A 57,671-nucleotide genomic window follows, 5' to 3' on the forward strand; every position below is an offset into this window, starting at 1 on the left:
AAAGACTGATGCTGTACTAGAGCCAGAACAGTCGACATTTCAATCACTGTAGTGTAACCCCCTCCAGACTCACTTTGTCCGTCTGGCAGTTGAAAGGTGTACAGGACATCCTCCGGCCATTTAGCAGAAAAATGATAACCTGAGTTTTCAATATGCCCTTCCACATCGACACGCCCCCTTGCAGTCAATACGCATCCAGAAGCCCGACTAAGTCTACAGATTCTGGGATGGATAAGGAGCTCACTTCCCTCAGGAGCTGCCACCAAAACACCAAGAGTCTCAGCAGTATACTCATAGATCGGAACCGCTCCCCATGCTTGAGCATCACTTCACTGACCATGTCTTTAATGCATGTAATACGGTTTTGTCCTACCATGGTTCTAGCAAATCAAAACTTTCTGATATAGATCCGCCTTGGCAAGGGTAATGTGAAAGTTTGCAACAAATTCATTGTAGCATTCATCATTTTTGTTCAATTTGTTTCAAACGTAGTGTTTAATGTATACTTCACAGGATGTTCTTTACATTGATCATTTGCATCATACTTGTTGCCTCCCCTTATTACCAGGATTTCGCTTGCCGCTTCAACAAGCGAATGCCGTTTGCACCAAGCTCAAGGGCATTGTCCACCGCTTCGCCGGTTTCCATATCCGTGTAGGACCGGCCATCCAATTCGACGCGCTGCGGCGTGCCTCCGAAATTCTGAATAAACACGAAGTCGTCCGTTCCGTTCGTCCGCGCCTGCGCCGTAACACCATGAGGAAGCTTTGTATCGATTACCCGCTCCAGGCCAGCCTCTTTAGCCAATAGGTCATAGAATGCGTCCAGGAAATCGTCCTTGAGGCGGGTCGCCATGTAATAGGCCCGGCCTTTGCCCAGTCGGTTCACCGTCAGCGCGGGACGGCCTGCATAGAAACTGTCTGTGTAGACGCCAAGCACTTCCGCACCCTCCGTATGGATCAGCTCGCAAAGTTCATGCGATTCAAATGTTCCAGCCAGCCCGAGCGGATTGTCTGCCGCCAATACAACGCCGTTGCGATCATCGTTGTACAAGCCTTCGATCTCCTCCGCCCAAATACCAAGCGTGTTGCGTAGCGGTCCCGGGAAACCCCCGAGGTGGCAAAGATCATGCTCATCGACGATGCCGGACCAGTACGTTACGACCAGCGTTCCCCCATTCTCGACGAAAAGTTCTAGCTTCTTCCCGGTTTCCTCCCGGCACAAATATAGCATGGGCGCGACGATCAGCTTGTACGGCGCAAAGTCGTCCTCGGAGCCGATGACGTCGGTTGGCACGCCGTGAGACCATAACGCGCGGTGCTGAGCGTACACAGTCTCTTCGTAATGGAGACCCGAGTTGCGCGGCCCTTGTGCATCCTTGATTGCCCAACGGTTATCCCAATCGAACAAGATTGCCGCTTGCGCGGGCGTCGAAGTCCCAACGACCTCAACCAATCCCGCCAGCGTCTGGCTAAGCTCCGTGACATCGCGGAAGACTCGCGTATGCTCGTGACCGACATGATCCACGACCGCGCCGTGGAATTTCTCGCTGGAGCCGCGGCTTTTGCGCCATTGGAAGTATTGGACGGAATCCGAGCCGTGCGCCACAGCTTGCAACGAGGACAGTTTGTGCATGCCCGGCTGCTTTAGCTTGCTGACTGGCTGCCAGTTGGTCAGGCTCGGCGTACTTTCCATCAGCAGGAACGGCCGCCCCTTGATAGAACGATACAGGTCGTGATAGAACGCGACGAATGCTCCCAGTTCGGCGTCATCTTGATGCTCATGCCAAGTCGGGTAAGCGTCCCAGGAAATGACGTCGAGTAAATCTCCGAATTTACGGTAGTCCAAACCCTCGAACATATGCATGTTGGTTGTGACTGGCAACGCTGACCCTGCTTTCCGTATCGCTTCGATTTCGTACCGGCAGAAATCAATCGTTTGGTCCGTCACAAAGCGGCGCCAGTCGAGATTCTGGCCATGTACTGCGCATTCGCCGTGCGGAGCAGGTGATTCGATCTGTCCCCAATCGTTGTACGTATGCGCCCAGAACGTCGACCACCACGCATGGTTTAACGCCTCAAGCGTGCCGTATTTATTTTTCAACCATGCCCGGAAGGCGTCTTGGCAATAGTCGCAATGACAATCGCCGCCGAATTCGTTGGAAATATGCCAGCCTACGACCGCTGGATGGTCGCCGTAACGCTCCGCCAGCTTCCGGTTGATGATGAAGGTCTTCTCGCGGTAAACCGGTGATGTATAGCAGTGATTGTGACGCATGCCGTGCAGGTTGCGGACGCGATTCGCTTCGACCCGCCGAACCTCCGGATACTTTTCTGACATCCAAGCCGGACGTGCGCCGCTAGGCGTCGCCAGCCAAGCATAAATACCGTTCGCTTCGAAGCGCTCGAGCAGTTGGTCCAGCCAATCGAAGGTAAACGTACCTTCCGTCGGTTCGAGCGCGGCCCATGCGAATATGCCGATCGACATGACGTTGCAGCCGGAAAGCTTCATCAGACGGATATCTTCCTCGAGCACCTCCGGATAACGAAGCCATTGATCTGGATTGTAATCGGCGCCGTGCATCATGACGGGAAGCTTGTCGCTGACGGGTGGGAATACTTGTGTGTTCTTCATAGCGTCTATCTCTCCTTGTTTTATGGTATATTATGGACAAAATCGGGCATCTACCTGCAAAAATGCAGCTAAATCTTGGAATTGAATGAATCCGTTTGAACTTATCGTATTTGTGCTGCTGGGCAGGCATAGCTATTCATCTGCTTTAAACACCGGGATGATGCGCAAACCGAATTCAATTTCCTTTTCATCCAGACGGTATGGCTGGAGCAGCTCCGGACCACAAGAGTTCGATCCAATCCCACTCATCTTGTAATCGAGATGGATAAACGTTTCCTTGCGCTTGGCAAGCTCATGGAGGTGCCCCGCAGCCGCAAGATCGTCTATGCCATAATGTCCCGCATTGAACGAGAAGGTCTCATCCCCTTCGAAACGAAGGCCCATGCCTAGTGCATTGGATACCGTGACCCACTCCGTTCCGAACCGTGAGCCGTTTTCTTGCGGTTTAATGTAAGGAACGAACATCTCATCGACTGTCGTCAGGTAATGCCCCTTCTTCACGCTTCGGCGTTTGTCCATATAGCTCTCGTGCGGGCCGAGTCCGAAGTATTCAACTTCCTCCATGCCGGCAGGCATCGTGAGCTGAAGGCCGAAGCGAGGCAAATACAACAGGTCCTCCTTCACGTTCGCTTTTACGCACAGCACGATTTCTCCCGTCGCCAACACTGTCCATTCGGCGTTTCCTGAGAGAATGGTCGGTACGCTATAGCCGCCCAATGAGAAGGAGACTTGAATGGTAACCGAACCGACTTCCTCCTGCTTCCAATCCACGCGATACACCTTCGTGACCGCCCGATCAAATCCGGCCTCAAGCCACTTCTCTTTCACAAAGCGGTCGTTATCCGTCGGCGCACGCCATACGGAGAAGGCAACCGGTTCTTGGATAAGCGGCACGCCGTGCCGAGAAATCTCCGTGAATGCTCCCTTGCATAAATCGAAGTGATGGACGAAATCGAAGCCTTGGATCGTCAGCCTTCCATCCTCTTCCCGCGCCGAGATTTCAGGCCGGTCAACGGCAACGACGTCTACTTTTTTCTGGATGACAGGTAGCTCGAATTGCTCGAACGCAATTTCGTGTCCCAGGCCGGCCCATGACGTCTCGCGGTTCAATCGGTATGAGATCGTCAGGAAATAACGGCTTTCCGCTTCCTTAGGCCAGCATACCGGGAGCGATATCGTTTCCGTTGTGTGCGGCTTCGTCGACAGCCCTTCGAGCAGGCCTTGCCCCGCGACTTGGCCGTCCTTCTCGACCTTCCAATGGAAGCTGACGTGGGACAAGTCGATGAAGTCGTAGAGGTTCGTAACATCGAGCTTTCCTTCCGCAAGCGCCTTGGCCTCCACTCGAATTGGAGCGATCACTTGCTTCAGCTCGAGCAGACCGGTATGCGGCACGCGGTCCGGCGACACGAGTCCGTCAATGCAGAAATTTCCGTCATTAGGCTGATCCCCGAAGTCGCCTCCGTAGCCGAAGAAAGGTGTGCCGTCCTCCGTTCGCGTCACAATCCCGTGATCGCACCATTCCCAGACGCAGCCACCCATCAGCTTCGGGTATTTATATATGACGTCCCAGTAATCCTTCAAATCCCCGGGGCCATTGCCCATCGCATGGCTATATTCGCATAAGAAGAGCGGCATCGTAGCCGTTTCGTCCTTTGCATAATTCTCAATATACTTGATCGATTCGTACATATGGCTATCCATGTCCAAACAACCCGTTTCGGTGCTGCCTTGATGGCGCGGTGCGGCGCCTTCGTAGTGAATCGGACGAGATGGATCGCGCACCTTCGCCCACTCCGCCATCGCGATATGATTGGCGTCGAAACCAGATTCGTTCCCCATCGACCAAATGATGACGGACGGGTGGTTTTTATCCCGTTCGATCATCCGTTCCGCGCGTTCGAGAAAGCTGTCCCGCCAGGCTGGATTCTTCGTCAAGGCATGGTAGGTTCCCGTCGCGGGCAGCACCCCATGGCATTCCAAGTCCGCCTCGTCGATGACGTAAAATCCGTATTCGTCACAAAGCTCCAAAAATTTCGAGTCGTTGGGATAATGTGAAGCACGAATCGTGTTGATGTTATGCCGCTTCATTAAGACAAGGTCTTGAACCATGTGGGGAACGGGAATGGTCTGTCCCAGCTCGGGATGGGAGTCATGCCGATTGACCCCCTTTAGCTTGATGGCCTGTCCGTTAATTCGAAATACTCCGTCCTTGATTTCGATTTTTCGGAAGCCGACGCGGAATCGGAGGACTTCTTGTCCGGAGTATACGAGTAACTGGTACAAATAAGGACATTCCGCATTCCACAGTACCGGCGCTTCGACATGGAACGCTAGTATACCCTTCCCGTCGATCGCCGCCGATTGGAAGCCGACCTGCTTACCGTCCTTGTCAAGTAGTTCCGCTTTTACGCCAACAGGGCCAATCGTCTCGATTTCGCAGCGCAGCACGGCCCAGCTGAAATCAGTTGCTAACTCTTGCTTGTTGTAGACATCCCGAATGTAATGCGAATCGCGTGCGAGCAAATAGACGTCCCGGAAAATACCCGAAAATCGCCAAACGTCCTGATCCTCTATATACGAACCATCACACCACTTTAAGACCATGACAGTAACCCGGTTCGATCCCGTTCGCAAGACGCCTGTCAGATCGAATTCCGCCGGCATCCGGCTTCCCTGACTGTAGCCGACAAACTGGCCGTTGACCCATAGGTAAAAACAAGCGTTCACTCCCTCGAACACGATGAACGGCTTCTTCTCCTCCCAGCTAACCGGCACATTGAAATCCCTGACATAGACGCCCGCCGGATTGTCGTCCGGCACATACGGCGGATTATACGGAAAAGGATAGTGGATGTTCGTATAATGCAGCTGGTCGTATCCGTTCACTTGCCAGCAGGAAGGTACGAGAAGATCGTCCCATCCGTCGACATCCACCCTTTCCTCATAAAACCCGTTTTCAACCCCCTGTACACTGGCATGATAGCGGAATTTCCAGCTGCCGTTCAGCGTTTGATAAAAGGGAGATTGCCCTCGCTTCCCCTCCATCGCCCGCCGCGTATCCCCATATGGAATAAAATACGCCCTGGATTCCTCGCGATTGATTTGCCTTACACCCAAGTCCTCCCAATACGTCTTGATCTTAACCATGATCCTCCACTCCCTTTCATCCTTTAACGCTCACCACTCGTCCACGCTTCTATCCTTATAATCCATACTTGCGACGGAAAACCCAGCGGAAACATCTGATACACGATCGCGATAGGCGTCAGCGTGAGCATTAGAAGCAGGGTTTCATTCATGCTCTCCCTCTACTCTCTCCGCTATATATCCATTATAGGCTAGCGTAATGGGTCTCGAGAATTTAGCCTAGCAACAATAACCCATACTTTTTCACCGATCTGTCGAACCATGTATTTTCCCTCAGAACAAAAAAACAGCGAACCCCGTTCATGATTCAACCGGGGTTCGCTCACACATACAGCTATTCAAATCTTGTGCCTCTTCCTCGTGAGAAATCCCTTTCGAATTAGTATTTGTGTGAGTCAAAAGGAAAGAAGAGGCTCCTATTACTTTACAGCTTCGGCTTTCTTAATCAGTTTGAAGTCGTCAATGTTTCCCCACTGCCCACCGGAAAATTTTAGATGGGCGCCAATAGTCAAAGTTCCATCTGTAACTACAATATTATCTATTGTTGGATTAGACCATTTACCAGCATTTGTAAATATTCGCCTCTTATCTCCAGCAAAAATCTCGGATATCTCTTCTTCTCCTCCGCCGTAGACCCAAGCAGATAATTGATAGGTGCCATTTTTAATCCCTGTGACAGTTTGGGAAACTCTGAATTCTGTGGCTGTTGGTCTCCAATAGTGTAATGCTAATGTGCCGGAGTGTACGTCAATATCTGTACTAACTGCGTCTGTATCCCCAGTAACCTTCCACGGTTTTAAACCCATCTCAAAGCCGGGATTTTGAATCAAATTTGTGCTTGGCACAACAGTAACTTCGGAAGAGTCAGCAAAACTCCCATCATATGAAACCACCGATATAGTCGCTTTCCCAACAGAAAGTCCGGAAATTGTCCCATTATAAGAATGTGCCTTTACAATATCAGGATTTGAGCTCGTAAAAGTAATTCCTTTATAGGTTGCATTAGCAGGATTGATAATAGCATTTAGCTTACTAGCAGCACCTACTTCAATCGTTTCGGTATGCTTATCCAGAGCCAAAGATTGCACAGGAAACCGGTTATTTTCAACAGCACCGTCAATAAATGCATCTAATGCCAATGAGGGCGTGCCGTCCGGGTCCCATGCAGATTTAGGATACCCAAAATAATTCCCCTCAGGTGCCCAATAAAATATACCTGTTCCCAAATCGTTCGGAATTGCATGTAATTTATTTTGAACATTTACAAGCATGTTATAAACGCTATCAGCATCCTTGGCAACTTCCCCTCCGACTTCAACAATCATGACTTCCTTCCCATATTTTTCTGCGAGTTTATTCATATTTTCAGTTAATTCATGAATTGAGGAAGTAAAGACCGAATCTGGATAATAAGATAAGCCGATGATATCATAATCGTTATCTTTAAGACCGGCTGCAACCAGACCGTCATAAAACTTTTCAACGCCATTTTCTGCTCCGTCTGCTCTATGGATGATAACCTTAATCCCAGGAAAAACCGCTCTGGCTGCGCTCGATCCGGCTTGAATCAGTTGAACGAGGTTGGACGTATTGCTATACCCCCCCAACGGATGCATCATTCCATTATTTATTTCATTCCCGATTTGTACCCACTCTGGTGTTACGCCTGCTACTTTTAGAGCCTTCATCACCTCAGAAGTGTATTCCGATACATGTACTTTTAATTGATCTAAATTATCGTTGGCCCATGCTTTAGGTATTATCTGTTTTCCCGGGTCAGCCCAAGTATCACTGTAGTGTAAATCAATCATAACTCTAAATCCCAAGGCGCTTACACGAGATGCTAATGCAACTACTTCTTCTGTACTGCAATGACCATTGGAAGGATCATCAGAAGGATCAACAAAAGCCCGTATTCTTATGGAATCAATTCCGTGATCCTTTAAAATCTGAAGAAGATCTTGCTCCTCCCCATTATCATTATAGAATTTATAACCCAGGGCCTCTAATTGTGGCAGCCAGCTGATATCTGCGCCTTTGGCAAACGAGTTAGAGATAGATGAAGCGTTTACTTTTGTCGGTAAGATAAAAGCTGTCATGGATATAATCATAGCAAACGTAAGAATCATAGCAATTATTCTATTGATCAATGTACTACCTCCTAGTTTTAATTGCATCAATATATCTGAATTGAAGCGCTTTCACAAACCTTTATAGATCACATCTCGTCCACGCCAACTGGATCATCCGCATAAAATTTCAGAATCCGCCGATTTGGGTAGTTCCAAACCCGCAACCTGATCCACTCAAGCTGCTCCGCTTTCGTCCACAAACAAGATATCTATCCCTTTCGACTTTCGTTAAAAAAAGAAAGAGGGAGTGACTCCCTCTTTACGTTATTTCCCTGCCAAGAAGGCATCAATCTGGCTTTGTAGTTCCGCCTGTACTTTGTCGATACCCGCAACTTTAAGTTGCTTGACTAGCTCGGCTTGACCCTTCTCCAAATCCGGAATCAGGCCGTACTCTAGCGGGACGCCGTATCGTAACATCACGTTGCCGATGCTAGCTATTTCATTCTTTACCTTCTGGTCGTCGAACACAAACGTCTCAAGCGGATAGTGATAAACTTTCTTCTTCCAGTCAGCTTCCATATTCGTCGCTTCCTGAGGATAGGAAGCATCCGTCCGATTGAGTGCAGAATTCCACCCCCAGTAGGAGAAACCAGTGTAATTCGCTTGGCTCGCGCCTGCTTTAAACTTGTCGTCGCCGACCGGCTCGTAGTGCTTGCCTGCGATGCCGTACATCGTCAAATCATGAATTTGCTTGTCGTTCTGCAATAGGTCGATCACCATTAGGGAACGCTCTACATGCTTGGATGTCGCATGGATCGCCATGCCATTCTGCGTCGAGATGGAAGCCGTTTTCTTCTGATTCGGGGTGAGATCGGCAATAGCCATGTCGACATCAGGAAGCTCACGACGAGCCTCTGCTAAATCGAAGCCCAAAGTTCCGAGATTGCGCTTGTACGATGCGGCCTTGCCGGCCTTCATTTCTTGCCAAACGTCGTTCTTGCTGTTGACAACATTCTTGGACCAACCACCGTTATCAGCCAAGTCTTTATAATAAATGAGCAACTTTTTGAATTCGGGCGTATCATAAACGTTAAAAGCTTTTCCTGTTGCATCATCAAGCTTATAAGCGAACGGGATGTTCGGATCTACGAGTTTCCATTCGTTATACTGCTCAAGCAGCACATTATCCAATTCGTTCCATTTATATCCACCGCCCGCCGCTGCAGTGAAGCCGCTCATCCCTTTTTCGTTCTTCGCAATCATCTTCGCGTAGTCGGCAAACGTCTCGGGACTGGTGACTGGCTCAAGATTGTACTTCTTGCGTAAGTCCTCACGAACCAGCAAAACTTTGTCCATAATTTCTTGGTTGTTGTTCGGCACCATGTACAGCTTGCCCTTAATCTTCGCCTGCTCCCAAGAGAGCTTCGGCATCGCTTTCCATGTCATAGGTGCATTGGATTTCAGCAGGTCGTCGGTCAGTTCGTAGAAGCCACCATTCAGCGACTGATTGGAATAAAATGCCCAGTTCGCCGTGAACACCAAGTCGAAATCATCTTTCGCTGCGAACCTGAGTGGATATTTCTGCGACCAATCGGACCAGTCGAGGAATTCGGCTTCAACTGTCGTGTTGATCTTCTTCTTCAGCAGTTTGTTCACCTCACCGAACACTTCGTCGTAATCCGCTGGCTTGGCGCCCAGCAGCAGCATTTTCAGTTTAACCGTGCCGTCGTTCGCGTCGTCTGTACCGTTCCCGTCCCCCGAATTTCCGTTGTTACCACCACATGCGCTAAGTAGCGTACTAAGCAATAGCACGATGGCAAGAAGCAACATGGCATTACCCTTCTTGTGTTTCATGATCCATACTCCCCTTATTTCAGTTATTGGCATTGATATGAACAGACATGCTATGGATTACCAAGTTGCCCTGAGATCATCCTTTCACTGAACCGACAGTCAAGCCTTTAACGAAAAAACGCTGAATGAACGGATACGCGATTAGGATGGGTCCTGTCGCTACAATAGTCATCGCCATTTTCAAGCTTTCGGTCGGGATACTTAATTTGACGACCGCCCCTGAGGCCATCATCGCCTTGCGCATACCGTCCATATTCCCAAGCATGCGATAAAGATAGTATTGCAACGGCATCAAATTCTCTTTCGAAATAAAGAGCAGCGGGTTATACCAATCGTTCCAGTAACCAAGCGCGATGAACAATCCTATGGTTGCCAGCGCCGGCTTCGACAAAGGGATGATCAGCTCCATAAAGATCCTGAAATCGCCCGCTCCGTCGATTTTAGCGGATTCTGTAATCGCTTCCGGGATATTGCTCATGAACGTCTTCATGACAATGATGTAAAACACATTCATCAATAAGGGCAGAATCAATACCAGAAAAGTATCCTTTAGGTGCAAGTATTCAACGACGAGCAAATACCAGGGGACAAGCCCACCGTTGAACAATGTCGTAAAAAAGAAGTAGAACGAGAAGGTTCCTCGCCATTTGAAATCCTTCCTAGCCAGAACATAGGCCGTCATTGCGGTCAAAAACAGCCCGACCAGCGTCCCGACGGCGGTCACCCCGATCGTGACGACGTAAGCCTGGATCATCTGTGAGGGATATTTGAACAGAATGCTATACGCCTCGGTCGAGAAGGCCGTCGGGAACAACTGAAAGCCATTCTCAATAATGCTCTTCTCCTCTGTCAACGAGGAGGACACGATCAAAATAAAGGGCAAGATGCAGAACAAACCCAGAATAGTAAGCGAGATGTAACCGATGATATTGAGCAATACACGATCGGCAGACACGCGTCTTCTGCCTACCGCTTGGCTCGTATTTATCGCAGACATGGGCATTCCCTCCTTCTCTTAGAATAATGCACGGTCTTTATCGTATTTACGAACCGCGTAGTTGGCGATCATGATGGTCACGAAGCCAAGCAACGATTGGTAGAAACCAGCTGCGGCCGACATGCCAATCTCATTTGAGGTCATCAGCAGGCGGAAGACAAACGTATCAATGACATCCGTATTTGAGAATAAGAGACCGTTGTTGCCGACCATGTTGTAGAACATCCCGAAATCACCACGAAAAATATTGCCGATCGCCAGCAACACCAGGATAATCATTGTTGGATACAGGTTCGGCACGGTAATCTTCAGGATTCGTTGGAAGACGTTGGCTCCATCCATTTCCGCCGCCTCATACATCTCGGTATCGATGCTCGTGATGGTAGCCAGATACATAATCGTCCCGTAACCGAACGCCTTCCATGTGGATGCGATGATCAGAATGAACGGCCAATACGCGGGGGTATTGTAAATATCGATCGACTCCATACCCAGCATCCTCAACGTCCCGTTAATAAACCCGAAGTCGTAGCTAAATAAGTTGAATGCAATGGCGCCGACAACAACCCACGAGATGAAGTAAGGCAGGAAAAACACCGTTTGAGTCAACTTTCGAAACCACTTCCCCCCCACCTCAAACAGCAGGATCGCGGCAAAGATTTGCACTACGTTGTTCACGACGATGAACGCGATATTGTAAAGCGCGGTGTTGCGTGTTACGCGCCAGGCGTCACCTGACTCAAAAAGAAACCGGAAATTATCGAAACCGTTCCAGGGGCTCCCGAATACACCGCCGTCAAAGTTGAATTGCTTGAACGCCAATACGATTCCCGCCATAGGCACGTAGGCGAATAGAAAAATAAAAAGTACACCTGGCGTGAGCATCAGTAGCAGGGTTTTATACTTTCTGACATCGCTCCAAAATCCATGCAGGTTCACATGCTCCCTCTCCTCTCTCCTCTTGTCCCCATTATAGGCGAGCGTTATAGGCCTTGAAAATTTAGCCAAGCAACAAAAAACCATACTTTTTCACCGATCTGACGAACCGTACCTTTTTCCTCCATAACAAACCACACTGACCCATTGATTAACAAGGCCGGCTGGAATTAAACAACAGAGATTTTAAAAGAAGCATAATTAACTAAATAAACATTTAAAATAAGGTCAGTGAGTTCATCGGTCAGGCATAGAAAAAAAGGCCCTCGGTATGAATCGACCGGGACCTCAATCACACATATAGCTATTAAATTTTGTGCTTCTTGCGGTATTCACCCGGCGTCATGCCCATTGCTTGCTTGAAATTCCGGTTGAAATAAATTATATTCTTATAGCCCATCTGATCAGCGATTTCATAAATTTTCTTCGTCGGGTCTTTGAGCAGCTCACACACACGATCCGTCTTTAGGCCGATCAAGTAATCGCTGAAATGCGTGCCCGTCTCCTCTTTGAATAACTGACCCAAATAGTTCGCAGTAAAATCTAAATGCGCTGCGACTTCCTTAAGCGTAATTTTCTTCTCCAGGTTATTCTCCACGTATTGCATAATTTCTTCAATTAGTTTGCGCATCTGCCTTTGTCCCTTGATGTACAGCATCTCAGACAACTCGAAGAATCCTCTGCGAAGCCAAGACAGAATGTCATGCACCGTCTCGAATTGAAACAGTACGTCAGGTTGGCGTAATTCCCATTCCAGCAGTTCGTATAAATTTTCTTTTCGCTGCTGAAGATCGGCATGCAGCTTGGACGTCATACGTATGATAAGCGCGTACACGCCTTCCTTGCCAGTCAGTGTCATGTCCTGTTGAAGCAACTCTATTAAACAGTCGTCGATTGTGACCAGATCGTATTCCAAGATGGCTTCTAGCATTCGATTGACCTTCTCTTCCATGAACTTGCTCGACGTATTTTGAGGATGTGCCTCAATCACTCCTTGAATGATTCGATTTTTGCCGAGCAGCCATTTGGCACCAAGCGCCGCCAGCGCCTGTCGAAAAGACTCGTGGAGTTCCGTCTCGTTGGAAGCATAACGACCGACGCCGATCGTAACCGTGCGAGAAGTGCTTCGATTCACATGCTCGACAAGCTCCTTAAGCAGGCTATTGAACCGAGACTCCGGCATGGCCGCAAGAATCGCGAGTCGGTTTCCCTGCCCCTCGATGACGGTACCAAGCTTGACGTCCGCTGCAAATGTATTAATCGTACGGGTGATCTTTCGAGTCTCTGCGCGTTGCTCTTCCGGCGGAAGGCTTCGCATCTTCCATTCTAAGTCATCTATTTCCACGAGCGCCACAGACGCCCCCTTCTCCAAATAATGCGCAAGCACACTGCTAACGTGCGATGTGGCTGGCGCGGGCGTTCGTTCCTCGAACCACCGCAGGAGTAGCTCTTCGTTCACGAGCGACAGGGTTTCCGTAAAGGAACGATCCTGCTCCAGTTCTTGCTCGATTTGCGTGACCTGCTCCGTCAGCATGCGGAATAGTTCTTGGTCTTCGACCGGCTTCAGCAAATACCCTGAAGCATTGATCTCAATCGCTTCCTTGGCGTAGCCGAAATCCTCGTGGCCACTAATAAATACGATTTTAACCTTCGGATGGATTGTTTTCGCCTTCCGGGCAAATTCGGTTCCCGTCATGATCGGCATTCGAATATCCGATAAGATCAAGTCGATCGGTTCAGATTCCATGAGCTTCAATGCCTGAAAACCGCTATGGGCAGTGCCCGCCACGTGGACATTCAGCCCACTCTCGAGAACACGTCGACGCAGCCATTCGAGATCGACCACTTCATCATCAACTAGCAACAGGTTAACACTCATATCCATGCCTCCGGTCGTTTTACTCATTTACGCATTATACCTAAATGTATCATATCTTTTACCCCCGAAGAACAACATGGCGGTCTTCAATGAAAACGGATACAAATTCACGGTTACTGCCGTGGTTCGCCGCCCGGCCCATCCTGATACCAAGCCGGGAGCAGAATTCGCACCGTCGTTCCTCCTCCATAAATGCTTGCGATCTGGACGCCGGAAGGATCTCCGTATAACAGCTTGATGCGCTCGTCGACGTTTTTGACACCGTAACCGCCCTCTTGCCTCGAGTTGTTTAGCAATCGCTCCAACGTATGGGGTTTCATACCAATGCCGTTGTCAATGACCTTCAGCTCGATAAGATCACCAATACGACATGCCTTAATCACAATCGCGATAGAATCTCCGAACCAAGCGTGCTTAAAGATGTTCTCCACAAAGGGTTGCAGGATCAGCTTAATGACCGGCACCTGCAAAATATCGGGCTCGACATCGACATGCACCGTAAAAGCGTCCGCATATTTTACCCGTTGGATCGCAAGATAGGTCGTCACTTGTTCCAGCTCTTTCTCCAGTTCAATGCAGACACGGCCTTGGTTAAGGGTGAGACGGTAAAAACGAGAGAGCCCTTGCACCATCTCCGTCACCTTGTCCGTCTCTCCGAGATTCGCCAAGCTTCCGATCGTCGACAGCGTGTTATAGAGGAAGTGAGGGTTGATCTGCGCTTGCAAGGCCTCCAGCTCAGCTTGTTTCTTTTGGATGCCTTCGACATAGACGCTATCAATCAATTTTTGGATACTACTGGCCATCACGTTGAACGCATCGGCGATTTGTACAAACTCGTCATTGCCTGAGAATTGTATCCGCTTCAGAAAATCCCCTTCCTGGAACGAACGAACAAGGCTGACGATCCTCGACATCCTACGCCCGGAAAGGCGGGCGACGATATAGCCAATGAAGGCCATGACACCAAAGCTAATGGCGCATACAGTGATAATGATTCGCTGAAGCCTACCCGCATCCTTCGACAAGTACGAATTGGGCACCAGCGTCTCGATCACGAAATCAGTACCCGGGATCTCTTCCAGCAGGCTTAGATATGCTTCGCGCGAGGCGCCTTGTTCGGCCATTCCTCGCTGGTAAAGCGATATGCCGGTGGAACGGTCAACCAGACGCAGCGTAATCCCTTCTTCGAGCGGAAAGGCCACGAAATCGCCCAACAGGTCTTCGAGTGACACGGTAATACGCACATAGCCGATTTCAGTCTTATAATCGGCATACGATAACAAACGGCAAAAATGTGATATATTACCAAGTTTACTGTCGGTATCGATTTGCAGCCAGATGTTGTCCCGTTCCGTGGCTTGAAGCGAACGAAACCACTCGGTCTGAGAAATCTCACCGAACGGCAGGATATAATAATCGTTTTGCTTGATCGGCTCCGCGAGGTTATCGCCACTCACAATGTTCAAATCGCTATTCAGTGTGTAAAGCATAATACGAATATCGTTCCCAGATAACTGCAGCGGCGCTGTCATCTGCGGGATGATCTCGTCCAGCATCGTCCAGTAAATGTCCAGCGGATCTCCCCTTTTCTGAATGGCGTGCTGGAACGCCAAGCTGCCGAACAGCGTATCGGACATGCGCTGGATTTCGTCCATCTGGTAAAGGATATTGTTCCTTGTCTGCTCCATACCGGTCCGAATATTCGTCTCAGCCATCTCCGTCCGCGATTGAACAAGCATCGAATACGAAATATAGCCGATCAACACGTCCGTAAGCAACACTAGCAGCAAGTAGGGGATCATCATTTTATAGGTAAAAGGTACATATGATTTCACCGGTAAGTTCCTTTCCCATCCTCGTTCTAATAATAAATACCGCCATGCTCGAATAAGATTTCTCCATTTTTTTGCGTGTACCTGCTTTTACAGAACTCGAGTTGTTTATAATGCGGGACACCGTTCCCACAGCTACGCCAGCTACAACTTTAATACTTGGCATTTAACCCCCCATCTCTCTTATGAGAATTATAATAACACGAAGTTGGAAACGTTTCATTTTTGAAAGCGCTTTTTTACCACAGTTTCATTACCTAGCCCGCTTATGAATTTCGTGCCTCCTGATTCAATTCCACCTATTCTCATTTTATTACACCTTCTAGAAAAACGTTTTACCTTTATGATTTATATTTTAAAATATTTTTTATAAACTCTTTATTTATATACAATGTAAGCGTTGACATTATAAAAAGTTATGTTATTATTTCTTTGTAAAACGTTTTACTAAATGGAGATGATGGGATGGCAAAAGTATTTTACAAACCGAAAGACGGATGGGTTGGAGATGTGATCCCGTTCTATGACAATGGAGAGTACAAGCTCTACTATCTCCATGATCAAAGAATTGGCGGAGATTACGGAAATCATACGACGTGGAACCTACTCACAACCAAAAATGGCTTGGATTTTGAAGACTATGGAGTAGTTCTGCCCAACGGAAGCGAAGCCGATCCCGACCGGAATGCATATACCGGTTCAGTGATTAAAGACCCGAACGGCATGTATCACCTTTTTTACACCGGGCACAATCCTAACGTCGAATTTTGCATTGATGGTAAGCCTTTACAAGTCATTTTGAAGGCAACCGGCACCGATGGAATCCATTGGACGAAGGATGAAAATTTCAAGCTTTATGGAGACGCAGTTATTTATGAGCAATTCGATTGGCGCGATCCGTTTGTGTTTTTCAATGAAGAACAGCAAGAGTACTGGATGCTCGTCACTGCGAGACAAATGAACTCTTCCGAAAAGAGAGGGGGTTGCATTGCTCTTCTCACTTCACATGATCTGGTACAATGGCGTTTTCGAGAGCCGTTTTACAACCCGGACAAGTACATCACTATGGAATGTCCGGATTATTTCAAAATGGGAGACTGGCACTATCTGGTCTACTCGACGTTCAGTGAAAAGTTTGTGACGCATTACAAAAAAAGCAAAAGCATTAAAGGAGTGTATACCTCCCCTATTCTGGATACTTTTGACGGCAGGGGGTTTTATGCGGCGAAAACGGCTTCGGATGGCCAACAAAGATACGCTTTTGGCTGGGTTCCTTCCAAACAAGGTGCAAGCGATTACAGTGACTGGGAATGGGCCGGAACCTTGGTCGTTCATGAGGTTTATCCAAACGATAACGGCGATTTGCTCGTGAGGATGCCTCAGTCGATTTATGAGCATTTTAATACCGAAGTAGTCATTATTCCTGAAGCAGAGAAAAACTGTCGCCACACTGGAAGCCAATTCGAACTAGAGTCTCCCGATGGACTGGCTTACAGCGTATTTAATGAATTACCTTCCCAAGTCCTGATTGAAGCTTCGTTTACGGACTGGAAAAAGACCAAAGACTTTGGCATCGCGCTGCGAACCGACAAAACTCTCGACATAGGATATTTCATCAAATTTGATCCATTCCACAATCGAGTTGCATTCGATATGTGGCCAAGAACCGAACCCGGTTTTTTCCAATGGCAAATTGCTGGTGATAAACCGCAAATGATCGAACTGGAAAGACCATTTCCGTTTAGCCAGCACGACCGGATTACGATAAAACTGATTTTGGAAGATGACATCCTGTGCCTGTATGTCAACGCTGTCATTGCAATGACAACACGGGTCTATAACTTCAAAACGGGTCACATCGGTTTTTTTGCGAACGAAGGCTCCGTTAAAGTCAATGATGTCAAGCTCAAGACGGCAGAAAAAGGTTAGAATTACAAATATTCAATTTGTAATGATATATATATATATTGGAGGTTTTAAAAATGGGGAAAATAAGAAAAGTGTCGAAGATCGTCTCACTTCTCACTATTTTTGCATTGATTGCAACTGCTCTCGCAGGTTGCGGGGGGGCTTCCGGAACTAACGCGGGCAAACAGCAAAATTCGTCAGACGCCTCCAACGGCAAAACGATTACATGGTTGTCGGCCCGTCCAGCAGACGGAGCGATCGTCCAAACGATCCGAGAGCTGGCAGACCAGTATGCGAAAGATCATTCCGGATTCAAGCTGGATATTCAAGTGACGTCCGATAGACCTTCCTATTTAACTAAGCTGAGAACGCTCGTCGCTTCTGGCGAAGCTCCAGAATTTATTGATATGGACGCCGATCCGTACGCCCAACAATTGGCAGATGCTGGAATGCTGGTTGATATGAAGAAATTCCTGAATGAACAAGGATTGTACGATCAGTTCTACGAACCTGCGCTGAAATACCAGCAATTACCTGATGGAAGCCTGTACCTTCTCCCTTTGGAGTATCATTTGGAAATGACTTGGTATAACAAGAAAATATTTGCGGAAAATAACCTCACCGTTCCCAAAACCATCGATGATATGCTAACGGTTAGTAAGGCGCTTAAGGACAAGGGGATTACCCCAATTGCCGTTGATGGCGTTGATGTTTGGCCCTTGCTGCGCTATGCGGCCATGATTCCTTTCCGAGCTACCGGAAATGAATTTGCCCGTAACCTGAGCCAAGGTAAGGCCAAAATGACCGACGAGGTCGGAATGAAAGCGGCGAACTTTACCTACGAGATTGGCCAATACTTTCAGGAAGGGTTTGCCACGACGGATTATACGACAGCCAAGAACATGTTCCTCAACGGTGAAGCTGCTATGTATAACATGGGTACCTGGGAAATCCCGTCTTTCATAGACAATAATCTGCCGGAAAAACTTAAAGGCAACGTCGACTATTTCTACCTGCCAACCATTGATAACGCCAAAACGCCGGATAACGAGTTTTTTGGAAACAGCGGGATCGGCCTTGCTGCCACAACCAGCAAATTCGACAACACCACCAAGGACTTCCTAAGTTATGTCTTGAAAAATTATAGTGACGTCTACGTAGCTAAACAGCAGATGTCACCGCTCAAATTTACGATTAAAGACGAGTCCCAATTCTCCAAACTGTTCCTCCGGATTAAAAAGGATATGGATAACTACGGTTCAGAATTTGCTAAGCCTTGGGATACCTTGCTGGATGCCAATACGAACTCCGTCATGAGCGATTTAATCATCAAATTGACGATGAGGGCCACGACGCCGAAAGAATTCGCCAAGCAAGTCGACGACACCATTGCCCAAAACGTCACCCAGTAGTCTTTAGATTCAGACAAACTGCCACCCACCCGGTCATTCAGGGCCGGGTGGCTACCTTTCACTCAATCTGTCAATACAAACAAATGGGGAGATTCTATATGAATGTACTCAAGGACAAAAAGGCATGGTTAATTTTTATCACACCAGCCTTGCTATTTTATTTAGGAACCGTCTTTGTCCCAATCATTCAGTCGCTGAATTACGGCTTTCAAGATTGGAATGGAATAAAGGATGCCAGGTACATTGGTCTGGGCAACTATATCAAAATGTTTAAAGACCCCTACTTCTGGAATTCCGTGCAAAATAACTTGGTGTATGTCGTGATCGTGGTACTCATGCAAGTGTTTATCGGTTTGTTTTTCGCATTACTGCTCTCTTACATCAAAAAAGGAGCCAGTATTTTCAGAACGTTGTATTATTTGCCAGCCGTAGTGGTCACCGTCGCTATCGCGCAGATGTTCCGTAACTTCTATTCCCTGCAGCCGCTGGGCTTGCTAAACATGTTCCTGGATTGGATCGGATTGGGCCACTTGCAAAGTGCCTGGTTATCCAATCCACACACCGCATTGATCGCAGTATCCATTCCCGAAGGCTGGCGCTTTACAGGCATGTACATGGTTATTTTTTATGCGGCCCTGATCGCGATTCCGAAAGAGATCGAGGAGGCTGCAACCATAGACGGTGTTAATGGATGGCAACTGATTCGATATATCAAATTGCCGAGTATCAAGCATGTGCTGAGTTTGGCCCTTATCATGTGTACTACCGGTGCGCTAAGAGGCTTCGATATCCCTTATATCATCGGTGTACCGGGTTCGACGACTGAGTTGGTCACGACTTATATGTACAAAAGAGCGTTCTCAACCAATCAATACGGATATGGAAGCTCAATCGCCGTATTTATCGTGATCGAAAGCCTGCTTGCCGTTCTTCTTATCCGGGCCATATTCAATTCCAGGAAAGGAGAAGCATAATATGCGATCCAAAAAAACAGCTTGGTCCTTCCTGCTCTATTTTATCGTCATCATGATCCTGATCGTGCAGATCTACCCGGTCGTCTGGCTGATGCTGTCCAGCTTCAAATCAAGCATCGAACTGACGACAAAACCCTTTTCGCTGCCGACGTTATGGTCGTTCGACAACTATGGAAGTGTGTTTAGGGAAAGTAATCTGCTGCTGTATATCAAAAATACAGCCATCGTTACGTTCAGCTGCCTACTACTAATCATCTTTTTAAGCTCAACGGCGGGCTTTGCCCTCGTCAAAATGAATTTCAAATTAAATTCGAAACTGCTGCTGTTCTTTACGGTCGGTATCATGATTCCGATTCAAGTCACCTTAATCCCGTTATTTATTATGTACAAAGACTTCGGACTACTGAACTCGTATCTTGCGCTAATCCTTCCACAAGTTGGATTTGCCTTGCCTTTGTCGATTTTGATCTTCACCAGCTTTTACAGCTACGTGCCCAATGAATTGATTGAAGCCGCTGTCATGGACGGGTGCAATATTTATCAGGTGTTCTATAAAATCATTTCTCCGCTTACCATCAACACGACGATCACGGTCGCATCGATCAATTTCGTTCTCATTTGGAATGATTTTATTTTTTCCAACACCTTTACGAACGACAAGCAATATAAAACGATCGCGGTGGGGCTTCAGGAGTTCATCGGGGCTTTCGGAGCGACGGATTGGGGGCAGACATTTGCGGCTATCAGCATCAGCATCATCCCAATCATTATCATATATTTATTTCTAAACAAATACTTGATGTCCGGCGTTTCTGACGGAGCAGTTAAAGGATAAGGAGAGATCAACTATGCAATCCATGAATCACCTTTTTGGCAAAATGAGAGGAAAAAGCAGAGCGATCACAGCGGAAAACCCACGAGGCCTGAAAGGAGAAGGCGGAAAAGCCACAGGTTCCTTGGGAATTGCCCGAAAAGGCAAAGCCTTTATCTCGCTGGCCCAAGGTGAAACTGCCACGCTCGTCGATATCGAAGGTCCGGGCATCATCCAGCACATCTGGATGACCGTGACCGACCAGACCGAGACCGGCTGGTTCGTGTTGCGTGATCTGGTGTTGCGGATGTATTGGGACGATGAAGAGGCCCCCTCCGTGGAAGTACCGCTGGGCGATTTCTTCTGCAATGGGTTTGGTGCCAGAGCGATCGTCAATTCCTTGCCGATCGTGGTGAACCCAGTCGGCGGCATGAACAGTTACTTTGCGATGCCGTTCAAAAAAGCCGCCAAAATAACCATTACCAATGAGCATCCCCAGGAGATCGAAGCGTTCTTCTACCAGTTTGATTACGTGCTGGTTGATGAACTCCCTGAGGATACGGAGTATTTCCACGCCCAATTCCGCCGAGAAAATCCTACCAAGCTCAAGCAGGATTATACGATTATAGATGGAATTAAAGGAAGAGGCAAATATGTCGGCACCTATATGGCATGGACTTCTTTATCACGTTACTGGTACGGCGAAGGGGAAGTGAAATTTTATCTCGATGGCGACCTGGATTGGCCGACCATCTGCGGAACAGGTGCGGAGGATTACTTCGGCGGCGCTTGGGGCTTTGTGAAATACGACAATGGAAAACCAGTGCATGAACAGACCTACTCCACTCCCTTTATGGGTTTCCCTCATTTCCAAGTGGAAGATAACACCAGGTCGCATATTTACGATGGAGCTGCTTGCCCGATGCGCGGCTTCTATCGTTGGCATATACTTGACCCTATTTTATTTGAGGAGGATTTACGGGTCACCGTTCAACAGATCGGGCATGATGGAAAAGCGTTATTCGAAAGAAGCGACGACGTGAGCTCCGTATGCTATTGGTACCAGACCGAACCGCATCAAGCATTTCCTGAACTCCCCGGTGTACTGGAAAGACGTCCACGCTAATCAGATGGAAAATCGGCAATAAAAACTAGTAGAGGTATAAAAATGGCTAATAAAAGGGTTACTTTAGTTCAAGTCGCAAAAGATTCAAGCGTATCTCCTGCAACGGTTTCTCATTTCCTGAATGGAAACTTTCGGAAAATGAGCTCGGAGACGAGAGAAAAAATTGGTCTCTCGATAACAAAGCTAGGTTACCAAGTGAACCCTGTTGCCAAAAGTCTCATTACCGGGAGAATGCACACGATTGGACTTGTCTTATCCGACAGTACCTATGACGGTTATTTTGAGGACTTGTATTTCCTGCATTTTGCCAAAGTCATCAAGCAGCAGTTAAAAACGTTGGGATATAAGATAATCCTGCTGGACTTTGAAGAAATCTTCATGAATATCCAGATGGTTGACGGGATCATCGTCAAAGCGACTATCGATACGGAAAAATTCATGCCCAAACTAATGGATCTCGATGTGCCAGTCATTACCGTAGGACGCCACAATTTATCCTATGGAGCGCACGTACTGCGTGTTAACGACTACCAAAGCGGTCAGACCGGGGTGAATCACTTATTGTCCCGCGGTTATCACAATCTGATTATTTTGACTTATCCGCATGGTCACGTCCCCGGATTCGACGACCGACTAAACGGTGCCAGCGAAGCCTTGCAGCAAAACGGAAAACTAACGACCGTTATCACCGGAGATATGACGGAAAATTTCGGTTACGAAACCGTGATAAACCTGGCACAAACCAGCCAGCTGCCGCAAGCATTATTTTGTTTAAGCGACACTTCCGCCATCGGGGCCTTAAAGGCCTGCAAAGATTTAGACCTGTCCCTTCCGCAAGACCTTGCCATTTTGGGCGTCGACGATATGCCGACCGTCTCTGAGCTTCTGAGCTTATCGACTATCCGGCATCCTATCAACGAATTGGCCGTGGCCGCTTCCAAGTTGATGATAGAATCCATTGAGTCCGACGAGCAGCGCATCGCGCCTGTCGAAGAAGTATTCCCCACGGAATTAATGATTCGGCGCACCTGCTAATATCATAATGTGCTTCTATAATAGCAAGGCCATAAAATAGTCGAGCACAGGGATAAATTTTTCCTTGCTCGACTATTTTTTTATTTAATTTCACTTCCATCTCAAGGGCGCGATTTTTCAGTAGCTTGATAAGTATTCCCGCATCATCTGCTCTATGGAAGAGTTGCACTGAACGTATTGAGGCAAATTAGCCCCAACGTATACGCACCAATCCATAATGACACCTTTAACAACAACACACATGTCTTTAGTTATCTCTTCACATGTTCTTCCGTCCAAATAAAGAAACGTTCGAACAGTTGGGGCGAATTATTCTCCATCTACCTTTTTAAAAATGGTGAGTGGATCTGTGTACAAGAAAAATGTCGCAGATTGATTGATAAAATCGCCCATTCTTTGAGCAATCAATGCCAGTTCAGATTGATACATTCTAAACGCCGCTGTAGTATCGAACCACATGGTAGCCACTCCATCATAAGAAATGGTTTCTGTTGAACCAAAGTAATTCGATTCTCCGGCAGATACTTGCACATTGTTAATAAATCTTCTCAATTGACTTCTCACGCCTTCGTGACTCGTCATAATCTCATTATGGGCTTCAAACCACAAACGATTAAACTCCTCACTACTCAAAGTATCGTTCTTCTTGATAAAATAAAAGATCTTAATGCCACCAGGTGAAGGATTGGTCACCTCCACCTCCTCTTCGGTGACTAAAAAGGGTAACGATTTCCCGAGATCACTAAAATTAGGCCCATCAGGACCCACTACTTTGTGTACATACGGATCGGAAAATGTTTTGGCCATAGCCTCGGCATCTTCAAAATACAATTCAGTGACAGAGTCTCTTCCATATACAATTTTATATCCACCATCTAGCACATCACTTTTAGCACCATATGCAGCATCATATACATAATTTTGTATATACTCATATATGCCCAAGGGATTGGCGGATGTGATTTTATATCCATGAATATGCTTTACATAATCAATAAACTCTTCATGCGTCATATCAGGTCTTCTTGTGACTATTGCCATTTGTTTAATCATTGTCGGTTCCTCCATTATTGTCAAAATAGTAAAATTTCAAACTTTGTAATATGAGCTTTCAGTTTTATAGCTGCCTCTGCTTTAGAAAGGCTATTTTCTATATCAATCATTTCATCCGAAAGCTTCTCTGCATATCATCTGCTGAAATCATGATGTCCTTCAGGTTTTATATATACATATGCTTGAAAAGAAGTATACTTTTACGGCATTATAAATGAAAGAATCAATCTTCTACTACTGTATATTTAAACTACAATAAAGGGTGAAGTGTAGATGAAATATGATGAAGAAATTAAAGATCTCCGTGTCAGAAGGACACATACGTTTCTTTTGAATGCACTAGAGGAGCTTCTTAGTTATCCGAGGAAAGATTTCAACTCAATTACCGTTAAGGATATATGCGAAAAGGCAATGGTACATCGAACTACATTTTACAAGCATTTCGAGGACAAATATGACCTATTAAATTTAGGTTTTTTACAATTTCAAGATGAATTTAGGAAAAACATCTTAGAAGAACGTATACAAAAACCGTTTCAAACTATTGAGAAGAACTCTAAACGAAAAATGTTAGATATGATTGTCTTGAAACAAAAAAAAGATGATACTTTAATGAATATTTTAAAAAATCATATTAAGGAAATTCTGATGCTTGATTTCATAGAATTAAATCAAAGAGGTAAAAATTTCACAGTCCCTCTTGAAATCATTGCAGAGTTTTATGCCAGCGCTATTTCTTCCCTTAATATGTGGTGGATTCAAAATAGCAGGGATATATCGGCTGTTCAAATGGATGAATATTTTAATCAAATGATTAGGGATCGTAACGATGACTGAGATTTCAGACCTGCTCGAAAAAATGTACGGTCATCACTACACGCCACAGACGGTGTCGAACATGACAAAGGGGATGGTAGAGCATGTGGATGCTTTGCGAAGCGAACGCTAGCTCCGCGTTACGTGTGCGTCTATGTCGATGCCACCTATATTGCCGTGGGCATTCGCCAGGATGGCTCCAAGGAAGTCTTGACCTATACCGTAGCACCTACAGAGTCGGCCTACATTTGGAATGAGCTGTTACAGGACGTGAAAGCACGAGGAGTGGAAGTCCTCCTACCCCAAGGTAATCCAAGTCGTAACGCGAGAACCACAACCTCTTCACGTTCTATAGCTTTCCCAAACCCATCTGGAGAAGTTTCTGGTCTCCCCATTTGAGAGCTGCAACCAACGCTTCGCTACTCGTTGCCATATCGGCTTCGATCAAGCCCGTGCTGAACTCCAAGCCATGTTCACCACCACAGACTAATACCCCCTTCTACGGGAAAGGTTATTTTCATTTACACTAACTTCCTGATGCTCCCCTTCCGCACGCGTTGTACCACACACACCTTCAAACTCAAGCAATATACGCTTATCTATTAATTCCTTAGTAACGTTAATGGTCTTCTTATAGTAGACAACACTGCCAGAAACAAAACCATCTGCACTACCTGATGGATTTTTTGCATCCCTAGGTTTTGCTATACACGCATCATGTAGTAAATGTATAGGTTGCCATGTTTGTTCATAACCGTCTCCTTTATCTTGGCTGCTTCTATTCAATTGATTCCCTTACAGTCTAATTAAACAAGGATGTAAACAGGTCGTTAACTGGCTTATAAATTATCATGACCAGAAGCAATGGGCTCGGCACATTGATCTTGTACAAGGAGCAGACCACCGCACCAATGCCCGTGATCCACAACAAGCCCCAGACCAGAAGGTCACGAAGCCTGCATTCTCGTGTCAGCAAAGGCACATCGATGACCACACAAGCCGCCGCAACAGCCAGAAAAAGCAGTAACACCATTTCGCTCACTCCTTGATATCTTCAATAAAAGATTTATCTGTAAGGCCAATCCGGTTAATCGACACGCTGGCTTTGTAATGGATGGATAGCGATTTTAGGTAATTGTCTCCTTTTTCCTGTTGTAGCCTTGCCCAAGCTTGGGGATTGGCACGGTAGATCAACTGTCCAAAGCCCATAATATCCACATTGTAGGACTCATTAATTTGTTCGACTGCAGTTTTCATCCGCAAGATAATTAGTTCTTCCGATTTCCTTTCCAGCTCTGTAATTACACGATCTGCCTCCAGATTATCTTTGCTCATTACCTCTTCCACATTACACAAGGCCTTTACATGGATGTAAATATGGGGTTTGCCGTCAATAATCTTGACTTTACGTTTGGTATCTGTCTGTAGAGCTTCAATGACGATGGGCCGTCCGTCGTCTCCTTTTACAGGACCTGAGGTTTTGACAACGTTATTGGTGATATAATTGTAGCCAATCGTCTCGTTATCGTTTAACCACCCGATCATCTTGTCCTTTCGAAATATGGCTATATTACTGTAGCGTAATCTAGCTGTGGGCGAGCTATCTTCCACATTGCTCTTCCTAGAGCCCTCACTGATACTGCCAGACATTTTCACTCCGGTCAACACCGGATTCTTCCCCTCGTACAGTAAATCTTCAATAAAATGGTTCAAAGTAACAGCGACTGTTTTGGCCGATGTCTTATAGGATTTGTCCAGGGAATTATACAATTTACTTGCTGGCAATTTCTCTAGCGGGGTAAGGACCTTCAGGACATCTTCGGCAGTGGTGTCTTTGGCGACCATGGCGTAGAAATCATTACGCGGCTCGCGGCTCCGTTTCAGCATATCAAGTACCTCTTTAATTCCAGCCCGAGCAAGCTCCTCTCCGATTACCAGTATACGGATATGCCCATAATAGCTGGCTCTTGCACTCACGAGATTATATTTGCGCTGGGCTTCATAAATCGTGGGTACCGTGAAGGTAGATACAATCACCGGCACCCCGGCCCCTCCCGTCCCTCCTGCCGCCTGCGAGGTAATTGCTGAAGGAATAACCACCTGCAGTGTAACCTTATAGCCAGATTCAGCCTTATCCAGCCCCATTCCCAGCACAAAGGCCATGTCATTTAACTCCTGTCTTTCCCAGCACCCGCTGAGCAGCATGGGGACCAAAAGGACAAGCAGTAGTCGGGCAACAGTTTTACGGTTGTTGGGTCTCATCTGCCGACTCCTTTTGCTTGTCTGTGCTTTGGCGATCAAGGTTTTGAATCATACTATCTTCTGGCCTTGTCTTTAAAAGCGGCCAGGGGAAGCGAAAGATTGAATCCTTCAGATCATTTGAACGGTATGGCCCGATCGGACTCATATAAGGCATACCGAAAGAACGCAGACTCGCCAAATGCAGCACGATCAAAAAGACACCGAATAGTATTCCGTATAATCCAATAAAGCCAGCTAGTCCGATAAGAACAAAGCGAATGATTCTTGCAGCGATCGACATCCCCGTCTCTGGTATGACAAAACTGGATATAGCCGTAATGGATACAATGATAACCATTGCTGATGAGATAAAACCCGCTGCAACCGCCGCCTGGCCTATGACAAGCGTTCCAACAATGGATATCGCCTGGCCTATATTTTTTGGAATCCTCACTCCCGCTTCCCGCAGAATCTCATACGTTAATTCCATGAGCATCGCCTCCACAAATGCGGGAAAAGGAACATTTTCTCTCTGTGCGGCAAGGCTGATAACCAGATTGGTAGGGATCATCTCCTGATGATAAGTTGTAACTGCCACATAAAAAGAAGGGGCAAGCAACGTAATGAAAAAGGAAAGAAAACGGATAAACCGCAGCAAGGTGGCAATATCGGCCCGCTGATAATAATCTTCGGCGGATTGAAAAAAGGATACAAAAAAGGAAGGTACTAGCAGCACGAATGGTGTTCCATCCACAAGAATGGCCACTTTGCCTTCAAGAATTCCCGCTGCGATGGTATCCGGCCGGTCGCTGTTATAAATCGTGGGAAACGGAGTAGCAGTCGTATCTTGAATAAACTCCTCGATATATCCGCTCTCCAGGATACTGTCCGTATCTATTTTGGCCAATCTGCGCTTCACTTCCTGCACCAGGTCAGGGTTTGCGATGTAGGTGAGATACATAATGGATACGCTAGTTTGAGTCACCTTACCGATCTGGAAAGTTTCCAGCCACAATTGGCTGTCTTTAATCTTTCTTCGGAGCAATGCCGTGTTCGTCCGCAAATTTTCCGTGAATCCTTCCATCGGCCCACGTACAACTGATTGTGAACTGGGCTCTCCTACATTGCGGTCCTCCCATCCAGGCAGTCCGATCCGCAGGGCGCTGGATGTTCCGTCAACCAGCACCATGATATTACCGGATAGAAGTTCATAAACAAATTGCCCAAGGTCATACGTGACGGATAGATCCCCCGCAATCAGCATACGTTTTCGCAAAAGCTCAATCTTCTGATTAGCATCAAGATCTCTCATCTGCTCAGGGGTACAACGTTCCTGAAGCGAAAATAATATGGAGTTATGCAGAACCTGTGTATCAACAAGACCATCAATATAAAGCAAAGCGATATGCGTAGACTCATCCAATTCCAGCTTTTTAGTGATCAAATCAGTGCTTGTCCCGAGCAGTTGAACCAACTGCACCAAATTGTCCTCCAAGTGGTGTGATAATGTGCCAGTAATTGTATCCTTCATGTCACAACCTCCACATTCCGTGAGCAAACTACAAGTAGTATGACAGAAGAAGTAGATAATTATCCCCTTACTATTCCTTTTTGACCGTCAATTAATAATTATGTTATAAAATCACATACTAAAGGAAATGACAAAAGAAAACTTAAGGGGCAGTTTACAGCAGATTTGGAGGAGTCTCATGAATCTTGAAAAAGACCGGATCAGTACGACTCAAATGATGATACTCGGGTTTTTGTTACTTATCGGAGATACAGCACTTGTTTATCCAACGATAATGACAACGGGAGCCCACGAAGACGCTTGGATTGCTGGCTTGATTTGTATTCCGCTAGGACTTGCATGCATAAAGCTGATCGTATCTGCATCAAATATTGATCCAACTAAAACGATTATCGAACTTTCATTACAAGGATTAGGAAAATGGGTGGGTGGAGCTGTAGCATTGAGTTATTTATTCTTTTTCCTGCTTGAAACCTCCATCTATGTCAGAGAAATCGAAGATTTCATGTGCACACAGATTTACGAGGGAACACCCGGAGGGGTCATTCGATCCATGGCGATTATTCTGCTGGTGTATGGCTTGCGGCTGGGTCTTGAAACACTGGGAAGAGCAGCCCAGATTTTTTTCCCTTTCTTTGCGTTTTTTCTGATTTGCCTAATCGTTCTCCTGTTCCCCGAAGCCCAGATAGAGCGTATCTATCCTATTTTGAACACACCGCTTCCTGACATGCTGCACACCATTATGTTCGGCGTATTTTTTCCCTTTGGAGAAATGTGCGTGATCTTCATGGTGCTTCCCTATGTCCAAAAAAAAAGCAATACAAGCCGCAATATACTTATCTCCCTATTGATCGGGGCCGTTGCACTTAACCTCATTTTGTTTCTCTCCCTGACAGTGCTCGGGGCATATTTCTCAGAGCACGAATTTTACGCGGCCTATATTCTTGCCCAGAGAATCAACATTGCTAATTTTCTGCAGCGGATTGAGGCGTTAATGGCCACCACGTGGATCATTAGCACCTATTTCAAAACAGTGCTTTTTTTCCACGCATTTGTCTTGGGGACAGCTCAGATATTAAAGCTTAAATCCTATCGGCCCTTGATCTTTCCAGTAGCGTTTCTGATTTACGGACTGTCACACCTGATTGCCAAAAATATTATTTTCTACGTTAAGGAGGTTCCTCCCTACTGGTTGAACTGGGAGATCACCAATGCTTTTGCATTCCCCCTAATTCTGCTTGTTGTTTATCATATCAGGAAACGTATCAGTCACAACAACCAGCTAACATAACCTTCGGGTCAAAAATGGAGTAGCTCATGGACTGATTCTCCTTGTGTGGTAACTTTCATTCTACACGAATCAGGCCTTGGGCCCTTTTTTATTTATGTCCAGCGGGTGTTGCACTTCATATTACAATCCGCAATGACAAAGCTAATTACAGCGGACACAAAAGTAGACTCGTTAGCTATAGAAATCGTGTATTATAACATATAATTTGTATAATATATTGATCAATTTTGAGGTTCCATTATATACTATAATGAAATTTAGAATGAAGGGAAGGTTGAAATGTCTATAGCTTCGGGATTGAGCGAAACGGAGCGCGATCCATTCCACTTTTTACAAGGAGTCAAGGATTGTATCCCTACGTTGCTCGGTTATGTGTGCATTGGCTTCGCGGCAGGCATTGTGGGGGCCTCATCAGGTGTGAGCACGATGGAAATTGCCCTGATGTCGGCGCTTGTGTACGCAGGAGCTTCCCAATTTATTATGTGTTCCATGCTGGCTGCGTCCAGTCCCCCCTCTGTCATTATTTTAACGACATTCATTGTGAATGCCCGCCACCTGTTGTTAAGCGCATCGTTGGCTCCTTATTTCTCAAAATATTCATTATGGAAAAATATAGGTATTGGCGTTCTTCTGACGGACGAATCCTTCGGGGTAGCCTCTGATAAACTTGCCAAAGGTGGACAGATCAGTGATCGCTGGATGAATGGGCTCAATATAACTGCTTACCTCGTCTGGATTGCCTCCTGTGTGGCAGGAGGCATTCTCGGGAACTGGATTTCCCGACCGGAGGCATTTGGTCTGGATTTTGCCTTGCCGGCTATGTTTCTGGCTCTGCTTATTTCCCAACTGCAAAGCGTCCAGATCTCCAAGCTCAAGCACCGTCTGCTGCTCGTGCTGTGTATGACTGTTCTGATGTACCTTTTGTCCTGGTGGGTGCCATCGCATATCGCCGTCATTGTAGCTACTGTGATGACCGCAACGATTGGAGTGTTAACCGACAAATGAACATTGATCCCAACGTCATGTACATCATTATCGGCGGCATGGTCGTTACAGCCATTCCGAGAATCATTCCCTTCGTCGTACTGCAAAAGCTGGCTCTGCCCAAACCAGTGCTCCAATGGCTGTCCTACATCCCTATTTGCATTTTTACGGCGCTCGTCATGGAACATCTGCTCGTCCGAACGGAAGGCTCCGTCACTTTTAATTGGCAAGTGCTTATTGCGATCCTTCCTACACTGGTGACTGCCTTATGGAGCAAAAACCTGCTGGCTACCGTTATTGTAGGTATTGTGAGTATGGCTGTAGTTCGGCTGTTATGGCTGGGATAGAACAAAAGGTGCAGTCTCGTTTTACGGCTGCACCTTTTTGGATATTCATATTGTATTCTTTCCCCTGCATCCTTATACAAACTTGCGATGATGCTTCTTGCCATCGTATGAGAATAAAGCCTGCTTGCCTTCAATTATCGTTTCCAAATGAACGGTCCGCCCCCACAGCTGGTACACATACGGAAGCGTACGCTCCATATATTTTAAATCCAGCTCAATCCCTTCAAACTGATGCTTGAGCTTCAACTCACCAGTGTGTAGATAATCTCCATCCTCAACGACAATATAAGGGGACCCACCATTTACACGGGAGAACACAAGCTGGTCCCGTATGTTTTCCCACGATTTATCTGTGATTTTCCAATCCGGTCCCCGTTTCTCGAATACGTACAGATCCAAATCCTCCGTCAGTTGCTTGGTCATGTAATTGCGTATAAAAGAGGTGTCTGAGTCAAACTCACGTACCTCGAACATTTTAGCGCGTCCTTCGCCCGGTTTGCGTCCTTGTCGCTCCTGCTCTTCACGGGTTGGGTTATCCCATCGCTTTTCAATATCCTCAAATATTTTAAGCCCCAAATAATACGGATTCAGGCTTTGCTTGGAAGGCTGTACGACAGAAGCATTCAGCAGTGCGAATTCAACGGTTTCATCTCCGGTCAAATCCAATTCCCTGACAATCCGCTGATGCCAATAGGAGGCCCAGCCTTCATTCATAATTTTGGTCTCCACTTGGGGCCAAAAATACAGCATTTCGTCCCGCAGCATTGTCATGATATCCCGCTGCCAGTCCTCCAGCACCTCCGAAAATTCCTGAATAAACCATACGACATCCTTCTCCGGTTCAGGCGGGAACTGTCGTATCTGGATGCCTCCGCTTTCCGTCGAATCCGGCTGTGTCTTCACCGTGTCCAGTGACCACAGATCATCGTAAGGACCGTCCGGGCGCTGCCGTTTTCCCGGTTCCTTTTGCTCACGGACTTTAAGCTCCATATAGCGCTGTTTATCCAGATGCTGTGGTTTGATTAGCTGTGGATCAACATGCTCTTGTATCGCCAGTACCGAATCAATAAAGGATTCGACGGCCTTCGAACCGTATTCCATTTCATAACCGTTAATCCGGTCTGCCGTAGCGGACATGCTCTCCACCATATTGCGGTTGGAGGCCGAGAAGCGGGCATTGTGCTTGAAAAAATCACAGTGCGCCAGCACATGGGCGACAATCAGTTTATTCTGAACCAAAGAATTTCCCTCCAGCAGGAAAGCGTAGCAGGGATTGGAGTTGATGACCAGCTCATAGATTTTGCTCAGGCCAAAATCGTACTGCATCTTCATTTTATGAAATGTTTTTCCAAAGCTCCAGTGGCTAAACCGAGTGGGCATTCCGTAGGCTCCAAACGTGTAAACAATATCTGCCGGGCAAATTTCATACCGCATCGGATAGTAGTCCAGCCCGAATCCATTGGCAACCTCCATAATTTCAGCAATGGCGTATTCCAGCTCTTTCTGGTCGGTGCTCATCCCACCGTTCCCCCTTCCCGTTTGCGAAAAAAGGTGCGTAAGGCTTGGTATACCTCGCCCTTTTCCTTGATAACGTAATACATGAACTGATCCATTTTGATGTTCTTATAGGCCGACATCAGTGTGCTGCTGCGGTTATATTGATTCACTTCTCCATAGCCAAACATGTTGCTGCGCTTCATAAGCTCCTCAATTAGCTTTACGCACCGCTCGTTGTCCGAGGTCAGATTGTCGCCGTCCGAGAAATGGAAGGGATAAATATTATAGTTGGAAGGAGGATAGCGCTTGTCGATAATCTCCAGTGCCTTGAGATAGGCCGAAGAGCAGATGGTGCCGCCACTTTCTCCACGGGTGAAAAATTCTTCCTCCGTAACCTCTTTGGCTTCGGTATGATGCGCCAGAAAGACAATCTCCACCTTTTCATATTGACGGCGCAAAAAGCGGGTCATCCAGAAAAAGAAGCTGCGGGCGCAATATTTTTCAAAAGATCCCATTGAGCCTGAAGTATCCATCATCGCAATGATTACCGCGTTGGATTGGGGGATGGTTTTTTCCTCCCATGTTTTATAACGGAGATCGTCCGGACTGATATGATGAATGCCCGGGTTGCCCTCGCGTGCGTTACGGCGCAGATTTTCGAGAATCGTTCGCTTCTTGTCAATGTTGGCCTGCATGCCTTTTTTGCGTATATCATTGAATACGATGGACTCAACCTCAATCTGTTCCTTGTCTTTCTGCTGCAAATGCGGTAATTCCATATCCTCGAACAGCATATCTTCCAGTTCTTCCATGCTGACTTCCGTCTCCATGATATCGTGTCCGGGCTGGTCTCCGGCTTTATCGCCTTTACCGGGCTTCTGGGAAGCAGGATCGCGTCCGATGACATCACCCACCTGACTGTCGCCGTCCCCTTGGCCTACATGCTTTTGCTTCTGATAATTATAAATGAAGCGATATTCGTCCAGACTGCGAATCGGCACTTTAATAATCTGCTTACCGTCTGACATGATAATATTTTCTTCCGTAATCAGATCAGGCAGATTTTGCTTAATCACATCTTTGACCTTCTGCTGATGACGCTGCTGGTCCTGGTACCCTTTGCGATGCAGCGACCAATCTTCGCGGGATACGACGAATGAATATGGCTGACGTGGTTCCGGCATTGTTAGGCACCCCCCAAGTGGATACACGGCACAGTTTGGCCTTGTTGGTTATTAAGTATATTCACGGGGATGTACGATATGTGATGGAAGCCAAAAAACCTTTCCAATTTCAGGACGCTTGTTTCAGTTCGGATGAGGGGGGTGTATTATAATAATAGAAGAAATGACCCGTGGGTCATGTATGTAAGTTCATATATGCAAATGAGAACAGGAGTGTGGATATAGATGAACAGCCAACCTGGCTTTCGTGAAGTACGAGAAAGTGACCAGCAGGTATTCCCTATCGCCTGGTATGCCGTCGGCTGGTCCAAGGAACTGCGGGATAAGCCGCTTAAAAAGCGGCTGCTCGGCAAGGATATCGTATTGTACCGTGATAAACATCGGCAGGTACATGCCATACATGCGTATTGTCCGCATCGGGGAGCCGATTTGTCGCTCGGCTTTTGCCAAAACGGGCACATCACATGTCCTTATCATGCATGGTCCTTCGATGAGAATGGGCAGTGCGTGGATATCCCTGCTCATCCGGGGCGGGCTATTCCCGATTTTGCTCATACCTACGCCTATCCTGCGATTGAAAAAGCCGGGCTGCTGTGGGTGTATCCTCAGGCTATTGGCCCAGCATCCGGGCCGGGTACAGAGAGTGGTGCATCCACTTTGACACCTCCCCCGCTGGAGCTTTTTCCCGAGCTGGAGGACCCAAATCTTGTGATGTCACCCTACGATTCTGTATGGAAGGCACATCTGACAAGAGTTGTGGAAAGCGTGCTGGATGTCGCCCACCTGCCGATTGTACACAACAAAACTATTGGTAAAAAATCGTCTACCGACATCCATATCCAATTCGAAGCAGATCACGATCATATTCGGGTGAAAAACGGAAGCGGGCTATTGCAATACACCTTTCCGCAGCAATGGATTTTGACTCCCGCTGAGGAGGGACGCAGCAAGTTTATTAATTTCGTCACCTTCACCCCAATTGAGCAGGAAGTGACCGCCATCTACGGGCTGGCTGGACGTAACTTTGCCAAATTTGTACCGGGTATGAGCCGGATTTTTTCCAGATATAGTAGCAGAGTGCTGGAAGAGGATCGAACTGTGGTGGAAAGCCAGCATCCGCGTCCTATCCCTGAGGCGCTGCGCATGGAGGCGCACGTACCCGCAGACGGGCCTCAGGTTCGTTTTCGCAACCGCTGGTACGACTTTCTCGTTAACGATGAGCCTCGTGTCCGCCTGGACCAAGAATCGACGTGGTGAAGGGATGGGCAAGCGTCAAGCAACGGGCGTTCGTTCACAGCATCTTTTCTGCCTTATAGCCTATTCCATACACCGTCTGCAATAGCGACTGATGTGGCTCAAGCTTCCTGCGCAAGCGCTGGATGTGAATGTCCACCGTCCGTGTTCCACCTGCATAATCGTAGCCCCATATCTGCTCCAGCAGCTCGTCCCGCGTGTATACCCGCCCAGCGTGTGACACCAGAAGCGCCAGCACATCAAACTCCTTGGGTGTCAGCTCCAGCACTGTTTCCTCCAGTTCAGCCGTTCTGCTGGACGGGCGCACTCGTAACGGGCCAAGTATCGTTTCTGATCCCTCTGGCGTGGGCGCTCCTTCCCGTTCCAGCCTCCGTACCAGCGCCTTGATGCGGGCGAGCAGCTCTCGCAGATCAAAGGGCTTACTCATAAAATCGTCCGCGCCCAGCTCCAGCCCGAGCACCTTATCCACAATATCGTTTTTGGCAGTCAGCAGCAGAATACCGATGCCCTTCCGACTTTCCAAACGGCGGCACACCTCATATCCGCCCAGCTTGGGCATCATCACATCAAGCACCAGCACATCGGGGTGAAACAAACGGACTTTTTCCAATGCGTCCTCCCCGTCAACAGCGGTTTCTACCAAAAAACCTTCTCTTTGCAACGCATAGGCCAACGCATTGCGAATGCTGGGTTCATCGTCCGCTATTAATATTTTTTTATCCATGTCTTTTCCTCCCTGCCCCATAAACCAACCGATTCAGCCTACTTATGTTCTCGCAAATAATAATGAATCAGACTGGTATGGCATATGAACTGCTCGCGTGGATCGTTGAGATCAAAATCCGCAATGTCACGAATCCGTTCCAATCTGTATTTGACCGAATTACGATGTATAAAAAGATAATTCGCTGTATCCATCAGACTGCCCCTATTTTCCAAATAATAAAATAACGTTTTAAGCAAATCGCTGCCATGAGACCGATCATACTGCTGGAGTTTGCCCAGCTTACGTTCAAACAAATCGGCAAATTCCTCTTTGTTCATTGCTTCCCCAAGCATATAGTGCATTTCGATATCTCCGAATATACATACACGTCTATCGGGGTACAGCCGCTGGGAGACGGTGATGGCACGTCGTGCCTCATTATAGCTTTGCATCAGCTCCCACAGCTTTTTGGTACTTCCAATGCCTATATAATAATCGCCCGTTCCCAGTGCTTTTTCACTGTTCCAGCTCTTTAGCGTTTCAGCCCAGGTTAGTCCCTGATCAGCGCCAGCCCCGTCATGGTGGTCATTCGGATGAAGAGTAGGTAAAAATAGTATCGCCCGATTGGAACGGAACTCAATATGAGATACCACACGCCGCCGGATGGATTCCTGACTCAGCAATCCAGACAGAATCTCTTCTGGCGGAGCGGTAGCACTTTCCAGTACAGCGACCTCCCAATCATATGCCGGGTTAAATCCCAGTTGACGCCCTCTCCGCTCAACCTCATGTCGCAATGGTACCGGAGGGGTCATCAACTCATCAATAAAGTTACCCCGTAGCCGGCTTTCTGTATCTTCTACTGCCTTTTCACGCATTAATTCCAGTGCCATGACCAGACGTGCCTGCTCAATCCCCACCTGCTCCATATCATCCAGCTCATTGCGGGCAATGACCAGCTTGGCAACCGTGCGTTTATCGACATTAATCGGAAAATGACGGGAATCCTGCGCCTCCATCCAATTCCATTCCTGTGGTGAAGTGACGATGGCTCGGCCTCCATTATTAATCAAAGCAACCGGGGCTTTAAGCAGCTCTGCTATATTATCGCTTACAGCCTGTATACCGCTGTTCTCCAGCACCATCGTTGTTAAGGTCCGATATATTTCTTCCGAGCGTCGCAGCAGCTCTGCCTGCTGATTCAACACCATATCCATGACTCGCTGTGTAATATCCGTATATGGAATATCGGCCGGAATCTCAATCACGGGCAGTCCACAGGCATTGCTTTCCTCCAGCGCACTGCGGGGAATTTCCTTGAGAAAGCGGGTCGGCTTGATCGCAAGTGCTGCGGCCCCGCCCTGATGCAATAATTGAATAATTTGACACAATACCTCAGGCTCATGACGAATGGAATAAGCAGTTGTCATCAATAATACGCCTTCCCTGATCCAGCCCTTCAAGTCAGGGACCTCCATAATATCAATAAAACGGACAAACCGATTTAGCCCTTGCTCTCCGCTTAGTACCTTCGCCTCCTTCAATACGGGCATTGTCATAAGCTCCTGAACGGTTACACCCGGTATTTTCATATGGACAGACCACCTTGCTATTTATTTTGCGGTAACGGCACATATATTCAGGATTTTGCAAAGTTCTCGCCTAACTTAATTTTCAGGATAGTGTACCAAAAAAGTTTACAAAACAAAACCTTTTACCGGATGGAACGCAAATAAACCGCCCGATCAGGAAAAGGCGGCTTAATTCAATACCCTATTATTTTATAAGTCAGGCTTATCCTGCCTGGACTTCATCATTCTCCCTCTGCCAGTGCACCGATGCAGCTGCGCCGAGCGCCACAATCGGATCAATGGCACGGATGCCCAGCCTGCGCTCCAGCTCCGGTGCGAAGTTCATCGTCACAAAACCCGTACAGGCCAGAACGATGGCCTCTGCTCCCTTCTCCTGAAGCCGTAGCGCCGCTGCCATCGCCTCCTCCTTGCCATGCGGAGTGTTCAGGTCCAGCGTCGTACGCACACCCTCTGGGCGCTCTGTGCCGATATAAGACTCACCCAGGATGCGGCGGATCAACGGAGGCGTCTCCTCCAAAATAGTCAACACACCAATACGACTGGCCGCTGTCAATGCCAGATGCGCCGCACAGGAGCCTGCGCCGTACACAGGTACATTCACCGCCTTACGGGTTTCCTCCAACGCCGGATCAGCCGCACAGCTAATGCCAATAGACGTGCAGCCCTGCTCGACGAGCTGTTGCGCTGCGACCACAATTTTAGGCACCGATTCCCGATTCGTTGCATCGTCATAGATTCCCTGTGGCTGGTCAGGGATACATATACTGCTGACAGATAGCCCGTAGCGCTGCTCGATGACCCGGCCGTGAAGACCAATTGCGACTTCGTCTTGCATAGTAAGCACTCTGATCATTCCGAGCATGATGAATTCCTCCCCGTTTTACAGCTCCTGCTGTTTCTCATCCACCTAGCGCTCCAGCAGCTGCCCAGCTTTCATAATCAGGCGGTCATCCAGATACACATCCGGTCGCTGAACGACACTGTCAATATGTACACCCGCAGCGATGGTCCCACCAAAAGTATTATTGCTGCCAAAAGCCACATGAATCGTGCCGTACACCTTCTCATCTTCCAGTACGACACCCGTAATACGCGCTTTATCATTTGTTCCGATACCGAATTCTGCCAGCATTCTGCCGTCACCTTCACCCAGCATTTCCAGCAGGGGCTGCCCTGCTTCCCCTTCTGCGGCTATCAACCTGCCGTTTTCGACCGTCAGCAGCAGCGGCTCCTTCAAGGCACCGATTCCTGCAACAGAGCCGTCCACCACAATCTGCCCTTGCGCCATTCCCTCCAGCGGAGCAATATACGCTTCACCGGAAGGAAGGTTGCCGGATTCGCCAGGGTTCAGATACATGCCTGTGCTGGGCACGCCGTTGCGACCCTCAATGGTAAAGCTCAGGCTGTACCCATCCTTCTCGATCCGCACCTGCTTGGCAGCTGTCAATAATGCGGTCACCTCCTCGGTCAGCGCCTTGACCTTCGGATAATCAGCAGCAATCGCCCCGTTCATGAACATATCGTCCGTCATGCCAGGCATCGTCGCCAGACGCGCTCCAGCGGCTGCGGCTTGCTTGCGGGCATGGGTATGGGTCAGCGAATACCGGGTGACGCATACAACAACATTGGAGCGAAGCATGGCTTCGGCCACAGGTGCCGGAGGCTCCTCCCCTGATTTGGAGCGTACCTTCATCGTTAAAATAGCAGCTTCTGCGCCTAGCGCCTTGCCAGCTTCATAAATGGACTCGCCCAATTCCTTTTTATCATCGTCCGTTACGACCAGAAGCGTCTCTCCAGCAGCTAGTCCCAAACATTTTTGCAATACATTTTTACTAATTTCAACACGTTGTTGGCTCATATTCCTTACCTCCTATTTTCAGTCAACTTATACGCTTACACCATTTCTGATACCAGCTTGCCGATCAGGGCATTGGACAATACGACGGGAACCCCGGCGTAACGCGCCGCCAGTTTCCGGTGAACATCCGTATACCCCATACAATCCAGCACGATAAGATCAGCCTGATCCTTGAAATGCCCGGCTGCCTGGCGAAATTCCTCTTCACTGCCGTTGTAAGGCGAGGCCGCTGCAAACCCCGGATTCATTCCGTGAGGACTGAATTTGAGCTTGAGATTGTCCTTCTGCTCTTCCAGCGGACCAATCAGACCGACCCGTCGTCCGCCGGACATCGCCTTAATCACAGGAGGAAGCACATGGTCCGGCTCAATTAAAAAGGCAGTTCGGGTATGCAATCCCGGAAATACGCCGGTACATAGCAATAAAATCGTACGGATGCCCTGTTCTTCCATGCGCGTGATTTTCTCCTGAAGCAGCGGCTGGATTTTTTCGCGTGCTATAACCACCGACTCGCCAGTCGTCAGGCGGGAGGTCAATACATACTCTCCCGGCGACGGAGACAAATGCTCTTGTATATAAGCAAAAGAAAGACCGTCCAGCGCACCTGCCTGTACCAGTTCTGCACGTCCTTCCAAAGCCCGTTCCACGATAGGAGCCACATCTGTCCGGGGAGCTTGCCCAATCGTAATCATCCCAAGCTTATTCATCTTCAATCCCCTGCTTCCCCTGCGATAAAGCCTGTGGTTACGATTTGCATGCCAATAATAGCCCCCAGAACGCTTGTAGCCACCATGAGAATAAATGCAAAAGGCTCAAACGTTTTCGGGTGACGTTTTTCTTTTTCTTTTTCCATATGACCCTCCTATGGCTTAGACATGATGTGATGTATTTCTTCATCTGTTGAGTAGGTTTAACTTATGTTACTGCAACTTTCCTTCCATAAACAATGTTCGTCCTGACCAAAACAAAGGCTTGTTTATTGTGCATACAGAATAAAAGACGATATATATAGCGCTATCATGACATTTCACCCCTTCATCGTGTTAATGAATATAACATGAATCTAGAAGAACGTGTATAGCCCTTTAAAACAGCACCTATTACCTCATCATGAATAGACTGATAACTAACAGAGGATTACCTTTTTCTTTAATCACAAGTCAAGTGAGGTTCTTATGACGAAATCATATACCAAAGCACAGATTCGCAAAATCACCAGTCGTTTCGGTCTGTTCCCGTTAAAATCAAGCTTAGTCTCATCACTATACCGGAAAAATGCAGTAATCCAGGTGAAAACGAAAAAGGGAACTTATGCATTAAAGCCCTTTAGCCGTACTAGGATGGTCCGCTCAAATACAATCCAACAGATGGAGCAGGCTGCAAGCATGATCAGGCTTTTGAAAAAGAGGAAGTATAGCTACATGCCCGCGTGGCTTCCAACACATTCAGGGGAGCTATGGACTTTACATCAAGGAACGCCATTTTATATGAGTCAGTGGATCAAGGGGCGGGGATTGGAAAATGCTGAAGATTTCGAAAAACTTGGGTGGGCACTTGCCACGCTTCATGCCACGTCCACTGGCTTGCATCAGATTGGAAGGGGGAAATCCCCTACGTTACAACAATTGCGGATATGGAAAAAACAGGACCGTCTTTTTCAACGAAAAATATCGAAAATCAGCCGTCATGACAAAGAATATGGCAACTGGTACAACGCTCACGGCAAAGACTGCAAACGTTTAGCTAGGCGGGCATGGAAGGATTTGCAGGACACATCCATTGTTAAGCTGCTTCAGAAGGAAAACCGTTCCCCCGCTTTGATACACAGCGACATCACGATCCCCAATGTCATGATTTCAGATGATAGTGAACTCAAAATCATTGATTGGGATCGGGTTAAGGTCGGCTCAGTCTATGCAGATCTGGCGAAGGCCCTTATGAATACGACCCAATTCAATCCTAAATTTGTGCAATCCTTGCTGAAGGGATACCAAAAACGCAAACCACTAAGCCAAACTGAACGAAAAATGGTTACAGCCTTATATAAGCTGCCACGTGAAGCGTGGCATGCCTCCCTACACCCGAATCGCTCAAGAGACCGCGAGATCCTGGACAATTGGGATCAATCGTGGCCCCTTCGCTTACAAATTATTCATATTTTACAAGAATGGGTCCATGCATAAAAGAAAGCGAGGATCAAAATGTCGATTTTATCGAACGTCGAGCAGATGTACGGAATCAAAATTCAACATACTCGTCAAGTGAAGGACATATACAAGATTGAGACCGCCCACATGACCTATTGCTTAAAGCCCTACAGCTTTTCGGAAGATGAAATTCGTTTTATTACACGCGTGTTGTCCTTCTTGGATGAGCGCGGGTTTACCCATAGCCAAAAGGTCTATCCGACAGTGCAGCAATCCGCTTATATGACCCATGAAGGCATTTCGTATACCTTAACCAATTGGGTGGATGGACGAAGACCAAAATTCAAAAAAAAAATAGATTTCAAAAAGGGAATTTCCACCTTAGCCAAATTTCACTCCAGCGCCGTAGGCTTTCCTGTCACCGAAGCTCCGGCAGCCAGAATACGTTACGAGGGCTTGGGTGATGAAATTGCTGGATACAAAAAACGCCTCCGTCCGTACAAAGGCACAGCACATCTTGTGGCTCTCTGTGAAGAAGTGTCGAATCATTTACAGCAGCCCAAAGTTCGAGAAGCAATCGACTCAGAGCAAAAAGCTGCCGCATTTATACATGGCGATTACAATTATCCCAATCTGATTAAAGACAGACAGCTCAAGATTCATTTAATCGATTTTGAAAATTGCTCCCTGCACGTAAGAATGAAAGACTTGTCCCATCTTCTTCATCGAAATTGTCTTTGGAACGGGACCAAGATGCTGCGCGCGGTCGACTACTATCAACGATATCGTCCGTTAAGCGCCCATGATTTACATTTGCTTCACACACTTTTGATCTCTCCCTATCATGTGGTCCGCAACATCAGAATAGGCGGCATCCATTCTGCCAAACGTGTTATTCCATCATTCGTGCAGTTAAACAAATACCGACGTGAACTTAGAGCGCTGCTATAATCTGTCGGCTTGGAACTAAACAGGAAAACAGACCTGATGAAACGGTCTGTTTTTTTATGTTCTGACAACGATTTATGGGAAATCTACATGCCACTGAACCCAGTCCACTTGCTGATTGTACCGGTACAATCAAAAATTTATAGCATTGTTATCAATACGCCCCCCTTCTACAATGAGGCTTAGACCCAATAGATCATTTGTTCCGAAAAGAGAATTGGGGAAACTAACAACAGAGGTGACTCCACATGTACATTATGACAAAAGAAGACATAAAAGCTTATCTAAACAGGATCGGAATTGAAGACATTCTGCCTCCTACTAAATCCTATTTATTTGAGCTGCATAAGGCCCATGTGAAACATCTTTCGTGGCAAACGGTGGACATTTTTGCAGGAAAGCCGGCAGACATTGGTTTTCAAGAATCCGTTCAACTTATTTTACAGGGGAGAAGCGGTTATTGTTTTCATCTGAATGGTGCCTTCAGCGCACTACTACATTCACTGGGCTACAAGGTCAGCCTGCATCGTGCAGGGGTTCAGCCTTTAGGGGCAGAGCCACGCATCAATTCATTTCATCTTGGGTTAACGGTGAACTTGCTAAATGAGCAGCAAGAAGATGAAGTATGGATTGTTGATGTCGGTTTAGGCGATATGCCATATGAGCCTGTTCCACTCCGTATGGGCACTTATGAACAAGCCCCTCTTCAATATAAGGTTACGGAGTCCGGGGTTGTTGCAAAAGGCTGGCGGTTAGAGCATGATTCGCTTGCTTCATTTGTCGGCGTTGACTATGACCCTACGGTTGTTCGGGATTTGGAAGAGTTTATGCCAAAACATCATTTCTATAGCCGCTCAGCGGATTCTCCATGGTTCAACCTGTTTCTAATTCGGCAAAGACAAGCATTAGAGACGAATGAACTAAGAGGCTGCATTTGGAAAAACCACGGGCTGAACGGATTGGAAAAAATAGAGCTGGATCATAAATCGCAGTGGTTGGAAGTGTTGGCAGATGTGTTTGGTGAGCCGCTTGTTAACTATAGTCACCAGGAACGGGACGAGTTATGGAAAAGGGTATTTGCGGCTCATACTGAATGGAAGAAATCAATCATTTCCTTATAAGTTTTGCGCTCTTCCTCGGTTGCGTTGATTGGACCGCCACGGAGGAAGAGCGTTATTTTCCCGTCTTGCTCAAAGAAAGAACATACCGATATCTCATTCTATCCTCTCACACCTACATCATTTCACCAGGATGTTGAAGCGTTTCCAGTTCCTTCACCATATTTTCGATCAGCTTTGTGAATGAAGCCAATTCCTCAGAACTAGAGGCCTGTTGTCGGGCGCTGGCTGTTGTGGCAGCCGTTTCGGATTGCACACTGTTCAACATATGGGTAATATCCAGTACCTTGCACTGAATTTGCTCCTGAGCCTGCTTGGAATTGGATGCCAGCTTGCGTACTTCCTGTGCCACAATCTGAAACCCGCGCCCTGCTTCCTGCGCATGTGCTGCTTCAATCGCCGCATTCAGTCCCAGCAAGTGTGTCTGATCCGACAGCTCGCGAATCGTGCCGCTCATCTGCTCAATATGCTTGATCTCATCACCCAACTGCTGTACCAATTCTTCCGTATGCTCTTGCGAAGAGACTGTTGTACGGGCACTATCTGCTATATTATCTGTATTTCCACGCAATTCGGCAATCATTCCAGTCAAATTTTGAGCAATTCGGGAAACAACGGTTAATACTTGTGTTTGCTCATCAGCCAGCTCGTTAATTTGCTCCTTTTCCTTCTTCTGATAAGCTTCCAGCACAAGCTGGGAGTCCAGATTGAACATTTTGGAAAGAGCATGAACAATCGGATACCAATCGTCGATCCCCGAATGCTTCAAAATATCTACTGCAATGTCCAAGTAAGTTATGTATGTGCCCAAATAATAATCCGAGGACAGACCAATGCGGGAATGCACCTGACCTACAAAAAGACGGTGCTCTATAAATGGTTCATCTATTTTCCCGTCTGCCAGAGAAAGCCAGTATTCTCGTTGTGTTTCCTTTAAGCGTTCAATATTGGACCATTTGGAGATAATCGACATGAGGTGCGGGACCTTTTCCACATGATCATAAAATCGATCCACCACCTCATCCACAATAGATTGGAACAAACCCTGATGGAGATGCAATAAAGCCAAATCATCATCCGTGATTCCAATATATTGAATCTGTTTTAATCTACTTTCAGCTACATCAATCATAAGGTTCCTCCAAATAAATAGTTTACATCCATTTAACATTACCATATTTATCGACGCATTTTTTTGGAAAATGTTATAAATTAGTGGATTCATTGTGACTTTTCACATATTAATGATGGACAAGCACCTGAAATAACTCCTTCATGATAAAAAAAGAATCCGGTAGCAAGCACTTGAAACTCCCAGTGCTTACTACCGGATTCCTCATAGGTTACACAGCCGATAGAAATCTCTGTTCAGCTACGACGCCGTCCATCACAACTCATTACTCCAGCTTGTTGCTTTTGCTTACCTTACTTACCGATTTTTATCGATTCAACAGACTGCCTACATACCTAAGCAGGTCGTTGGCACTGGCACCTGTATAACCGTGTTCCTCAATCAATCGCTTAATCACCTCATTCATGCGTTTGAGCTGATTAGCATCGGGTGTTTTGGTCGAGGTCGTAATTTTCACAATATCCTTCAAATCAGCGAACAGCTTTTTCTCAATCGCTTCTCTCAGCCGATCATGATGATGATATTCGAACTTGCGTCCCTTGCGTGAGTAAGCGGAAATCCGGATGAGAATTTCTTCGCGGAACGCCTTTTTCGCATTTTCCGATACCCCAATCTGCTCTTCGATCGAACGCATCAGCCGCTCATCCGGGTCGAGCTCCTCATCCGTAAGCGGGTCGCGGATTTTCACCCAATTGCAGAAAGCTTCGATATTATCCAGATAGTTGTCGAACAGCGTCTTGGCTGATTCCTCGAACGAGTACACAAAGGCTTTCTGGACTTCTTTTTTCGCCAGCTCGTCATACTCCTTACGGGCCACGGAAATGAAATTCAGATAGCGCTCCCTTTCCTCCTTCGTAATAGAAGCATGCTGATCCAGACCATCCTTGATGGCTCGTAAAATGTCCAGTGCATTGATGGACTCTACATTTTGCTTAATGAGCGCACTGGAAATGCGATTGATGACGTACCTTGGATCTACCCCGGACATGCCTTCCTCCAGAAACTCACTTTGCATTTCCTTCAGATCGGCTGTCTTGTAGCCTTCCACCTCTTCGCCATCATACATGCGCATCTTTTTGACCAGATCCATGCCCTGCTTCTTCGTCTCCTTCAGGCGGGTAAGCACGGAGAAAATAGCAGCCGTCCGCAGCGCATGAGGGGCGATGTGAATATGCTTCATGTCACTTTGTTCAATGAGCTTGGCGTAAATTTTTTCTTCTTCCGAGACTCTAAGGTTGTAAGGAATCGGCATCACGATCATCCGCGATTGGAGAGCCTCGTTCTTTTTGTTTGCGATAAAGCTTTTATACTCCGATTCATTGGTATGAGCAACGATCAATTCATCTGCACTGATTAACGCAAAACGCCCCGCTTTAAAATTACCCTCCTGGGTCAGAGACAGCAAATTCCACAAAAACTTTTCATCGCATTTCAGCATCTCCTGAAACTCCATCAGTCCACGGTTGGCTTTGTTCAGTTCTCCGTCAAAACGATACGCGCGCGGATCGGATTCCGAGCCATACTCCGTAATCGTAGAAAAGTCGATACTGCCCGTCAAATCAGCAATATCCTGTGACTTCGGATCCGAAGGACTGAACGTACCGATGCCAATCCGATTTTCTTCCGATATAAACACCCGCTCCACACGCACCTTTTCAATATCTCCATCAAATTCTGTACGCAATCTCATCTGGCAGGATGGGCATAGATTGCCTTCCATTCGTACGCCAAGCTCCTTCTCAAAATCCGGACGCAGTTCATGAGGAATAAGATGAAGTGGATCTTCGTGCATGGGGCAGCCTTCAATAGCGTATACCGCTCCCTGATCCGTCCTCGAAAATTTCTCCAGACCGCGTTTGAGCAAAGTGACCAGCGTCGATTTCCCCCCACTGACAGGTCCCATCAAGAGAAGAATACGTTTGCGCACATCCAGTCGCCGAGCTGAGGAGTGAAAGTATTCCTCCACCAGCTTTTCCAGCGCACGGTCCAGCCCAAAAATCTCCTGCTCGAAAAATTTATATCGCTTATGTCCCCCAACCTCTTCTACACCAAAAGATTCAATCATCTTGTAAACCCGTGCATGAGCGGTCATCGCCGGCGTCGGGTCTTTCTTGAGTATCTCGATATACTCACTAAAAGTGCCGCTCCAGGCCAGACGGTTGTTTTCCGCCCGGTACTCCGCAACGCGTTCAAAAATATTCATGCTCGGTTCCTCCCATGACTGCGTAATGACTATCCTCCACTCCGGATGGTTAATGGCTACACTCGTCCACGCCTTTCAGGATATGATGCAATCCTCTTAAAAAAAGTGTAATACATACCTATGCAGATTGATTTCAGAATTGACCTTTTTTTTGTCACGGGTTCCCCTGCTTTTTCGAAAAACAGAGAGATACACTGTGCTAAAATATACAACAACGACGCGGACCTGACGCATTATGGTACAATATAAGCTCGGAATAATGGGATAAAGGAGCGGGAGAAGCATGGCGGTTCGGCATGAGACGGAGCTGTACGCTCCGATCAAAGCCTTTTTTGAGAGCTTGGGATACGAAATCAAGGGAGAAGTGCGTAACTGCGATTTGGTGGGTATAAAGCCAGAACAGCAGGAGCCACTGATTGTGGAGATTAAAAAGACGTTCAATCTGGCGCTTGTGCTGCAAGGCATGCAGCGTCTGAAGCTAAGCAGCAATGTGTATGTGGCGGTAGAACGAAACCGTGCGAAAAAAGGGGCTGTCAATCAGCGCTGGAATGAGCTGGTCGGACTGTGCCGCCAGTTGGAGCTCGGCTTGCTCACCGTCACCCATTATAAGACCAAGCTGCCGCTCGTAGAGGTGCTTTGCAAGCCTGCGGGCACGAACGGTAGTGACCGAAAAACGACGGCACCCCGCCTCGGCTCGCGCAAGGAAAGGCTGCTGCGGGAGTTTCACGCACGCAGCGGCGACCACAACACCGGCGGCAGTACCCGGCGCAAGCTGGTCACGGCCTACCGGGAAAAAGCGCTGCGCGTGGCCGCGGCCTTGCAGGGTCTGGGGGAAGCCGCACCGACGCAGCTCGCCCGTACAGCAGCCGTCAGCGGGGCCGCAGCCGTTCTCCAGCGCAACTACTACGGCTGGTTTGAACGCGTAGCCCGGGGCCGCTACAGGCTGACCCCGTTTGGCGAGGTTGCCCTGAGCGAGTATGCGGCGGTACTGCAAGAGCAAGGTGCCGAAACGGCCGCTGGCAAGGCTGTAGAGCCAGATGACGGCAGCGGACAACAGCGAATCGCGGAAGCGACAGCCGTGTACTCTGCCACTACGAATGCGGAAGATCACTGAGAAGCCTGCCACTCACCACCCTTCCAATACTGGGGATCGCCGAAAAGCCTACCGCTTACTTCTGACGCCACGACTGCCGGAAGCTCTGCTGTAGCAAGCAGAGCATTCGGCCCCAGCTAGCTTCGCGCAGTGAATTCACTAATCGTCTCACCGATCAAATTCATGCCCATGAGTAGCTGCTCGCGGCCCGGATGGCTGAAGTTCAGGCGGATATGGGACGCGCCTTCGCTGCCAACCGCGCACAACTCTCCTGGCATAAAGGCTACACCCTTGGGTAAGGCCGCCTTTAGCAGCAGTGCGCTGTCCAGCCCATCGGGCAACCGAACCCACACATACATGCCGCCGGACGGAATATGGTACGTCACATCTTTCCAAAATGGACGTTTGAGCAGCTCCAAAATTAATTGCAGACGTGTCGAGTACTCTTTGTTCAGCATGGCTAAATGCTCGTGCCATTGAAACCGCGAGCTGGTCAGCAACTGGAACAGGAGTCGCTGGTTCATCGTACTGGACTGCATATCGGCCAACTGCTTCAAAGCGTACATACCTTCGATCAACGGAGCGGGGCCTGCCGCCCAGCCGGTTCTCAGTGCGGGCGCAATCGTTTTGTTGAAGGAACCGATATATAGCACCTGTCCACCCTGCCCTGCATGATCCAGCGCAAATAGCGAAGGATAGGCTTCTGCAAATTTCCGACTTTGCCCGTGCTGGCTTTTGTCGCCGAATTCATTTTTTTGTTTAAAATGTAGCTCTCCGTAAGAGTCGTCCTCCACGATCAGCACCTGATAGCGCCTACACAGCTCCAAAATCTCCTGACGTCTTGCCGCGCTCCATAAGGAACCGGTCGGGTTCGTGAACGTGGGTGTGGCGAAAAAAAACTTGGGTTGGTGGTGAATGATTAAGGCTTCAAGCTGATCGGGACGCACACCATCTCCATCAGATTCAACGGGAACGATCTGCGCACCTTGCATGGAGAGTACTTGCAGGCATCCGGGCGATGTCGGATTTTCGACTAACACAGGGTCGCGTTCATCTACCATCAGCCTTACAATCAGGTCAATGGCCTGCTGACTGCCTGTTGTCAGGAGAATCTGTCCTGGTGGCACTCTAACTCCTTTGCGCTGTTCCCACTCTCCTGCAAGCCACGCCCGCAAAGGAAAATAGCCCTCCGGTTCACCATACTGGAGGGCGTCAGGGCCAGAACCAAATACATCATGAGCCGCTTCTTCCAGCAGCTTCACTGGAAATAGCTCTTGTGCAGGCAATTCTTCAGCCAAAGATATAAAGGAGTGTCTTCTCGCATTTTCCCGGATATGACGCACTGGAGAAGCCAACATTGCAGCGGTTCGTGAAGCAAAGGAATATTGCATGAACATCCTCCTTCTCCTGAAAAATAGGCTCACGACCTCCGGGTTGGCACGTCAGGCATACAGCTGCTTTGCTTGACGCGCGTACAAGGCATAACGTTCAATCGCCTGTGCCCGGCTGGACACGCCCAATTTAGCATAAATTTTACGTAGATAATTATCAATGGAGCGCCGACTGACTTCGATCTCGATCGCAATTTTGTCATATGTAATTCCTTGCACAATACGCTCCATAATGAAAATTTCGGTCTTTGTCAATTCGTCGAAAGGTTCAGAAGCCATGAGCGGCATAAACGGCCAATTTCCACAACGAATCCAATCCATTGGTAACGAAGCAAAACCTTCGCGCAAACCGTTGATCAGATGGATCAACTGGCTTGGTGACGCCTGTTTGGATAGCATTCCATTCGCTCCCAGCGAAATCAGCTGTTGGAACAGCGTAATATTATCCTCATCCGTCATAATAACAATATGGCTGTCTGGAGACAAGGCCCGTATTTGTGTTAGGAACGGTTCCGCCGTTCCCTCAGGCAACCTGTAATCCATTAAAATGATTTCCGGCCGAATGGAGCAAGCCAATTCCAGACCTTCCGTCCCGGAGGAGGACATCCCTCTGACAAGCAAATCCTGCTGGTCTTCCAAAATAAGCTTTGTTCCAAGCATACTTGTAGGATGGATGTCTATGATGACCACCTGCCATACTTTTCTCATGTCTAAACCTCCTGATTTCACAAAAAAATACATAAAATACATAGTTAAAAAAAATTGAAGTTATAATTTGGGGTTGCATATATAGAAATTGCGCAAATATGAACGCATAAGAAGCGAAAATCGTTTAAGGAAATTGTATCCTAGGACTTCCTTACGGTGCAATCTCTTTTTCCAAATAATTTTATGCATCTATTTCGCTTTTGCGAAATAAATAGGCCCATGATAGAATTGGAACTGCAAAATAAAGACTGGAAATTTGATTTTACATGGGAGTTGAAAAATCGCATGCAAGCTTCACCTGAACACCCTCCTGCCGAATCACGGCGGGGCACTTCAAGAAAGGGGATACCCGTAAAGGCTTTTCTGCTATTTTGGTTCCTGCTTATTATACTAGGTGCTCTCGCTACCTATCTGTACAGCAATCATTTGAAGCAGGAAATGTTGAACGAAATGCAAACCCATACAAACCAGCAGATTCAAGCGCTCAAAACCGACTATGAAAAACAGTTGGTTGCGCTTTCCGAGGAAGTTAACGGATTAGAGGGCAAAGTTCAGTCCTTCAATGAGCTGCTGACCTTTACCAAGGATAATGCAAACAATAAAACCGACAACAGCAATAAGCTGTACACCCAACTGAACGAAGTGAAGCAGCAGCTCAATGCACTTCAGAAAAAAATGGACCTGCTGAAATGAATATGGATACAAAACAGGTAAATCGTTTCTTCATGCTGGCCCTTGCTCCTTTTATCGGTTTGTTGGGGTGTGTTTTGTTAATTCATCCCACATTTAGTTTTTCCGGGTCTACCGTCCCTAGTCTGCAAAAAACCGAAGTCGTTCTACAAACGCACTCAGTAGGCAAGCAGCTCGATGAAGCCAACCAAACGGCAACATACACCTTGTCTACTATTCGCCGAACATCGGAACTGTACAAGCAAACAACCCAAACGATGAACCAGCTTGTCCAAACGGCCTCCACTCAATCCAAGCGTCCCGAAAAAATCTATAATCGGCGCATCACCGCCAAGCTCGGGGTTCCCTATGAGCGGGTAGACAGCAACCGGATTACTATTGAATTGTTTAAGGTGAACCCGGGGATTTATCATGGCTATGCCATGAAGGTCAAGCTTAAGGATCCTGCCGCTATGAAAATGTCTCTGGGGAGCGACAAACTCGGCGGCTCCGAAACGACCATGCGTGCTGTCCTGAGACACGGAGCTGTCGCTGGTATTAATGCAGGCGGCTTTGCGGATGGAGACGGCAAACGCTATCCATTAAGCACTACCGTCATGAACGGCCATTACCTGACCGGCTTTCAGTCCAGCTTTAAGGATTTGTCCTTCGTCGGATTGAGCAACACCGGCAAGCTTATCGGCGGCAAGTTTTACAGTCAGGGCGCTCTGGACAGCCTAAAGCCTGCCTTTGGAGCTACCTTCGTTCCCGTACTGCTGCAAAGCGGCCAAAAGATGCCGATTCCGGATAAATGGCAGGTTTCGCCCAAACGAGCGCCACGTACAGCCATCGGCAACTATAAAGATGATCAGCTGCTCATTATTGTCGTAGACGGCTACAATGAAAGCGGGGGTTCAGGTGCAACACTGGAAGAACTACAGGGAAAAATGTACAATCTCGGCGTTCAGAATGCTTATAATCTGGACGGGGGAGGCTCCTCCTCACTCATCCTGAACGGTCGAGTCGTGAACAAGCCATCGGATGGCAAACTGCGTCCAGTCCCTACTCATTTTTTGTTCTATAAATAGGAGCTTATCGTTTACAAGCATGTAAACTATGTCTGCTTACTTATACTTTATAAGAAAAAAAGCATCACGAACGAATGTCGTGATGCTTTTGCCCCATTTTAGGAGTACTGTGTCATTTCAGTCAAGCATTGAGCACAAATATAACGTTCTTTAAAATTGTTCACTTGCTCAACTGATCCGCAAAATACACATTTCGGACGATAACGCTCCAAAATAATATGGTCACCCTGAACCAAAATTTCGACAGGATCTCCCTCATTCATTTGATATCTTTTGCGCAGTGACTTGGGCAACACTATTCTCCCCAGTTGATCAACTTTACGCACCACACCAGCAGGTTTCATCGTGATCGTACACCTCTCCTATTTCATTATGAATTGCAATTTTCTTCCCCGCGAAAAACTAGGTACAAAGACACTATTCTTTATGTAGTATTCGCTGTCTTTTTGTCGAATCCTGCTGATCACAGGAAATTTTATTACATTTTTTCATAAAATCATGAACCATATCAAAGTATGGCACAGAATGTCTGTAATATTTTTATCGACCGAAATGTCCATTATCATTAGCTTTCTCTGAGGATTTTACAAATTAATAATTATAGCCTTATTTTCAAGCCCTTCGTCGGGTTTGTCTGAACAACAGAGGCACAAGGCTTGATTAGCAACTAAGGTCCTGGTTCTTTATTCGCGCTTATGCCCACTCACTTGATATTATTCACGATAAACCTGGAAACTCCATTTGCCGCAACGCTTCATATACGATAATCGCAGCGGAATTCGACAAATTTAGCGATCTTACTTTATCTGACATAGGCATCTTGATGCATGTATCCGGGTTGGCAGCCAGAAGCTCGGGAGGCAGCCCCTTCGTTTCTTTGCCAAATACCAAAAAGTCTCCATCCTGAAATGCAATATCACTATAACGCTGATTTGCTTTCGTGGTGGCATAAAAAAAGCGACCTTCCTGATACTTCTCCTGCACCTCAGCAAAGGATTCATGGTATTCGATGTGAACCGCATACCAGTAATCAAGTCCAGCACGTTTTAACGTGGCATCGTCGGTACGGAAGCCCAGCGGCTTTACCAGATGCAAATGTGTTCCCGTAGCAGCACACGTTCTAGCAATATTCCCTGTATTCGCCGGAATTTCCGGCTCAACAAGCACAATATGTAATGGCATCACGTTTCGTTCCCTTCACTTTTTGAACTGAAAAAATGTACACATTTTATTATTTTAACAAAATCAGTGAGAGTTGAACATCCAATCCAAAAAATAATCGCTCCTCACCACTAAAAGCCTTCCCCTATACACGTTCAGGGAAGGCTTTACTTTTTTTCGATTTCCAACAATTGTGTATCGAAATATATGTCCGTTACAATCAGCTATGACGCTGCTTAAAACTATCCATAAACTCGGCCAACGCTTGACAGTTCTCCAGTGGAACAGCATTGTAGATTGAAGCGCGAAGCCCTCCTACACTACGATGTCCCTTCAGACCGATGAAACCAGCCTGCTCGGATTCCTTAATAAATTGCTTTTCCAAGTCCTCATTTGCGAGGCGGAAGGTCACATTCATAATGGAACGGTCAGCGACGTCTACACAACCACGGTAGAAGCCTTCACTGCTGTCAATACGGTCGTAGAGCAAAGCAGCTTTCTGCTGGTTGATACGTTCAATACCTTCCAGGCCGCCTTCTTCCTGAATCCATTTCAGTACCTCATTTACCATGTATATAGCAAAGGATGGAGGTGTATTGTAGAGAGAATTATTCTTTTCATAAGTGCTGTAACGCAGCATCGTAGGAACGTTGTCCGGTGAAGATGTCAACAGTTCTTCACGGGCGATCACGACCGTTACGCCGGAAGGTCCCAGATTTTTTTGTGCTCCAGCATAAATCAATCCGAATTGAGTAGCATCAAACGGCTTGCAAAAAATATCACTGGACATGTCCACAATTAACGGCACAGAACCGGTATCCGGGAATTGCTTGAACTGTGTGCCTTCAATCGTCTCGTTGGAGGTAATATGCACATAAGCAGTATTGTCAGGCAAGTCCAAAGAATCCACATTCGGAAGACGCATATACTTTTCAGCAGCAGAGGATGCAGCAATGTGGGCCTTGCCCAAAAGCTTGGCTTCCTTATAAGCCTTGTCTGACCAGCTTCCTGTCATGATATAGCTTCCTGTCTGCCCTTCGCTCAAGAAATTTAAGGGCAGCATAGCAAATTGCGTACTAGCGCCTCCTTGCAAAAATAACACCTTGTAGCCTTCTGGATTGCCTAGCAGAGATAACAGACGTTCCTGCGCTTCATTATGAACAGATTCATACACAGCTCCACGGTGAGACATTTCCATAATGGACATACCTGTTCCCTGAAAATCTACGAATTCAGCTTGTACACGTTCCAGCACTTTGAGCGGCAATGCCGCTGGTCCTGCATTAAAATTATAGGCTCTCTTACTCAACAAATTCCCATCCCTTCTCTACTCTGGTGCGGATATTATCGCTATGATAGCAGTAATCATAAGAGCGTTCAAGACTTGTTAAAAAAAGTTGCCGATTTCATTTACGATGTGACAAAGATGTGAATGTAAGTATATTTAACATCTTAACTTTGTGGTATTTAATTTAATGTTAAAAGGTCCCCGGCTTAAAAACCGGAGACCTATCTTGAATACTAACCGTTACCCATAGGCAAATGGTTAGTATTCAAAGCAGCTATGCTGCTCGTTTTGTTAGCTCGTGTTGTCATTCGAGAGCAACCATGCAGCTCATTTATTATCTGCTATTAGCAGTCGAAATACAGGCTGTATTCATGCGGATGAACACGGATGTTAACCGATTTAGCTTCAGAACGTTTGAGCTCTACATAGTTATCAATAAAGTCCTTCGTAAATACGTCGCCTTCTGTCAAGAACTCATAGTCGGCTTCCAGAGCGTCCAAAGCCTCATCCAGCGAAGCAGGAACACTGCGGATTTTACTAATTTCAGCGGCAGACAGCTCATAGATGTTCGTATCAAGTGGACCATATCCCAATTCGATCGGGTTCAGCTTGCGCTTGATGCCATCCAGACCCGCCATCAGCATTGCAGAGAAGGCCAGGTAAGGGTTAGCTGTGGAGTCCGGTGTACGGAACTCGATCCGACAGCCTTTAGGCGTAACAGCCGCTACTGGAATACGGACAGCCGCAGAACGGTTACCTTTGGAGAATACCAGGTTAACTGGAGCTTCATAGCCTGGAACGAGACGTTTGAACGAGTTCGTACTTGGGTTCGTCAAAGCGATCAGCGCTGGTGCATGGTACAGGATACCGCCAATGTAATGAAGGGCCAGTTCGCTCAGGTTAGCGTAAGCACCTTTTTCGTAGAACAAAGGGGTGTCTCCATCGAAAATGGATTGGTGAACGTGCATACCGCTTCCGTTGTCTCCAAAGAGTGGTTTTGGCATAAATGTTGCCACTTTACCATATTGACGAGCTGTGTTGTGTACAATGTATTTATAAACAAGCAAATTATCAGCTGTTTTCTTGAGTGTATCAAAACGGAAGTTAATTTCCGCCTGACCTGCCGTAGCAACCTCATGGTGATGGCGCTCAATTCTCAGACCTGCTTCTTCAAGCAAACGGCACATTTCACTACGGATGTCTTGTTGGGTGTCTACTGGCGCTACAGGCACATATCCGCCCTTCACTCCTACTTTAAAGCCCAGATTTCCGCCCTCTTCCTTGCGATTCGTATTCCAGGCTGCTTCTTCGGAATCCACGAAAAAGGAGGAGCTGTTCATACTGGTCTCATAGCGCACTTCGTCAAAAATGAAAAATTCGGATTCAGGTGCAAAGTTAACTTTCGTACCTACACCAGCAGTTTTCAGGAATTCTTCTGCTTTTCTTGCAATGCCGCGAGGATCGCGGTCGTATTTTTCGCCGTCTGGCGTAGCAATGTCACACAGAATATTCAGTGTAGGATGCTGAGTGAAAGGGTCGATAAAAACCGCTTCCGCATCGGGCAGCATAACCATGTCGGATTCCTCGATGCCACGATAGCCGGGAATGGAAGAACCGTCGAAAGCAACACCATTAACAAATGTTTCTTCATCTACTTCGGAAGCTGGCAACGAAATATGGTGAGCACGGCCGGACAAATCTACAAAGCGAAAATCTACCCACTCAATATTATTTTCCTGAATTGTTTTTAATACATTTTCAACGGACATGTCTTCTTCCTCCCAATTTTCCGAACATTAAGTCTTATACAACCCTGAAATGTTCATGATCGAATGTTTTTTTCTGTCGTCATTATAAATCCCAAACATGACACGGGTCAATAGCTATGTAAGGTATTTTTTAAACTAATGTTAGATATGCTTACGCTCTTGATAACATTTGAAAAGCACAAAAAGCCCGAAATATCGGGCTTTTGGGGCGATTTTAATCAAATGACTGCGTTACGGCAAAACTTTTATACATTAATGTTAAGTATTGGATTTAAGAAATGGTACTGGGTGTATGAAATGTTTTTCCTACAGCCGGAGCAAGCAATTCCAAGTCTTTCAGCAAATCTGAAAATTGATCCGGGAAAAGGGATTGTACACCATCACCCGTCATCGAATTGTCGGGGTCTGTGTGCATTTCAATAATCAACCCGTCTGCACCAGCAGCCACCGAAGCCTTCGTCATAGGGACAACCAGCTCACGGCGCCCAGTGCCATGGCTCGGGTCGGAAATAACCGGCAAATGGCTCAGTTGTTGCAGAACAGGAATAGCTGACAGGTCCAGCGTATTTCTAGTGTAGGTTTCAAATGTACGGATTCCGCGCTCACACAGCATAACATTCGGGTTACCACCCGCCAAAATATACTCGGCAGCATTCAGGAACTCATCGTAAGTCGAACTGAAACCACGTTTGAGCAGCACTGGCTTGCCGCAGGTTCCCAGCTTGCGCAACAGATCAAAATTTTGCATGTTACGTGTACCTACTTGTAAAATATCCGCATATTCCGCACAGATATCCACGTATTCGGGTGTCATAACCTCTGTGATGGTCAGCAGGTCATGCTTCTTGCCTGCCTCGGCCATCATGATCAAACCTTCTACGCCCGTTCCTTGGAAACTGTAAGGACCCGTACGCGGCTTAAAAGCACCTCCACGGAGAACTTGTGCGCCCGCAGCTTTAACCAATGCAGCAATTTCATCAATCTGCTCAGCAGACTCAACGGCGCATGGTCCACCCATAATCACAAGCTCGCCTCCGCCGATGTTCACACCTTTAATAGAGATGACGGTATTTTCGGGATGAAAATCACGGCTCGCCAATTTGTAAGACTTCGATATTTTGACTACATTCTCTACGCCCTTCATTTGGCGCAGGTGTTCAGCCAACTTGGGCTCTACACTTCCGATCAGCCCGATAATCGTACGATCCGATCCATGGGAAACATGAGCCTGCAAACCTTCTTTTTCGATAACTGCAACAATAGCCTGGATATGTTCTTCAGGTGTTTGGACACCAGCGATAACGATCATATTTTTCTTCCTCTCTATTTAACATATTTAATGAATCATTTACAGATGACATTATATCACTTAAACGCTTGTTCGCTTTTAAGCTTTTATTCGTTAAAGTAAATATACCTGTTTTGCTTGTACTCGTCAAGACTTAATTATCCTGAATACCGGCCTGCAATTTCGATCCTCGTGATGCCGATTTGGTCTGGATGAAGTCTATCGTCCAATTCAAAAAAAGCTGCCATCCGAGAGTCCCTTCCCGAATAGCAGCCATGATCTGTTACAAATTATTTAGTCGTTTTTGACTTTTCACGCACAGGGGGCAATAGCTTCTTCATATCAATCGTCCGACGAATCTCCCATGTATCCGGGTTAGCCGGATCATATTGCTCCAGGTACAAAATAACCTCTTTCGTAATCAACGTAGGTGTAGAAGCTCCAGAGGTCACTGCTACCTTGTGAACGCCCTCCAGCCATTCCCGCTTCAGCTCTGTTACATCGGAAATACGGTAAGCTGTTGTACCCGCAATTTCTTCAGACACCTGAGCCAATCGGTTTGAATTGTTACTGCGCGGATCACCAACGACAATCACCAGATCCGCCTGTCCCGCCTGCTCCGCTACCGCTTCCTGACGCACTTGCGTGGCCAGACAGATTTCATTGTGTATTTCGGCACCCGGGAACTTCTCCAGCA

Annotated in this window: 49 protein-coding genes and 1 pseudogene (1 of these 50 running past the window's edge); 18 read left to right on the top strand and 32 right to left on the bottom strand. The window is 47.1% G+C overall.

Translation table 11 applies throughout. From position 1 onward, the window contains the following. Positions 1–561: 561 nt before the first annotated feature. The 9 genes from ACIFQM_RS18775 to ACIFQM_RS18815 all read right to left on the bottom strand — a co-directional run bounded on the left by ACIFQM_RS18775 (position 562) and on the right by ACIFQM_RS18815 (position 15,517). Positions 562–2,634: a beta-galactosidase gene (locus ACIFQM_RS18775; RefSeq protein WP_430041032.1), complete on the bottom strand. Its 2,073-nt coding sequence runs from the start codon at positions 2,632–2,634 to the stop codon at positions 562–564. 132 nt (positions 2,635–2,766) lie between these two features. After that, positions 2,767–5,781, bottom strand: a complete 3,015-nt coding sequence (locus ACIFQM_RS18780) for a glycoside hydrolase family 2 TIM barrel-domain containing protein (RefSeq protein WP_430041031.1) — start codon at positions 5,779–5,781, stop codon at positions 2,767–2,769. Between the two features lie 419 nt (positions 5,782–6,200). Then, positions 6,201–7,931, bottom strand: coding sequence for a glycosyl hydrolase 53 family protein (locus ACIFQM_RS18785; protein ID WP_430065973.1), 1,731 nt, complete (start codon positions 7,929–7,931; stop codon positions 6,201–6,203). A 246-nt stretch (positions 7,932–8,177) separates the two neighbouring features. Beyond that, positions 8,178–9,707, bottom strand: a complete 1,530-nt coding sequence (locus ACIFQM_RS18790) for an ABC transporter substrate-binding protein (RefSeq protein WP_430041029.1) — start codon at positions 9,705–9,707, stop codon at positions 8,178–8,180. Positions 9,708–9,783: 76 nt separating this feature from the next. Continuing rightward, a complete protein-coding gene (locus ACIFQM_RS18795) occupies positions 9,784–10,704 on the bottom strand; it encodes a carbohydrate ABC transporter permease (protein ID WP_430041028.1) in 921 nt (306 codons plus the stop codon). 18 nt (positions 10,705–10,722) lie between these two features. After that, on the bottom strand, positions 10,723–11,643 hold the full coding sequence (locus tag ACIFQM_RS18800; protein ID WP_430041027.1) for an ABC transporter permease: 921 nt from the start codon (positions 11,641–11,643) through the stop codon (positions 10,723–10,725). 304 nt (positions 11,644–11,947) lie between these two features. Beyond that, positions 11,948–13,519 (bottom strand): response regulator, encoded by a 1,572-nt coding sequence (locus ACIFQM_RS18805; protein WP_430045507.1) that lies wholly within the window; start codon positions 13,517–13,519, stop codon positions 11,948–11,950. Between the two features lie 113 nt (positions 13,520–13,632). After that, the gene (locus tag ACIFQM_RS18810) at positions 13,633–15,354 is read right to left on the bottom strand and encodes a histidine kinase (RefSeq protein ID WP_430045509.1); all 1,722 of its coding nucleotides are present in this window, start codon (positions 15,352–15,354) and stop codon (positions 13,633–13,635) included. Continuing rightward, positions 15,326–15,517, bottom strand: coding sequence for a LacI family DNA-binding transcriptional regulator (locus ACIFQM_RS18815; protein WP_430041024.1), 192 nt, complete (start codon positions 15,515–15,517; stop codon positions 15,326–15,328). Before ACIFQM_RS18815 ends, ACIFQM_RS18810 begins: the two co-directional genes overlap by 29 nt. A 299-nt stretch (positions 15,518–15,816) precedes the next feature. Here ACIFQM_RS18815 and ACIFQM_RS18820 point away from each other — a divergent pair, with 299 nt between their 5' ends. From ACIFQM_RS18820 to ACIFQM_RS18845, 6 genes are all read left to right on the top strand, one after another. Further along, complete coding sequence (locus ACIFQM_RS18820; protein WP_430065975.1) at positions 15,817–17,280, top strand: GH32 C-terminal domain-containing protein; 1,464 nt, start codon at positions 15,817–15,819, stop codon at positions 17,278–17,280. Positions 17,281–17,333: 53 nt separating this feature from the next. Next, positions 17,334–18,671, top strand: a complete 1,338-nt coding sequence (locus ACIFQM_RS18825) for an ABC transporter substrate-binding protein (protein ID WP_430041022.1) — start codon at positions 17,334–17,336, stop codon at positions 18,669–18,671. A 98-nt stretch (positions 18,672–18,769) separates the two neighbouring features. Further along, positions 18,770–19,645, top strand: a complete 876-nt coding sequence (locus ACIFQM_RS18830; protein ID WP_430041021.1) for a carbohydrate ABC transporter permease — start codon at positions 18,770–18,772, stop codon at positions 19,643–19,645. A 1-nt stretch (position 19,646) separates the two neighbouring features. Beyond that, positions 19,647–20,480 carry a carbohydrate ABC transporter permease gene (locus tag ACIFQM_RS18835; protein WP_430041020.1) on the top strand — a complete coding sequence of 278 codons (834 nt, stop codon included), beginning with the start codon at positions 19,647–19,649 and terminating at the stop codon, positions 20,478–20,480. A 13-nt stretch (positions 20,481–20,493) separates the two neighbouring features. Beyond that, a complete protein-coding gene (locus tag ACIFQM_RS18840; RefSeq protein WP_430041019.1) occupies positions 20,494–21,582 on the top strand; it encodes a glycoside hydrolase family 172 protein in 1,089 nt (362 codons plus the stop codon). 42 nt (positions 21,583–21,624) lie between these two features. After that, positions 21,625–22,617 (top strand): LacI family DNA-binding transcriptional regulator, encoded by a 993-nt coding sequence (locus ACIFQM_RS18845; protein ID WP_430041018.1) that lies wholly within the window; start codon positions 21,625–21,627, stop codon positions 22,615–22,617. A 309-nt stretch (positions 22,618–22,926) separates the two neighbouring features. On the opposite strand, the gene ACIFQM_RS18850 is transcribed toward ACIFQM_RS18845, so the two are convergent. Continuing rightward, positions 22,927–23,670 carry an EthD domain-containing protein gene (locus ACIFQM_RS18850; protein ID WP_430041017.1) on the bottom strand — a complete coding sequence of 248 codons (744 nt, stop codon included), beginning with the start codon at positions 23,668–23,670 and terminating at the stop codon, positions 22,927–22,929. A gap of 273 nt (positions 23,671–23,943) precedes the next feature. Between ACIFQM_RS18850 and ACIFQM_RS18855 the strand changes: the two genes are divergently transcribed. Beyond that, positions 23,944–24,507: a TetR/AcrR family transcriptional regulator gene (locus tag ACIFQM_RS18855; RefSeq protein ID WP_430041016.1), complete on the top strand. Its 564-nt coding sequence runs from the start codon at positions 23,944–23,946 to the stop codon at positions 24,505–24,507. After that, positions 24,494–24,786, top strand: a pseudogene (locus tag ACIFQM_RS18860) (transposase); the annotation flags it as partial. The gene ACIFQM_RS18855 and the pseudogene ACIFQM_RS18860, both read left to right, overlap by 14 nt. A 186-nt stretch (positions 24,787–24,972) precedes the next feature. On the opposite strand, the gene ACIFQM_RS18865 reads toward ACIFQM_RS18860, so the two are convergent. The 4 genes from ACIFQM_RS18865 to ACIFQM_RS18880 are packed head-to-tail and all read right to left on the bottom strand — an operon-like array spanning position 24,973 to position 28,258. Next, positions 24,973–25,272, bottom strand: a complete 300-nt coding sequence (locus tag ACIFQM_RS18865; protein WP_430041015.1) for a hypothetical protein — start codon at positions 25,270–25,272, stop codon at positions 24,973–24,975. Between the two features lie 16 nt (positions 25,273–25,288). Further along, positions 25,289–25,519 (bottom strand): hypothetical protein, encoded by a 231-nt coding sequence (locus tag ACIFQM_RS18870; protein WP_430041014.1) that lies wholly within the window; start codon positions 25,517–25,519, stop codon positions 25,289–25,291. 5 nt (positions 25,520–25,524) lie between these two features. Continuing rightward, positions 25,525–26,748 (bottom strand): Ger(x)C family spore germination protein, encoded by a 1,224-nt coding sequence (locus tag ACIFQM_RS18875; RefSeq protein ID WP_430041013.1) that lies wholly within the window; start codon positions 26,746–26,748, stop codon positions 25,525–25,527. Then, the gene (locus ACIFQM_RS18880; protein ID WP_430041012.1) at positions 26,729–28,258 is read right to left on the bottom strand and encodes a spore germination protein; all 1,530 of its coding nucleotides are present in this window, start codon (positions 28,256–28,258) and stop codon (positions 26,729–26,731) included. The genes ACIFQM_RS18875 and ACIFQM_RS18880 overlap by 20 nt, the downstream gene beginning before the upstream one ends. 178 nt (positions 28,259–28,436) lie before the next feature. Between ACIFQM_RS18880 and ACIFQM_RS18885 the strand changes: the two genes are divergently transcribed. The 3 genes from ACIFQM_RS18885 (at position 28,437) to ACIFQM_RS18895 (ending at position 30,880) form a co-directional block, all read left to right on the top strand. Beyond that, entirely contained in the window at positions 28,437–29,549 is a 1,113-nt protein-coding gene (locus ACIFQM_RS18885) for a GerAB/ArcD/ProY family transporter (protein ID WP_430041011.1), read from the top strand. A 279-nt stretch (positions 29,550–29,828) separates the two neighbouring features. Continuing rightward, positions 29,829–30,554, top strand: a complete 726-nt coding sequence (locus ACIFQM_RS18890) for an AzlC family ABC transporter permease (protein ID WP_430041010.1) — start codon at positions 29,829–29,831, stop codon at positions 30,552–30,554. After that, positions 30,551–30,880: an AzlD domain-containing protein gene (locus ACIFQM_RS18895; RefSeq protein WP_044647499.1), complete on the top strand. Its 330-nt coding sequence runs from the start codon at positions 30,551–30,553 to the stop codon at positions 30,878–30,880. The genes ACIFQM_RS18890 and ACIFQM_RS18895 overlap by 4 nt, the downstream gene beginning before the upstream one ends. A gap of 72 nt (positions 30,881–30,952) precedes the next feature. On the opposite strand, the gene ACIFQM_RS18900 is transcribed toward ACIFQM_RS18895, so the two are convergent. Continuing rightward, entirely contained in the window at positions 30,953–32,398 is a 1,446-nt protein-coding gene (locus ACIFQM_RS18900) for a SpoVR family protein (RefSeq protein ID WP_430041009.1), read from the bottom strand. After that, positions 32,395–33,561 (bottom strand): sporulation protein YhbH, encoded by a 1,167-nt coding sequence (gene yhbH, locus ACIFQM_RS18905; protein ID WP_430041008.1) that lies wholly within the window; start codon positions 33,559–33,561, stop codon positions 32,395–32,397. Before yhbH ends, ACIFQM_RS18900 begins: the two co-directional genes overlap by 4 nt. 225 nt (positions 33,562–33,786) lie before the next feature. Between yhbH and ACIFQM_RS18910 the strand changes: the two genes are divergently transcribed. Continuing rightward, positions 33,787–34,818: a Rieske 2Fe-2S domain-containing protein gene (locus ACIFQM_RS18910; protein WP_430041007.1), complete on the top strand. Its 1,032-nt coding sequence runs from the start codon at positions 33,787–33,789 to the stop codon at positions 34,816–34,818. A gap of 34 nt (positions 34,819–34,852) precedes the next feature. Here ACIFQM_RS18910 and ACIFQM_RS18915 read toward each other — a convergent pair whose 3' ends face one another. The 6 genes from ACIFQM_RS18915 to ACIFQM_RS18940 form a co-directional block, all read right to left on the bottom strand. Then, positions 34,853–35,539, bottom strand: a complete 687-nt coding sequence (locus tag ACIFQM_RS18915; protein ID WP_430045512.1) for a response regulator transcription factor — start codon at positions 35,537–35,539, stop codon at positions 34,853–34,855. A 38-nt stretch (positions 35,540–35,577) separates the two neighbouring features. After that, entirely contained in the window at positions 35,578–37,113 is a 1,536-nt protein-coding gene (locus ACIFQM_RS18920; protein ID WP_430041005.1) for a PucR family transcriptional regulator, read from the bottom strand. A gap of 202 nt (positions 37,114–37,315) precedes the next feature. Then, positions 37,316–37,975 carry an aspartate/glutamate racemase family protein gene (locus ACIFQM_RS18925; protein WP_430041004.1) on the bottom strand — a complete coding sequence of 220 codons (660 nt, stop codon included), beginning with the start codon at positions 37,973–37,975 and terminating at the stop codon, positions 37,316–37,318. A gap of 45 nt (positions 37,976–38,020) precedes the next feature. Then, complete coding sequence (locus ACIFQM_RS18930; RefSeq protein WP_430041003.1) at positions 38,021–38,971, bottom strand: aminopeptidase; 951 nt, start codon at positions 38,969–38,971, stop codon at positions 38,021–38,023. Between the two features lie 35 nt (positions 38,972–39,006). Further along, on the bottom strand, positions 39,007–39,678 hold the full coding sequence (locus ACIFQM_RS18935) for an AroM family protein (protein ID WP_430041002.1): 672 nt from the start codon (positions 39,676–39,678) through the stop codon (positions 39,007–39,009). Positions 39,679–39,680: 2 nt separating this feature from the next. Further along, complete coding sequence (locus tag ACIFQM_RS18940; RefSeq protein WP_430041001.1) at positions 39,681–39,824, bottom strand: hypothetical protein; 144 nt, start codon at positions 39,822–39,824, stop codon at positions 39,681–39,683. A gap of 322 nt (positions 39,825–40,146) precedes the next feature. Between ACIFQM_RS18940 and ACIFQM_RS18945 the strand changes: the two genes are divergently transcribed. From ACIFQM_RS18945 to ACIFQM_RS18955, 3 genes are all read left to right on the top strand, one after another. Next, positions 40,147–41,154, top strand: a complete 1,008-nt coding sequence (locus tag ACIFQM_RS18945) for a phosphotransferase (RefSeq protein WP_430041000.1) — start codon at positions 40,147–40,149, stop codon at positions 41,152–41,154. A gap of 18 nt (positions 41,155–41,172) precedes the next feature. Further along, positions 41,173–42,069 (top strand): phosphotransferase, encoded by an 897-nt coding sequence (locus ACIFQM_RS18950; protein ID WP_430040999.1) that lies wholly within the window; start codon positions 41,173–41,175, stop codon positions 42,067–42,069. Between the two features lie 245 nt (positions 42,070–42,314). Continuing rightward, positions 42,315–43,187 carry an arylamine N-acetyltransferase family protein gene (locus tag ACIFQM_RS18955; RefSeq protein ID WP_430040998.1) on the top strand — a complete coding sequence of 291 codons (873 nt, stop codon included), beginning with the start codon at positions 42,315–42,317 and terminating at the stop codon, positions 43,185–43,187. Positions 43,188–43,299: 112 nt separating this feature from the next. On the opposite strand, the gene ACIFQM_RS18960 is transcribed toward ACIFQM_RS18955, so the two are convergent. Together ACIFQM_RS18960 and ACIFQM_RS18965 are read right to left on the bottom strand one after the other, a co-directional pair. Beyond that, the gene (locus ACIFQM_RS18960) at positions 43,300–44,316 is read right to left on the bottom strand and encodes a protoglobin domain-containing protein (RefSeq protein WP_430040997.1); all 1,017 of its coding nucleotides are present in this window, start codon (positions 44,314–44,316) and stop codon (positions 43,300–43,302) included. Between the two features lie 307 nt (positions 44,317–44,623). Next, positions 44,624–46,519, bottom strand: coding sequence for a PrkA family serine protein kinase (locus ACIFQM_RS18965; protein WP_430065977.1), 1,896 nt, complete (start codon positions 46,517–46,519; stop codon positions 44,624–44,626). Between the two features lie 283 nt (positions 46,520–46,802). Here ACIFQM_RS18965 and ACIFQM_RS18970 point away from each other — a divergent pair, with 283 nt between their 5' ends. Beyond that, positions 46,803–47,633: a DUF2161 domain-containing phosphodiesterase gene (locus ACIFQM_RS18970; RefSeq protein WP_430065979.1), complete on the top strand. Its 831-nt coding sequence runs from the start codon at positions 46,803–46,805 to the stop codon at positions 47,631–47,633. Between the two features lie 116 nt (positions 47,634–47,749). Here ACIFQM_RS18970 and ACIFQM_RS18975 read toward each other — a convergent pair whose 3' ends face one another. Both ACIFQM_RS18975 and ACIFQM_RS18980 read right to left on the bottom strand, forming a co-directional pair. Next, positions 47,750–49,003: a PLP-dependent aminotransferase family protein gene (locus tag ACIFQM_RS18975; RefSeq protein WP_430045853.1), complete on the bottom strand. Its 1,254-nt coding sequence runs from the start codon at positions 49,001–49,003 to the stop codon at positions 47,750–47,752. Positions 49,004–49,054: 51 nt separating this feature from the next. Further along, positions 49,055–49,711, bottom strand: a complete 657-nt coding sequence (locus ACIFQM_RS18980) for a response regulator (protein WP_430040993.1) — start codon at positions 49,709–49,711, stop codon at positions 49,055–49,057. Between the two features lie 285 nt (positions 49,712–49,996). Between ACIFQM_RS18980 and ACIFQM_RS18985 the strand changes: the two genes are divergently transcribed. After that, positions 49,997–50,404: a hypothetical protein gene (locus tag ACIFQM_RS18985; RefSeq protein ID WP_430041040.1), complete on the top strand. Its 408-nt coding sequence runs from the start codon at positions 49,997–49,999 to the stop codon at positions 50,402–50,404. After that, positions 50,401–51,468, top strand: a complete 1,068-nt coding sequence (locus ACIFQM_RS18990) for a phosphodiester glycosidase family protein (RefSeq protein WP_430045855.1) — start codon at positions 50,401–50,403, stop codon at positions 51,466–51,468. The genes ACIFQM_RS18985 and ACIFQM_RS18990 overlap by 4 nt, the downstream gene beginning before the upstream one ends. A 98-nt stretch (positions 51,469–51,566) precedes the next feature. Here ACIFQM_RS18990 and ACIFQM_RS18995 read toward each other — a convergent pair whose 3' ends face one another. From ACIFQM_RS18995 to ACIFQM_RS19020, 6 genes are all read right to left on the bottom strand, one after another. Further along, the gene (locus ACIFQM_RS18995; protein WP_430040991.1) at positions 51,567–51,812 is read right to left on the bottom strand and encodes an AbrB/MazE/SpoVT family DNA-binding domain-containing protein; all 246 of its coding nucleotides are present in this window, start codon (positions 51,810–51,812) and stop codon (positions 51,567–51,569) included. Between the two features lie 373 nt (positions 51,813–52,185). Then, positions 52,186–52,650, bottom strand: coding sequence for a tRNA (uridine(34)/cytosine(34)/5-carboxymethylaminomethyluridine(34)-2'-O)-methyltransferase TrmL (gene trmL, locus ACIFQM_RS19000; protein WP_283655253.1), 465 nt, complete (start codon positions 52,648–52,650; stop codon positions 52,186–52,188). A 199-nt stretch (positions 52,651–52,849) separates the two neighbouring features. Further along, entirely contained in the window at positions 52,850–53,941 is a 1,092-nt protein-coding gene (gene serC / locus ACIFQM_RS19005) for a 3-phosphoserine/phosphohydroxythreonine transaminase (RefSeq protein ID WP_430045857.1), read from the bottom strand. A 320-nt stretch (positions 53,942–54,261) separates the two neighbouring features. Then, positions 54,262–55,686: a type I glutamate--ammonia ligase gene (gene glnA / locus ACIFQM_RS19010; protein WP_430040989.1), complete on the bottom strand. Its 1,425-nt coding sequence runs from the start codon at positions 55,684–55,686 to the stop codon at positions 54,262–54,264. A gap of 271 nt (positions 55,687–55,957) precedes the next feature. Beyond that, positions 55,958–56,995 carry a 3-deoxy-7-phosphoheptulonate synthase gene (gene aroF, locus ACIFQM_RS19015; RefSeq protein ID WP_430040988.1) on the bottom strand — a complete coding sequence of 346 codons (1,038 nt, stop codon included), beginning with the start codon at positions 56,993–56,995 and terminating at the stop codon, positions 55,958–55,960. Between the two features lie 269 nt (positions 56,996–57,264). Further along, positions 57,265–57,671, bottom strand: the 3' portion of a protein-coding gene (locus ACIFQM_RS19020; protein ID WP_430040987.1) for a 4-hydroxy-3-methylbut-2-enyl diphosphate reductase. The gene runs 550 nt beyond the window's last position; 407 of the gene's 957 nt are visible here — the last part of the coding sequence; its start codon lies off the right edge, out of view — the gene reads right to left on this strand; its stop codon occupies positions 57,265–57,267.

Origin of the sequence: Paenibacillus sp. NRS-1782 (assembly GCF_050467685.1) — a bacterium.
GTDB lineage: Bacteria > Bacillota > Bacilli > Paenibacillales > Paenibacillaceae > Paenibacillus > Paenibacillus terrae_A.

What these genes read in the sequence shown, in the direction of transcription:
- ACIFQM_RS18775 (WP_430041032.1), bottom strand. Translation starts at nt 2,634, where the DNA reads ATGAAGAACACACAAGTATTCCCACCCGTCAGCGACAAGCTTCCCGTC.
- ACIFQM_RS18780 (WP_430041031.1), bottom strand. Translation starts at nt 5,781, where the DNA reads ATGGTTAAGATCAAGACGTATTGGGAGGACTTGGGTGTAAGGCAAATC.
- ACIFQM_RS18790 (WP_430041029.1), bottom strand. Translation starts at nt 9,707, where the DNA reads ATGAAACACAAGAAGGGTAATGCCATGTTGCTTCTTGCCATCGTGCTA.
- ACIFQM_RS18795 (WP_430041028.1), bottom strand. Translation starts at nt 10,704, where the DNA reads ATGTCTGCGATAAATACGAGCCAAGCGGTAGGCAGAAGACGCGTGTCT.
- ACIFQM_RS18805 (WP_430045507.1), bottom strand. Translation starts at nt 13,519, where the DNA reads ATGAGTGTTAACCTGTTGCTAGTTGATGATGAAGTGGTCGATCTCGAA.
- ACIFQM_RS18815 (WP_430041024.1), bottom strand. Translation starts at nt 15,517, where the DNA reads ATGCCAAGTATTAAAGTTGTAGCTGGCGTAGCTGTGGGAACGGTGTCC.
- ACIFQM_RS18820 (WP_430065975.1), top strand. Translation starts at nt 15,817, where the DNA reads ATGGCAAAAGTATTTTACAAACCGAAAGACGGATGGGTTGGAGATGTG.
- ACIFQM_RS18825 (WP_430041022.1), top strand. Translation starts at nt 17,334, where the DNA reads ATGGGGAAAATAAGAAAAGTGTCGAAGATCGTCTCACTTCTCACTATT.
- ACIFQM_RS18830 (WP_430041021.1), top strand. Translation starts at nt 18,770, where the DNA reads ATGAATGTACTCAAGGACAAAAAGGCATGGTTAATTTTTATCACACCA.
- ACIFQM_RS18835 (WP_430041020.1), top strand. Translation starts at nt 19,647, where the DNA reads ATGCGATCCAAAAAAACAGCTTGGTCCTTCCTGCTCTATTTTATCGTC.
- ACIFQM_RS18840 (WP_430041019.1), top strand. Translation starts at nt 20,494, where the DNA reads ATGCAATCCATGAATCACCTTTTTGGCAAAATGAGAGGAAAAAGCAGA.
- ACIFQM_RS18845 (WP_430041018.1), top strand. Translation starts at nt 21,625, where the DNA reads ATGGCTAATAAAAGGGTTACTTTAGTTCAAGTCGCAAAAGATTCAAGC.
- ACIFQM_RS18850 (WP_430041017.1), bottom strand. Translation starts at nt 23,670, where the DNA reads ATGATTAAACAAATGGCAATAGTCACAAGAAGACCTGATATGACGCAT.
- ACIFQM_RS18855 (WP_430041016.1), top strand. Translation starts at nt 23,944, where the DNA reads ATGAAATATGATGAAGAAATTAAAGATCTCCGTGTCAGAAGGACACAT.
- ACIFQM_RS18870 (WP_430041014.1), bottom strand. Translation starts at nt 25,519, where the DNA reads ATGGTGTTACTGCTTTTTCTGGCTGTTGCGGCGGCTTGTGTGGTCATC.
- ACIFQM_RS18875 (WP_430041013.1), bottom strand. Translation starts at nt 26,748, where the DNA reads ATGAGACCCAACAACCGTAAAACTGTTGCCCGACTACTGCTTGTCCTT.
- ACIFQM_RS18880 (WP_430041012.1), bottom strand. Translation starts at nt 28,258, where the DNA reads ATGAAGGATACAATTACTGGCACATTATCACACCACTTGGAGGACAAT.
- ACIFQM_RS18885 (WP_430041011.1), top strand. Translation starts at nt 28,437, where the DNA reads ATGAATCTTGAAAAAGACCGGATCAGTACGACTCAAATGATGATACTC.
- ACIFQM_RS18890 (WP_430041010.1), top strand. Translation starts at nt 29,829, where the DNA reads ATGTCTATAGCTTCGGGATTGAGCGAAACGGAGCGCGATCCATTCCAC.
- ACIFQM_RS18895 (WP_044647499.1), top strand. Translation starts at nt 30,551, where the DNA reads ATGAACATTGATCCCAACGTCATGTACATCATTATCGGCGGCATGGTC.
- ACIFQM_RS18900 (WP_430041009.1), bottom strand. Translation starts at nt 32,398, where the DNA reads ATGAGCACCGACCAGAAAGAGCTGGAATACGCCATTGCTGAAATTATG.
- yhbH (WP_430041008.1), bottom strand. Translation starts at nt 33,561, where the DNA reads ATGCCGGAACCACGTCAGCCATATTCATTCGTCGTATCCCGCGAAGAT.
- ACIFQM_RS18910 (WP_430041007.1), top strand. Translation starts at nt 33,787, where the DNA reads ATGAACAGCCAACCTGGCTTTCGTGAAGTACGAGAAAGTGACCAGCAG.
- ACIFQM_RS18915 (WP_430045512.1), bottom strand. Translation starts at nt 35,539, where the DNA reads ATGGATAAAAAAATATTAATAGCGGACGATGAACCCAGCATTCGCAAT.
- ACIFQM_RS18920 (WP_430041005.1), bottom strand. Translation starts at nt 37,113, where the DNA reads ATGAAAATACCGGGTGTAACCGTTCAGGAGCTTATGACAATGCCCGTA.
- ACIFQM_RS18925 (WP_430041004.1), bottom strand. Translation starts at nt 37,975, where the DNA reads ATGCTCGGAATGATCAGAGTGCTTACTATGCAAGACGAAGTCGCAATT.
- ACIFQM_RS18930 (WP_430041003.1), bottom strand. Translation starts at nt 38,971, where the DNA reads ATGAGCCAACAACGTGTTGAAATTAGTAAAAATGTATTGCAAAAATGT.
- ACIFQM_RS18935 (WP_430041002.1), bottom strand. Translation starts at nt 39,678, where the DNA reads ATGAATAAGCTTGGGATGATTACGATTGGGCAAGCTCCCCGGACAGAT.
- ACIFQM_RS18940 (WP_430041001.1), bottom strand. Translation starts at nt 39,824, where the DNA reads ATGGAAAAAGAAAAAGAAAAACGTCACCCGAAAACGTTTGAGCCTTTT.
- ACIFQM_RS18945 (WP_430041000.1), top strand. Translation starts at nt 40,147, where the DNA reads ATGACGAAATCATATACCAAAGCACAGATTCGCAAAATCACCAGTCGT.
- ACIFQM_RS18950 (WP_430040999.1), top strand. Translation starts at nt 41,173, where the DNA reads ATGTCGATTTTATCGAACGTCGAGCAGATGTACGGAATCAAAATTCAA.
- ACIFQM_RS18955 (WP_430040998.1), top strand. Translation starts at nt 42,315, where the DNA reads ATGTACATTATGACAAAAGAAGACATAAAAGCTTATCTAAACAGGATC.
- ACIFQM_RS18960 (WP_430040997.1), bottom strand. Translation starts at nt 44,316, where the DNA reads ATGATTGATGTAGCTGAAAGTAGATTAAAACAGATTCAATATATTGGA.
- ACIFQM_RS18965 (WP_430065977.1), bottom strand. Translation starts at nt 46,519, where the DNA reads ATGAATATTTTTGAACGCGTTGCGGAGTACCGGGCGGAAAACAACCGT.
- ACIFQM_RS18970 (WP_430065979.1), top strand. Translation starts at nt 46,803, where the DNA reads ATGGCGGTTCGGCATGAGACGGAGCTGTACGCTCCGATCAAAGCCTTT.
- ACIFQM_RS18975 (WP_430045853.1), bottom strand. Translation starts at nt 49,003, where the DNA reads ATGCAATATTCCTTTGCTTCACGAACCGCTGCAATGTTGGCTTCTCCA.
- ACIFQM_RS18980 (WP_430040993.1), bottom strand. Translation starts at nt 49,711, where the DNA reads ATGAGAAAAGTATGGCAGGTGGTCATCATAGACATCCATCCTACAAGT.
- ACIFQM_RS18985 (WP_430041040.1), top strand. Translation starts at nt 49,997, where the DNA reads ATGCAAGCTTCACCTGAACACCCTCCTGCCGAATCACGGCGGGGCACT.
- ACIFQM_RS18990 (WP_430045855.1), top strand. Translation starts at nt 50,401, where the DNA reads ATGAATATGGATACAAAACAGGTAAATCGTTTCTTCATGCTGGCCCTT.
- ACIFQM_RS18995 (WP_430040991.1), bottom strand. Translation starts at nt 51,812, where the DNA reads ATGAAACCTGCTGGTGTGGTGCGTAAAGTTGATCAACTGGGGAGAATA.
- trmL (WP_283655253.1), bottom strand. Translation starts at nt 52,650, where the DNA reads ATGCCATTACATATTGTGCTTGTTGAGCCGGAAATTCCGGCGAATACA.
- glnA (WP_430040989.1), bottom strand. Translation starts at nt 55,686, where the DNA reads ATGTCCGTTGAAAATGTATTAAAAACAATTCAGGAAAATAATATTGAG.
- aroF (WP_430040988.1), bottom strand. Translation starts at nt 56,995, where the DNA reads ATGATCGTTATCGCTGGTGTCCAAACACCTGAAGAACATATCCAGGCT.